The organism is Paraburkholderia metrosideri, assembly GCF_904848625.1.
Taxonomy (GTDB): domain Bacteria; phylum Pseudomonadota; class Gammaproteobacteria; order Burkholderiales; family Burkholderiaceae; genus Paraburkholderia; species Paraburkholderia metrosideri.
Genome location: NZ_CAJHCP010000007.1, coordinates 170,842 through 227,778 on the forward strand (window position 1 = coordinate 170,842; position 56,937 = coordinate 227,778).

Below are 56,937 nucleotides of genomic sequence, written 5' to 3' on the forward strand. Positions count from 1 at the left end.
TGCCGATCCCGACCAACCTGAACCTGGTCCACGTGAAGCCGTTGCGCGGCACCTCGCTGTTCGTGTTCGATCCGAACCTCGTGTTCTTCGTGGTCGACAACCTGTTCGGCGGCGATGGACGCTTCCATACGCGGGTCGAAGGGCGCGATTTCACGGCGACCGAGCAGCGCATCATCATGAAGCTGCTGAATCTGACGTTCGAGCACTACACAGCGTCGTGGAAAAGCGTGAAGCCGTTGCAGTTCGAATTCGTGCGCTCGGAAATGCACACGCAGTTCGCCAACGTCGCCACGCCGAACGAAATCGTCATCGTCACGCAGTTCTCGATCGAATTCGGCACGACCGGCGGCACGCTGCACGTCTGCATGCCGTATTCGATGATCGAGCCGATCCGCGCCGAGTTGTCGTCGCCGATCCAGGGCGAGGCGATGGACATCGACCGCCGCTGGGTGCGCGTGCTGTCGCAGCAGGTGCAGGCTGCGGAAGTGGAACTGACCGCCGACCTCGCGCAGGTGCCGGTCACGTTCGAACAGATCCTGAACATGCGCAAAGGCGATGTTCTGCCGATCAACATCCCCGAGCACATCACCGCGAAAGTCGACGGCGTGCCGGTGATGGAGTGCGGCTACGGAATTTTCAATGGTCAATACGCGTTGCGGGTCCAGAAAATGATCAGCGCAGCCGACACGATGAAGGATGGTGGATATGAGTGACCTGAACGCAAAGCCCGAAGCCGAAGCGCTCGCGGGTGAGCCGCAACTGGCCGCCGGCGCGGTCAGCACCGAAGACGATGACGCGATGGCCGACTGGGCCAGCGCGCTCGCCGAACAGAACGACAACCCGGAAGTCACCGCGACGACCGCGGGTGTGTTCCAGCCGCTGTCGAAAGTCGAGCCGACCTCGACCCGCAACGACATCGACATGATCCTGGACATCCCCGTCCAGATGACCGTCGAACTCGGCCGCACGAAGATCGCGATCCGCAATCTGTTGCAACTCGCGCAGGGCTCGGTGGTGGAACTGGATGGCCTCGCTGGCGAGCCGATGGACGTGCTGGTCAACGGCTGCCTGATCGCTCAGGGTGAAGTGGTGGTCGTGAACGACAAGTTCGGGATCCGTCTGACCGACATCATTACGCCGTCTGAACGTATCCGGAAGTTGAATCGATGAAACGCTTTGCCGGTCGCGCCATGCTGAAGGTTTCGCGCGATGTCCCTGCTGTACTGCTGCGTAACGCATTCGCCATGGTCTTGCCGGTAGCGCTTGTCGTGCCGTTCGCGGCGCACGCCGCTGACCTGAATGCGGTCAATAACGCGGCGAAAATTGCATCGGGTGTCGGCGCCGGCACGGCTGTTCCAGCGCTCGGCGTGGGCGCGGTCCTGCAGACGATTGTCGGTCTGCTCGTCGTAATCGCGCTGGTATTCGGTTGCGCATGGCTCGCCCGGCGTTTCGGCTTGCAGCCGGGCAATCGCGGTGGACTGGTGAAGACCATTGGCGGTGCGTCGCTCGGCGGCAAGGAGCGTGTCGCGGTCGTCGAGATCGGCGATACGTGGCTGGTACTCGGCGCGGCGCCCGGCAATGTGCGTCTGCTGCACACCATGCCGGCAGGTTCCGCTTCAGCCGACGCCGTCTCCATGGCCGCTCGGGCACCGCAGGGTCAAAGCGCTCACGCACCGTTGCCGGGCACTTTCGGCCAACGCTTTCGCGATGCGTTGAAAGGCGAAATAGGCAAACGTTTCAATGCGCAAGGCGGCGAGGATCGGTGATGCTGCAGTTCAGTTTTCAGTCAGCGCGCGACATGCGCACCCATCGTGCCGTCGGCGGATCGCGGGTCGTATCGAAAATGATCGCCGTGCTGCGCCGTGTGGCGCCCCTTCTGCTACTCGTGATGCCTGCGCTGCTGCTCGCGCTGCCATCGTTGTCGTTCGCACAAACTGCCGGGTTGCCGGCATTCAACACCAGCCCCGGGCCGAATGGCGGCACGACCTATTCGCTGAGCGTGCAGACGATGCTGCTGCTCACGATGCTGTCGTTCCTGCCCGCCATGGTGTTGATGATGACGAGCTTCACGCGCATCATCATCGTGTTGTCGCTGCTGCGCCAGGCGCTCGGCACCACCACCACGCCGCCTAACCAGGTGCTGGTCGGTCTCGCTCTGTTCCTTACGCTGTTCGTGATGTCGCCGGTGCTCGACAAGGCGTATAACGACGGCTACAAACCGTTTTCCGACGGCACGATCTCGATGGATCAGGCGGTCTCGCGCGGCGTCGCGCCGTTCAAGACCTTCATGCTGCGTCAGACCCGCGAAAGCGATCTCGCGCTGTTCGCCCGCATCTCGCACGCCGCGCCGATGCAGGGTCCGGAAGACGTACCGCTGTCGCTGCTGGTGCCGTCGTTCGTGACCAGCGAACTGAAAACCGGCTTTACGATCGGCTTCACGATCTTCATCCCGTTCCTGATCATCGACATGGTGGTGGCGAGCGTGCTGATGTCGATGGGGATGATGATGGTGTCGCCCGCCACCATCTCGCTGCCGTTCAAGCTGATGCTGTTCGTGCTGGTCGACGGCTGGCAGTTGCTGCTCGGCTCGCTCGCGCAGAGTTTCGTTTAAGCGTCGCCTGAGCGTCCTTTAACCTCTCACCGTTTCCGGCACATTCACCATGACACCCGAATCAGTCATGACGCTGGCCCACCAGGCGATGTACGTCGGCCTGGTGCTGGCGGCTCCGCTCCTGCTAGTCGCGCTGGTGGTCGGCCTCGTGGTGAGCCTGTTTCAGGCCGCCACGCAGATCAACGAATCCACGCTGTCGTTCATTCCGAAGCTGCTGGCCATCGCCGTCACGCTGGTAATCGTCGGTCCGTGGATGTTGACGACCATGCTCGACTACCTGCGTCACACGCTCACCAGCATTCCGACGCTCGTCAACTGAGCGGCCTGAAGCCGCTTCAGCACCCGCCCGCCCTCTCATGTTCACGGTCACCTACGCTCAACTGAATGCCTGGCTGACCGCGTTCCTGTGGCCGTTCGCGCGCATCGCCGCGCTAATCGCCACCGCGCCGATACTCAGCAACGTCTCGATGCCGACGCGCGTGAAAGTCGGCCTCGCTGCCTTCACCACGATCATCGTTGCACCGACCATCGGCGCATTGCCCCAGGTGACGGTGTTTTCGGCGGCCGGCGTGTGGATTCTCGTCAACCAGTTCCTGATCGGCATCGCGTTGGGCGTGACCATGCAGATCGTCTTTCAGGCGATCGATGCGACCGGCTACTTCGTCGGCCTCGGCATGGGTCTCGGCTTCGCGACCTTCTTCGATCCGCAATCGACCGGCTCGGGCGTGGTGATCTCGCGCTATATGTCGACGATCGCGATGCTGGTTTTCCTCGCCGTCGACGGCCATTTGCAGATGCTGGCCGCGCTCGTGACCACGTTCCAGTCGGTGCCGGTGTCGGCCAGTCTGCTCGCGCCGCACGGCTGGCAAACGCTCGCCTACTGGGGCGGCTCGATCTTCTCGGCGGGGTTGCTGCTGTCGCTGCCGGTGGTGGTGGCACTGCTGATCGCCAACCTCGCGCTCGGCATTCTGAACCGGGCCGCACCGCAGATCGGCGTGTTCCAGATCGGCTTTCCGCTGACCATGCTGGTCGGGCTGCTGCTCGTGCAACTGATGCTGCCGAACATGATTCCGTTCTTCGTGCGGTTGTTCGATAGCGGTATCGACGAGATGGGGCGGGTCGCGGCGGGGTTGAAATAACGCCGGTTCGCTGCGCGGTTTTCCTTCGTTGCCTGGTGCGGTTTGCAATAAAAAAGCCGGCTTCACACTGATTTCACTCACCCGACACGTTGTTGCATTCGCCGCTTCCGGACATAACACGCCACTGCAAACCATGCGACGCCCAAGGCGAGTGCGACAGTCAGCCACGACGCAATGGTTAGCGCAACGAGGCACAAGGTCTCAACGTCGTCTTCGTTGTATAGACCCACAACGCTAGTGGCGCGAACAGTGTCGCGCATCGCGTTCCATAACCATTCTGGAATCCATAGGGCCGTGTGAGAGATAAACGCCCCAAGAAACCAACCGCCGACAAGCGATGCTGCGACATACGCAAGCATGCTTGCGATGCGCGGAAGCCATCTTTTCATCGAACGTCCACCGTTCCGTAGGCGCGCAGACTGCTGCGGGGAACCGGCAAGTCAGGCTTACGGGAGAGAATGAACTGGCGAAGCTGGTCAAACTCAATGTGACTGCCCACGGTAATACAGCCTTCGCTTAGATGCTGCGGCCCCTCCGGGTGCAGACGAAAACTGCCGCGACGAATGCCGTCGATCATTGTCGTATCACCAGTACTCGGGTTCCACAGAGCAAACCATTTCGTCCTGTCGGTTGTTCCGTAGCCGTCTTCAGACCACAAATCGCGCGCCCAACCAAGCATTCCGCCGGATTGCCGGTCAACGATATAGTACGTGCCTGCCGGGAGCGGCCCTACGTCTTCTGCGGCTGTCGCTTTCGGGTTGTCACGTCCCCACTTCTGACCAGAATAGGCGGTGACTGAACCGAAGCCAGAGCAGTACAACGCGGACGTGGTTTTTGTTGTTCAGTGCAAAGGTGCAGCGTACTGGCATGACGGCCCGTGGATGTCATTCCAACTATCTTTGAAAATCCCTTGTAGCACGATGGGGAAATGCAAAGAGTGAAGAATCGTCAAAGGTTTTGCCGCGTCCTTCGTGGCAGGATTTACACCTGAATCAAGGCGCATAAAATAAAACGCGCTTTCCAGGACTCGTCTGGTGCGTCACTCGCACCCCAATGCGCACTGTTTCGAGCGGACATTGAACGCCTAGCTGATGTCCTGTCGATGATCGTCTCGCTGGCCGAGAACCGTCCCGTGCCGATGGCTCATGCAAAGCAGCTATTCGCGCAGATCGCGCGCCTCGCACGCGGCGCGCTGGCCGGTGCCACGCCTGCCGAATCTGTCGATACGCGATAACCGTCGACGTGTAGGACAGACAGACGGTTTTTTTCGCGCAAATTGATTAACCGGATAACTGCGCCCAAACATAAAAAAACCGGCTTGCGCCGGTTTTCTTACGTCTGCGCGGCGGAATGCCCGCGCGATCCATCGATCAATTGTTGATGTACTGGAACAGCGACATGTTCTGGATCTGCGCGAACGCCTGCTGCGAAGCCTGCAACGCAGCCTGCTCCAGCGTGTACTTGCTGATCGTCGAGACCATGTCGACCGAGGTCAGATCAGCGAGGTTGCTTTGCGTCTGCAGCGAGTTGGATTGCGTGACGGTTTGCAGCGCCGTCACTTCCTGTGCGCGGCCGCCGACCGACGCCTGCACCGCCGTCACGTTGCCCATCGTGTTCGCCAGTTGCTCCATGCCCGCGTTCATCGCGTTCTGCAAGTTTGCCTGCGCGGCGGGGTCACCGGTCACAGGCGTCTGCAGCGCGGCGATCATCGCGTTCAGGTTCGCGAACACATCGGTACCCGCCTGATTGGCCGGTTTAACGGAGAACTGGTCGCCAGCGGCCGGCGTGCCGCTGATCGCCACCGTCTGACCACCCATCGTGATGTCGGCGCCCGCGGTGTACGGCTGCGCCGCAGCGGCGACACCCGTGGTCGTATCCGTGACCGTGTAACTCAGCGACGAGCCGCTGCCGCTGAACGCGATCTGGTACGAATCGGCATTCGCCGTGTTGGTCGGATCGTTCACCGTCACCGAACCGATCACGCCGGTGCCGGTATTGCCCGAATTGCCCGCCGCGATCGGCTCGGCATTGGTCGAACTAACGCTCGTGAACACCGCCGCACCGTTGTCGCTCGTCGCCACCGCGTTGCTGCCGGTGACCTGCACCGTGCGCGTGCCGGTGTCGCCGGTATAGACGACAGCGCCGCTCGAATCGGTCGTGAACGCGGTCGAGGTGTTCTGGAAACCGGCGAACAGCGCATTGCCCGAGCCGTCCGTCGCATTCGCGTAGGTCAGCAACTGGTCGCGCAGGCTTTCCAGTTGCGACGCGATGGCGTTGCGGTTGGTGTCGTTCAGCACACCGCTGCCCACGCTCAACGCGGCCGTATTGGCGCTTTGCAGCGTGGTCATCACGTTGCCGAGCGTCGAACTTTCAGCCTGCAGCGACGACAGTGCTGCGTTCTGGTTCGTCGTGTATTGCGACAGCGCCGTCGCCGTCGAACTCAACTGCACCGCCTGAGCCGCGCCAAGCGGATTGTCGGCGGGAGTGGTCAGCGCCTGTCCGCTCGAGATTTCCTGATAGATCTGCGACAACTGGGCCTGCTGGTCATTCATTGTCGAGACGTTCATGCTGAAGTACTGCTGGCTGGAAATACGCATGGTTTAACGCCTTACGAGAAGATGCCGAGCAACGTCTGGAACAGGGTCGAAGCCGTCTGGATGACCTTGCTGTTCGCCTGATAGAGCTGCTGATATTGAAGCAGATTCGCTGCTTCCTCATTGATGTTGACGCCCGACACCGACTGTTGCGCAGTGGTGATCTGCGTGACGAGCGCGGTCTGCGCGGTGTTCGAACTCTGAATCTGGGTAGTCTGATTGCCGATCGCGTTGACGTAGTTCGCGTACGCCTGGGTCAGCGTGGACGTACCGCCGCCGAGCGCCTGCGCCGAAGTCAGGTTCGACAGCAGTTGCGCGTTGCGGCCGTCGCTGGCGGCGCCAGTGTTCGGTCCGATCGTGAACGAGTCGCCGCTGGCCGGCGCGCCGCTGATCGTGACCGTCACGTTGTTCATGCTGGCGGCGCTGGTCGAATTGCTCGGATTCGTGATGGTCAGCGTCGCGCCCGAGCCGGCCGTGTAAGGCACCGCGGTCGTCGACGACGTAATCGTGTACGACTGGGACGGTGAACCGGCCACCGTCACGACCGAATCCAATGGGAAGCCGGTCAGGCCCGTGCCGGCGGTGTAGGTGATCGTCGATGCGGTGGTCGGCGCGCTGTAGCCCGCTGTCACCGAGCCCTGGGTGATCTGCGCGCTGCCGGTGTTCGATGCCGAAGCCGACGCCAGTACCGGCGCCGCGGCGGCGATTGCCGACGCCGACGTGGTCGCGAGCGCGAAGCCGTTTAGCGCGCCGCGGGTCGGTTGGACTTCGAACGAGTCGCCCGCTTTCATCGTGCCCTTGCTCGAGAATTGCAGGCCGTCGATCGGCTTATCGAGAGTCAGCGCGGAGCCCACCACGCTGCCGGTCGAATTGTCGGTCAGCGTGTAGGTGGTGCCGTTATAGGCCAGCGTGTAATCGCCGGTGGTCGGCTGGGTGGCATCCGCGAAGCTCGCGCTCACCGTCGCATCGCCGGTGTTCTGCGTGCTTGCGTTGACCAGCGGTGTGCCGACCGTGAAGAGCGCGCCACCCGCCGCGCCGTTCAGCGTGATGCCCAGTTCGTTCTGCGCATTCACCTGCGCGGCGAAGCTGGTGGCGATTGCGCCGAGTTGCGCTTCGGCCGGGTCGAGGGTTTGCGAACGGAATGCCGCGAGACCACCCAACGTGCCGCCGGACAACTGGCTGTCGGACAGCGTCTGCGGCGTCGGCGTGGGCTTCGCGCCAACCTGGCCGAGATAGGTAACCGACAGTTCGGTCGGATCGGTCGACGAGGTCGCCGTGCCGAGCGCAAAGCTGTTGTCGGCTGACACCAGCGGCTGGCCGTTCGACATGTACACACTGTAGCTGCCGTTGCTGGCCTGCACGGTCGACACGCCGACCAGTTGCGACAGGTTCGACACGGCCTCGTCGCGCTGGTCGAGCAACTGGTTCGGCGTCTGGCCCTGGTTGCTGGCCGCGAGAATCTGGTTGTTCAGCGACGCGATCTGCGCGGTGTACGTGTTGATCTGCGTGACCGCGTTGCTCATCTGCGTGTTGACGCTCGAGCGCAGGCTGTCGTATTGCGCGCCGGCCGCATTGATCTGGTCGGCGAGGGTCTGCGCATCGCTGACGGCGGTCTGCCGCGTGGCAGTGTCCGACGCGTCGTTGGCGACGTTCTGCAAACCGGTGAAATAACTGTTGATGGCGCTCGCAATCCCCGAGGTCGGGCTGCCGACCAGGTTATTGAGCTGCGTGATCATCGTGTTGTATGCGGTCAGCGAACCGCTGGTCGACTGCGCGGTGTTGAGCTGGGTCGCCAGATACTGGCTGTACGAGCGCTGCACGGTGGTCGTGGAGACACCCATCGGCAGATAGCCAGACCCGGTGTAGGTGCCGGCGGTTTCCGAATAGACCGGCGTTTCCATCGAATAGCCGGCGGTCGACGCATTGCTGATGTTCTCACCAGTCGTCGTCAAACCCCACTGGGCTGCATTGAGTCCGCTAAGGCCGATAGATATGAGATTGCCCGACATGCGTCATCCTGAAGGGCGACACCGCACACATGCCGCCGGGTTACTTGAATACATTGATTAACGGCCTCCGGCGCAAAAAATTGAGGGCCGTCCCGATGGTTTCTATGCCTCAGCGCACCAGCGAACGGCGCTTCATTTCGAGTTGCGTGATCAGGCGCTGCAGCGTGTTTTCGGCGCTGCCCGGCAGCGTCAGAAAACGGAAGCCGAGCTGATAGCGCTGCGTGCCGTTCGGCAGGGCGGTGGAGCGGTGCGACACGAGTTGCAGATCGAGCGAAAGGCGGCCGAGCGCGCCGAGCACCAGCTCGCAATCTTCGAAACGCATGCCCATCGGCAATTCGGCGACGCGTTCGTCGGAGGTACGCATGCCAACACCGCCAAGCGACAGATCGTGTACCTCGAAGCGGAACGTATCGCCGCCAGGGAACCGGCCCGTGCATACGTACGGATCGAGGACCGGCGCATCGACACGGAAATATTCGCGACGCTGCACGTAAAACAGCACGTCGGGGAAATCGGCCTCGAATGCCGGCATGCCTTCGAATTTCGTCTCGCGCGGCGTGCTGACGCCGAATTCGACGCGCACGCCGTCCGGCGCCGCGTGGAACCGGCAGCGTGCCGCGGCCAGCAGACCGGTGTTCTGATTGGACACGCCGCCCCAATCGAAAATGAACGTGCGGGCGCGCACATCGACGTCGAGCAGGCGCGTGACGAGCTGGCCGCCTGCATATTCGACGGTGAGGAAATCGCCCCGATTGACGAGATTGCGCAGCTGGACGCCGATCTCGAGGGGATTACGGCGGCCGAAGTCATTTGCACCTTCGTCCTGCGATATGTGCGCGTGGCTGTGCATGTCGCTCTGGCCGTTCGACTGGTTTATATCCATGGGCTTGCCGGTATGCATGTTCTTGCGGGCGCGTGCCGAGGGCTCCTGCCGGGGCCTTCGAACGGTCTGTTAAGGCCGCGGCACGCGCGTTCAACCGGACATTACAGCGCTTTTCCGGTATCGGGTCTAACTGATTAGCGGCAGCGCCCAGCCAAAATTTAGGGGCGTGTAATGAAATATTTGCCGCAAACGTTAAAACGTGCTCCGCCTCACGCGGGTTGGCCGGCCGCCCGTTGGGCGACCGGCCTCGTCCGTCTTGTTATGCACCTGGCCCCGTCGCGTGCATGGATTTATTCGGGTGTTTCAGTTACCTCCGGTGCGTGCCGTGATTCGCCTCGTAGCGAATCGACGTGCGCGGCACGCGCCGTTTGACGCGCCGATCAAGCCATCTTCTGCATGATCGACAGCAGTTTTTTTGCATAATGCGGGTCGGTCGCGTAGCCCGCGCGCTGCATGCCGTTCGCGAAGCCGGTCACGTCGTGCGACGAGTTGAGTACCTGCGCATAGCGCGGGTTGCTCTTGAGCACGTTCGCGTAGTCGGTCATCGCTTCCTGATACGAGTCGTACGCGCGGAATTTCTCGACCGTGCGCTGCGGCTTGCCGTTCACGTATTCGGTGGTGACGGTGGACACGGTCTTGCCGGTCCAATCCTTGGTGGCCTTGATGCCGAACACGTTGTGGCTGGTCGAGCCATCCGCCTTCTTGATCTCGCTCTTGCCCCAGCCCGATTCGAGCGCGGCCTGACCGATGATGAAGCGCGCCGGAATTCCGGTCGCGGCGCTGGCGGCCTGGGCCGGCGCGGCGAGCTTGTCGACGAACGCGTCGATCTTCGGCGAGCTGCCGTCGCCGCGCAACGGCGGCGTCAACGAACTATTGCCCGTGTATGCCTTGCCCATTGCCAGTTGGCCATTGGCCTGCGCGTTGCCGTAGGCTTTCGCGAGTGCATTGAGCGCAGCGGTCTGACCTTCGTCACCGCCGCCACTGCTGCTGCCGCCGCCGAGCGCATTGGCCATGCTGGCCAGGCTGTTCGCGCCGCCCGCGCCACTGGCGCCGCCGACCTGCATGCCCTGGTTGCGCATCAACTGCTTGAGCATCGCATCGGCCACGCCGATGCCCTTCTTCGACAGTTCCTGCGACATCTGCTGATCCATCATCGACGTGAAGGTCGCGCTGTCGTGCGAGTCGAACGGACCGTCCTGCGGCGTCGCATCGCGCATGCTTTTCAGCATCATCTGCGTGAAAACAGCGTCGAACTGCTGAGCAGCCATCTTCATGCCGGCTTGCGGCGAAGCCTTGGCCTGCGCGCTCAGCGCACCGAAACCCTGCACGTCGAGCGCAAACCGGTTAGTCAGGTCGTTCGCGGTATTGGTCGTATCCGAATTCATCTGGCGTCTTCCTTAGATGATTTCCAGGTCGGCGCGCAACGCGCCCGCCGCCTTCATGGCCTGCAGGATCGACATCAGATCCGCGGGCGTCGCACCCAGTGCGTTGAGTGCCTTCACTACGTCGGCGAGGTTCGCACCGGCGGTCACCAGCTTCAGCGCGCCGTTGTCCTGCTTCATCTGAATCTGCGACTGCCGGGCAGCCACGGTCTGGCCGTTCGAGAACGCACCCGGCTGGCTCACTACCGGTTGCGTGTTGATCACCACCGACAGATTGCCGTGCGCCACCGCGCACGTCTGCAGCGTGACCATCTGGTTCATCACGATCGAGCCGGTGCGCGCGTTCAGAATGACCTTCGCGGCGGCTTGTGCCGGCCTGACGTCGAGATTCTGCAATTGCGCCATGAACGCGACCTGCTGTTCGGGGCTGCTCGGCGCGCGCAATTGAACGGTGCGGCCGTCGAGCGCGGTGGCGGTGCCGCTACCGAACGCATTGTTCACCGCTGCGACGACGCGCTGCGTGGTGTCGTAATCCATTTCATTGAGGTCGAGCTGCATGGTGCCCGCCTGCGATACCGACGTCGGCACCGCGCGTTCGACGATCGCGCCGCCGGTAATGCGGCCCGCCGCCAGCGTATTGACCTGCACCTTGCTGCCGTTGGCGCTTGCGCCCGCACCGCCCACCGCCAGATTGCCCTGGCCGAGCGCGTACACCTGGCCGTCCGCGCCCTTGAGCGGCGTCAGCAGCAGCGTGCCGCCGCGCAGGCTCTTGGCGTTACCGAGCGACGATACGGTAATGTCGATCTGTTCGCCGGGACGTGCGAACGGCGGCAGCACCGCCGTCACCATCACTGCGGCGACGTTCTTCAACTGGATGTTCGACAGCGACGACGACGAACTGCTCGAACCCGCCGCCTGGTTATTGATCGAGATGCCGAGGTTCGCCAGCATGTTGGCGAGCGTCTGCGTGGTGAACGGTGTCTGGGTGGTCTGGTCACCCGTGCCGTCGAGGCCGACCACCAGGCCGTAGCCGATCAACGGGTTGTCGCGCACGCCCTGGATCTGCACGAGGTCTTTCAGCCGTTCGGCATGCGCTGGCGTGACGGTTACGGCCGGCAGCGCAGCGCAGGCGAGCACGACGAACGCAAGCGCACGGGCAGCCCGCGACGCGGTGCTGCGACCTGCGTCAAGAACAGCGTGAGCGGCGCGGCGAAAAGAGACGGTACGCATGATCACCACGGCGACACGTTAAGGAAGAAGCGTTGTAGCCAGCCCATGTTCTCGGCCTCGTCGAGATAGCCCTTGGCCGAGTACTCGATTTTCGCGTCGGCCACCTGGGTGGAGTACACCGCGTTCAGGCTGGAAATCGTGTTCGGATTCACCACGCCGGAAAAGCGCACGAACTCGTTACCCTGGTTGATCAGCATCTGCTTTTCGCCGCTGACGAGCAGGTTGCCGTTCGGCTGCACCCCCGTCACCGTGACGGTGATCGTGCCGTTGAACGTGTTCGACGCGTTCGCGCCGCCCGTGCCCGCGAACACATTGCTGCCGTTCGCGCTCAGATTGGCCTTGCTGAACAGGCCGCTGAGAAAGCCCGCGGTCGGCACGGCCAGGTTCGTGCTGCCGGAGCGGTTGGCATTCGCGCCCGACGACTTGGTCGCGTTGATGTTTTCGGCAATCACGATAGTCAGGATGTCGCCGACATTGCGCGGACGCTGGTCTTCGAACAGCGGCCGGCCTGCGTAGCCCGGGTTGAAGATCGAGCCCGGCGATTGCATTTGCGGCGGCATCGGCGGCACGGCCGTCATCGGCTGCTGCGTGATCGGCTGCTTCGGCACGAGGCCGCAGCCGCCCAGCGCGGCGAGCAGTGTGATCTGCACGAGCGCCTGAGCGGTGCGCGAATGGACCGGGATACGGGAGAGGTGCGACATCATGATTACCGCCTTTAATTCCCAGTCCCTCAAACCTGCATCTGGCTGAGGGTCTGCAGCATCTGGTCGGACGTGGTCACGGCCTTGCTGTTGATTTCGTAGGCGCGCTGGGTCTGGATCATGTTCACCAGTTCCTGCACCACGTTGACGTTCGAGGCTTCCACGTAGCCCTGATTCAGCGTGCCCGCGCCGTTCAGGCCCGGTTGCGCGATGTTCGGCGCGCCCGACGAAGCCGTTTCCGAAAACAGGTTCTCGCCCTTCGCATCCAGACCGGCCGGGTTGATGAAGGTGGCGAGCTGCATCGTGCCGAGCTGCTGCGAGTTAGTCGAACCGGCGACGGTGATCGACACCGAGCCGTCGCTGCCGACCGTCAGCGAAGTCGCGTTGGTCGGGACCGTGATAGCCGGGATCACCTGATAGCCGCTCGACGTGACGAGCTGGCCTTGCGCGTTGGTCTGGAACGAGCCGTCGCGCGTGTAGGCGGTGGTGCCGTCGGGCATCTGCACCTGGAAGAAGCCCTGGCCGTTGATCGCCAGGTCCTTCGAGTTGCCGGTTTGCTGCAGGTTGCCCTGGGTGTACAGACGCTCGGTGGCGACCTGTTGCACACCGGTGCCGAGCTGGATACCTGACGGCAGTTCGGTTTCCTGCGTCGAGTTCGCGCCTGGCTGACGGATGGTCTGATACAGCAGGTCCTCGAACACCGCGCGCGAGCCCTTGAAGCCATTGGTGCTGACGTTCGCGAGGTTGTTCGAGATCACGTCCATCTGCGCCTGTTGCGCGTTCATGCCGGTAGCGGCGATGTAGAGCGAGCGATTCACTATGTTTCTCCTTTGTCGACCGGAGTTAGCGCTTCAGCGCTTACTCCGGTCCCATGCAAAGCTGTCGGCGACAGTTAGCGCTTTAGCGCTTACTGCTACCCCCTGCAAAGCTGTCGACCGACGTCAGCGCTTCAGCGCTCACCCCAGCCCCATACATCCCATTAACTGAAGCTCAGCAATTCGTTAGCGGACTGATCGTTCTTGTCCGCGTTCTCGAGCAGCTTGGTCTGCATCTGGAATTGCCGCGCGTTGGTGATCATCGAGACCATCGCGCTGACCGGGTTCACGTTGCTGCCTTCCAGCGAAGCCGGCGCGACCGTCACAGTCGGATCGGCGTCCGCGGGGTTGCCGTCGGCGGTGCGAAACAGACCGTCGTCGCCGCGCGTCAGCGTTTGCGGATCCGGATTCACCAGCTTCAGCTGATCGACCGTGACGACGGCGGTCGGTGGATCCCCCGGCGTCAGCGCCGAGACCGTGCCGTCCTTGCCAATGGTGATTTCCGCCCCCGGCGGCACCGACACCGGGCCGCCGTTGCCGAGCACCACCTGATTGGTGGCATTCACCAGCTGACCGTTTTCGTCGATGTGCAGATTGCCGGCGCGCGTATAAGCCTCGCCACCGTCATTGGTTTGCACCGACAGCCATCCGGGCCCCTGGATAGCCACGTCGAGCGGATTGCCCGTCTGCTGGATCGGCCCTGGCGTGTAGTCCGCGCCCGGCGTCGACGACAGCACGAAGGTGCGGGTGGTGTCGTCGTTGATCGAGCTGCCGTCGCCGAACGACATCGGCACGGCGCGGAACGTTTCGAGCTGCGCGCGAAAGCCCGTGGTCGAGGCGTTCGCGAGGTTGTTCGCAACGATGGCTTGCTGTTCGAGTGCCTGGGCACTGCCCGACATCGCGGTGTATATCAGCCGATCCATGATGGGTCCCGTTCGATTACAGGTTGATCAGGGTCTGGTCGACGGTCTGCTGGGTCTTGATCGTCTGTGCGTTCGCCTGATAGTTGCGTTGCGCGGTGATCAGGTCGACCAGCGCGCCCGTCAGATCCACGTTCGAGTCTTCGACTTCACCCGGAACCAGACTGCCGAGCTGGTTGCTACCCGGCACGCCGACCTGCGCCTGACCCGACGCCAGCGTCTGGCCGTATTCGTTGTTGCCGAGATCGACGAGACCGTTCGGGTTCGTGAAGTTCGCCAGCGCGATCTGCCCGAGCACCGCCGTCGCACCGTTCGAATAGGTGCCCGTCAGCGTGCCCGACGAGTCGATCGAGAAGTTGCTCAGGCTGCCCGCCTTGTTGCCGTTGGCCTGCATCGCGGCGACGTTGTCGCTGCCGCCGTACTGGGTCATGCCGGAAACGTTCAGCGTCAGCGCTTGCGGCGTGCTCGAGCCGTCGGTGTTCGGAATCGTGAAGTTAAACGCGAGCGGCGTCGAGGTCGGATTGCCCGACTTGTCCGTCGTGCCGGTCAGCACACCCGACGAGTTGAAGGTTGCACCGCCGACCAGCGAAGCCGTGCCGGTCGAGGTGCCGGCGTAGACGTCCCACGTGCCGGAGCCGGTCTTTGCGAAGTACAGGTTGACCTGCTGCGAGCCGCCCAGCGAGTCGTACGCGGTAACGCTGGTCGCGGCGTTGTAGGTCGCGCTGGAGTTCTGGTTGAACGTGATCGGCTGCGCGGTGATCGCGTAGCTGTCGCCGGCGGCCGGATCGCCGCTGAACGTGATGGTCTGGCCGTTACCGAGGCTGATCGCCGTGCCGGCGGTGTAGCTGCCGCCAGATACCGTGACCGAGCCCGTCGTCGTGTCGGTGACGTTGTAGCTCGTGGGGCTCGTGAAATCGACCGAGTAGTTGTCGGTGTTCGTGCCGGCCGCCGCGTTGGTGACCACCGCGCCGGTGGTGTCCAGCGTGCCGCTGTTCGTCGCGCCCGCCGCCACGGTCGGCGTGCCATACATCAGGTCGTCCTGCGCGCCGAGATTCAGGCCCGAGCCGGTGATGGTCGTCGTCACCACGGGGGCAATATCGCCGGTCGGGATTTGCAGCGGCACGGTTTGCGCGGTGTTGATCACGCCCGCCGAGTTCGCCGCGTAGCCCATCAGCTCCAGGCCCTGGGTGTTGGTGATGTAGCCGTCCTTGTTCATCTGGAACACGCCGTTGCGCGAGTACGTCAAGGTGCCGTTATCGTTCATCTGATAGAAGCCGTTGCCGTTGATCGCGGCGTTCAGCGCAGCGCCGGTGCTGGTGAACGAGCCTTGCGCGAACTGCTGCTGCACGGCGGTCATTTGCGTGCCGATACCGACCTGATTGGCCACCGCAGTGGCGACCGAGCTCGCGTACATGTCGGCGAATTCGGCAGTGCCGCTCTTGAAACCGACCGTGTTGGCGTTGGCAATGTTGTTGCCGATCACGTCGAGATCGTTCGACGCCGCGGACAAACCGCTCAAACCTGTGTTGTAACCCATGGTGACTCCGTATCTGGAAAGTCGTAACTAGCTGTTTGACTCGGAATTAGAGAATCGCGTCGATGCCCGTCAGCGGAACCGTCGAGCCGTTCGACAGCACGAGGCCGCTGGTGCCGTCGGACTGCTGCACGACGCTTTCCACGGTCGTCGCGCTGAGCGCCGTCGCGGTAGCAGGCTGGCCGCCCGCCGTCGCGCTGACAGTGAACGTGTAGCTGCCGTCGGGCAGCGTGTTGCCGGACGAATCGACCGCCGTCACGCCGACCGGCACGACGCCTGCCGACTGCTTGCCGAGGTCGACCGTGTTGACCACCGTGCCGGACGAGTTCTTGATCGTCAGCGTCACGTCGTCCGCGGCTGCCGGAAGCTGGACGCCGATGGTGCTGGCCTTGCCGCTCGAGACCGTCATGCTGTTGCCCGACGCGAGCACGCTGCTGCCGATCAGCAACGCCGCCTGCGACGACTGGCCGGCCGAGAGTTGCGTCGACAGCGAAGTCAGCGACGTGTTCAGCTGGCTGATGCCTTGCACCGTACTGATCTGGGCCAGCTGCGAGGTCATTTGCGAGCTGTCCATCGGACTAGTCGGGTCCTGGTTCTTCAACTGCGCAACCAGCAGTTGCAGGAAGGTGTTCTGCAAGTCGGTGGCCGACGTGCCGGACGTGCTGCTGGTGGCACTGGTCGAGCTGCTCGACGCGCCGTTCATCGTGTCGAGCAGGGTTTGCGAAACGGTCGCGCCGTTGTTGCCAATAGTGGTGGTCAAGGTAAGTCTCCTCAGGTTCCGATCGTGAGCGTTTTCAGCATCAATGTTTTGGCCGTGTTTAGCGTCTCGACGTTGGCCTGATAGGAACGTGAAGCCGAAATCATGTTGACCATTTCCTGCACCGGATCGACGTTGGGCAGCGTGACGTAACCGTCCGCGTTGGCCGCCGGATTGCCGGGCTCATACGCCGTCTTCATCGGCGACGGGTCGTCGACCACGCCAGTGACCTGCACCCCGCCCACCTGCTGACCGGAGGCCGAGCGCGCGCCGCCGAGCGGGCTGACCGCGAACACGACCTGTTTGGCCTTGTACGGCTGGCCGTCCGGGCCGGTGGTACTGTCCGCGTTGGCGAGATTCGACGCCGTCACGTTGAGCCGCTGCGACTGCGCTGACATCGCGGAGCCGGCAACACCAAAAATATTCATCAGGGATGGCATGGTTTCCTGACCTCTCCTGCCGGTTTGAGCCGGCTTCAAGTTAAGTCCCGTAGCGATTTGTTCGTGCTTGCTGCTGTGTCTGTTACTGCGTGTGCGTTGCTGCTGCTTTTTTTACGAGCCCGACGTGATCGCCGACAGCATCGTTTTGATCTGGTTCGACACCACCGTCATGCCCGACTCGAAGTGCAGCGTGTTGTCGGCGAACTGCACGCGCTCGGTGTCGATATCCACCGTGTTGCCGTCGAGCGATGGCTGGACCGGATTCCGGTATTGCAGGTTGCCGTAGTCGTCGGGCGAACCGCCGGTTGCCGTCAGCGTGGACTTGCCGGACATATGGCCCGGTTCCGTCGACACCATCGACATGCCGCTCGTCACGCCAGCCGGTTGCGTCATCGCCAGCGTCGAGCTGTTCGACGCGCCCTGCCCGGTGGTGCTGCCACCGGTCTTTTTCAGCGCGCCAGCCAGCGACGAAGCGAAGTCGACGTCGCGTGCCTTGTAGCCGGGGGTATCGGCATTGGCGATATTCGACGACAGCAGTTCCTGCCGGTAAGCGCGCACATCCATCGCCTGGCGGCCAAAGGCGAATTCGGCATCGAGTTTGTCCAGCATAGAAATCTCCCGAGAAGGTTCCCGAGGCTTCCCCTTCGGCGTCTCATGCGAGGTTCGCGTCGACCGGGAAGGCCTTTTTGCATGAGGTGCATCTTATGGGCCGAACGCAAGCGGCAATCGGACGAATAACCGGGAAAGGGGGCTTCTATTCAACGTTTGCGCCGGGGGCGCGCTCTCTAGAATGCAAGGCGTACCGATGCATTCGATGGAGAACCGTATGGACCAGCCCACTTCCGATCTGCCGCAGCGTGCGAGCCACGCGGCGGCGCATCGCACTGGAGCGGGTTCACGAGCTTCGCGTGGCTCACTGCCGGCCCGCACCATGCGGATTGCGCCGCGTCTGGCGCGGCGCATCACAGCGCGCCTCTTTACGCGGATGGTGGTCAACGTCGCGCTGTGGGTCGCGGGCGGCATCGTGCTGTTGCCAGGCAGCACCCAGGCTCAGGAAGCGAGCGGCCCGATCGTGATTGCCGGTCCGGCTGAGAACAATCCGGCTGCCCTGAACGAACTCGCACAAAAGATGGCCGCGGCGACACCCGCGCAGCGCGCCGCGGTAGCCACGGCGTTGGCCGCTGCCGCCGCCCAGACGGCCGGACGCGAGCCGCAGAACCGCGATGCCGATTCGTTCACGCGCGCGGCCGGTTCGAACGGCGCGATCGTCATTCCGGGCGCGGGCGAACCTGCCGCTGCGCCGACCATGATTCACACCAATTTAAAGCCGGATGCCAATGGCGTCGTGACGATTCCGCCGCCGGGGAATGCCGCCACAGCTGGGGCGTCGGGTTCTTCAATGGCCGTGGCGCGCGGCTATGCCGCGCAAAATTCGCGCGCGATGACGGCGTCGGCGTCAGCGCCGATCGTGCCGGTCGTGGTGACGCCCGCGCCGGCGGCCTACGTCAACCCGCAGCCAGTCGTCGCCAGCGCTCCCCAGGGCGGCTTCGACAGCCTCGCATCGCGCGGCTTGCCGCCGGAGCTCGGTGCAAACGGCAGGCCCATCGTGACGGCAACCGCGATGCCGGGCCGTCCCACGATCGCCAGACCGCAGCCGTTGGCGGTGCGCGAGGTACAGGTTGCGGCGCAGAAGAATGCCCAGCCAAGCGCCACGACGCTGCCTGCTAAACAGCCCACCGCGCAGCCCACCGCGCAACCCGTCGCACAGGCCGCCCCGCTGCCCGGCCAACAGGACCCCGAAGCCATTCACGCGGCCGCGCTCGCCTTCCTGCAACAACAGGCCGTCGGTTTGCCCGGCAAGGTCGACATCACCGTCGCCGCCGCTTTTCCGCGCGGCATCGCCGCCTGCTCGTCGCTCGAACCGTTCATGCCGACGGGCGCGCGCATGTGGGGCCGTACGACGGTGGGCGTGCGCTGCGCGGGCGGTCGTCCGTGGACCATTTATCTGCAGGCACGCGTGTCGCTGCACGCCACCTACTACCTGGCGGCACGTGCAATGGGCGTCGGCGAAGTCCTCACCGCCGCCGACCTCGTCGCGCGCGACGGCGATCTGACCGGCTTGCCGCAGGCCATCGTCACCGATCCTTCACAGGCCATCGGCTCGGTGTCGCTGACGCGGATTGCGGGCGGCATGCCGTTGCGCATCGACATGCTCAAGAGCGCGTCGGCCGTGTCGATCGGCCAGACGGTGCGGGTGGTGGCAGCCGGGGACGGCTTCTCGATCTCGGCGGAAGGCAGTGCGATGAACAATGCGTCGCCGGGTCAGCAGATTCGGGTGAAGACCGCGACTGGCCAGATCATCTCGGGCATCGTCCGCGATGGAGCGACAGTGGAGATCCAGCTGTGACCTGGCTGGCCGCGCTGAATCGCACGCCGGCCGCAGCCATGGCAGCGAACCGGGCTATCAGCCGGGCGGCAACGCGGACGGTCATGCGGACGATCGAGGCACCGAAAGGGCCGGATTGCATTGAAAGGCAAGGAAAAGCGTGGAGCGATTGCGCTAAAGTTTTGATCAGCGGTTGCCGTTATCAGGATCAAATCGTTCAGGAAGCCAATCGTGAAAGTCGATTCCACAACCAATTCGAATCTGCCGACGTTAGACGTCGTGCCCCGCTCCCAGCCGAGCGACGCCAGCGCAACGAGCGCCGACACCACGCCAAGCGCGGCGACGACCTCGTCAAGCGCCAGCAGCGGCTCGGGCGATGCCAGCGTCAGCCTGTCGGGCCTGTCGCAGCACCTGCTCAGCCAGGCGGCGTCCGGCTCGGCCGACATCGACACGGCGCATGTCGCGTCGATCAAGCAGGCCATCGCGAATGGCACGCTGCAGATCGATTCGAGCAAGATCGCCGACGGCGTGTTGCAGACGGCGCGCGACCTGTTGCAGAACAAGACCTCGTCGACCGGCAACTAATCGACACAGTGACGTGTGGTGAAGTGGCCGGCGACGTTCGACAAACTCGGCTCGCGAATCGTGCGCGAGCCGGCGTGTTTAGCGAGTTGTTGAGATGAAAGACGCCCTGCTTGCCACCCTCGTCGAAGAATATTCGACCGTCGAGGCATTCGCCTCGATTCTGACGCTCGAAACCCGGGCGTTGACCGCCGTCTCGCCGGTGGAGCAATTACCGCCGATCATCGAGAAGAAAACCGAACTGATCGGCGTGCTGGCCAGACTCGAAGCCGCGCGCGACGCGCAATTAGCCGAGCTGGGTTTTCCGGCTGGCTGGTCCGGCATGGAGTTGGCAGCCAGTACCGACGCGCGGGTCGCCGCGCAATGGACGCTGCTGCAAAAAGCGGCAGACCGCGCGCGACGCGTGAACACCAGCAATGGCGAACTGATCCGGGTGCGGATGGATTACAACCAGAGGGCACTCGCCGCGCTCCAGGTGAACGTGCCGCGCAAGGCTGGCTTCTACGGCCCGGATGGGCGGGTTCCGTCGCAAGTCGAGTTGTGAAGAGTATTTGACGCTGGGTTGGGCGGCGCTCAGGCGTCGCTTCCAGCGCAGTTGATCCGTTTCGTTTGAACGACAAAAGGCTCGTCTTTGACGAGCCTTTTTTGTTTTCCCCCGCCTCCTCTCTGTCCCGATCCTCAACGCTGGCCGTTTGGCTAGCTGGCGCGCATCGCTGCGGCACGGTGAAATAACCCGCCCTGTCGAGCTTCCTGCCATGCGCCAGTTTTCACGTTCCCTCGTCATGGCGGCGAAGCACAACCTACTAGCGGGAGTGTGTAATCGTGTGTATATTTAGAGGAGTAGCAAATGAACAGCGCCGAGGTCGTCAAACTGATTCAAACCGATGGCTGGCGTCTGATCCGCATATCGGGCAGTCACCATCACTTCCGGCACGCGGTAAAGCCCGGTCTCGTGACCATCCCGCATCCGAAAAAGGATCTGCCGCCCGGCACCCTGAACAGCATTCTGAAATAGGCAGGCCTGAAATGAAAAACCTGATTTACCCGATCGCCATCGAGCCCGGCGACTCAGGCCACGCGTTCGGCGTGGTGGTGCCCGACATCCCGGGTTGCCACTCGGCGGGCGACACACTGGAAGAAGCCTACGCCAACGCCAAAGAGGCGATCGAAGCCCATCTCGACACCTTGCTCGACGAAGGAATGCCGGTGCCCGAACGGCGTACGCTCGACGAGCATCGGCATAATCCCGACTTCGCGGGATTCACCTGGGGCTTTGTGACAACGCGCAATATTCCGGCGTTGAAGAAAGCAGTCCGCATCAATATCTCGTTGCCCGAGGCGCTGGTCCACGAGATCGACGCTTATGCGCAGGCGCGCGGCATGTCGCGCTCTGCGTTTCTCGCGCTCGCCGCCGAGCACGAGATGGCTGACGCCTGAACCAGGCAGTGGGTTGAGCGCGTCGCGCCAGAACACCAACTGCTCAGACGTCAGTTCGCCTCGGCGTTCGCCCAGGCCATTTCCCGCAGCCGCGTGCGCAAACGCGCCACGGCCTGGCTGTGCAACTGGCACACCCGCGATTCGCTCACTTCCATCACCGCACCAATCTCACGCAGATTCATCCCGCGCTCGTAATACAGCGACATCAGCAGTTTCTCGCGATCCGGCAAGCGGTCGATCGCCTCCACCAGCGCCGAGCGCAGGCTGTCGTCGAGCAACGCGGAGAGCGGATCGGAATGATCCACGCAGTAGCGGTCGAGAAACGGCTCGTCGTCGGCGGAACGGTCGAAGTCTTCGTAGTAGATCAACTGGCTGCCGTGCAGGTCCTGCAGCATCGACTGATATTCGTCGAGCGGCATTTGCAGTTGCCCGGCAATCTCGGCTTCGCTCGCCGAGCGGCCCAGGTTCTGCTCCACCTTATGCACCGCCGTTTCGACTTCACGCGACGTGCGCCGCAAGCTGCGCGGCAACCAGTCGTTGCTGCGCAGCTCGTCGAGCATCGCGCCGCGAATCCGCTGGCTTGCATAGGTCTCGAACTGCGCGCCCTGATCTTCCTTGTAGCGCCCTGCCGCATCCAGCAGTCCGATCATGCCGGCCTGGATAAGATCGTCGAGATCGACGCTCGCCGGCATCTTGGCAACGATCTGCAAGCCGAGACGTCGCACCAGCGGTGCGTACTTCGTCAGAACTTCGGCTTGGGAAATCTTTCCCTGAGCGTTATACATCGTGCACCCCTTGTCCGCGTGCCGCCTCTCAGGCGTGCTGCGCCGACGGTTGTTCGGCGTGTTGCGCCGCTGTAACTGTCGCAGGCGCCGTCCAGGGCGTTTGCGACGACATCGCTGGCCGCATCGGCCAGTACTGCAATTCGGCGGCAAGGTGCCGGAAGTCGCGCGCGGCAGGTGTCGACGGGAACGCATCGACGACACAACGCGACAACTCCTGGGCTCGCGCCATCCGCACATCGGCGGCAATGCAACCGGCGTCTTCCAGCGCCACCGTCAGGTAGCGCCCGGCCACGCCGGCCAGGTTCATGAATATGGTGTGCGCGTCGTTCACGCTCTGCACGTAATTGGCCAGCACCCGGAACTGCGCGATGGCGTGCGCGTAGTGCAGACGTTTCATGCACGCGTACGCGTCGGTGATCGCCTGAGCCGATACGCGCGCGACGACCATCACGTCGTGCGCCTGCTGCGCGAACGGCGACAGATGGCCTTGCTCGTCGAGCTGCGCATCGATCAGCACGATGTCGGCGGTCCCGCGCAACAGCAGGTCGAACTGCTGCGCCGAGTGGCCTTCGCGGTTGTTGCGCGACGCCGCCAGCACCGAAAAACCAAGTGGATGACGGGCAGCGGCATCGTCGAGCGTCATCTCGCCGCGCATCACGGCCGAGAAATTGCCGGCGCCGCGCAGGCCGCCGAGCATCGCGCTCACCGAGCGCCCGCCAACGCATTCGTCGATCACGAGCACGTCCTTGCCCTGCTGCGCGAGCGCTGCGGCAAGATTCACCACCACCGTCGTACAACCGACACCGACCGGTCCGCCCGTCACCGCGATCACGCGTGCGCCGGTTCGGGTCAACAGCCGCCGCAGTCCCTCTGCCTGATCCGAGATGAGCTTATCCAAAGCGAACCTCGTGCAGTTCGGCCGTCGAACGTGCGGACAGTGCGGAAAGCAGCGCGGGGATATCGTCGGCGTGCGGCACGAATGGCGAGTTGTCGCGCGGTATGCAGAACGCGCTCTTGATCAAAAATTTCTTCGTGCCGACGTACAGGTTTTCCGGCACTTTCTGACCGGTCGACACGTAGTGCACCGGCAGCTTGTAGCGGATCACCGTATCGAGTACGCCGCCCAGGTTGGTGGCTTCGTCGATCTTGGTCAGGATGCAGCCGGCGAGCGGCTGTTGATCCGGCGCGCGCTGGTACGCCTGCACGACTTCGTTGAGCGTATCGCCGTGGCTCGTCGCGTTGAGCAGCAGGAGGCGCTGCACCGGCTGACCGGCGCGGCACAACATCGCGATCTGGTCGGAGACGAGACGGTCGCGCTGGCTCATGCCGATCGTGTCGATCAGCACGATGTGCTTGTTGCGCAACTCGGAGAGCGCGAGTTGCAGATCGGCGCCGTCCTTCACTGCGTGAACCGACACGCCAAGAATCTTGCCGAAGATGCGCAGTTGTTCGTGGCCGCCGATCCGGTAGCTGTCGGTGGTCAGCAGCGCGACCTTGCTCGCGCCGAAGCGCATCACGCAGCGCGCAGCGAGCTTCGCGGTCGTCGTGGTCTTGCCGACACCCGTGGGGCCCATCAGCGCGAACACACCGCCGCGCTCCATCAGTGCATCTTCGTCTTCCATCACCGGCAGGTTCGATTCGAGCACGGTGCGCACCCAATCCATGCCGGCGTCCATGTTGTCGACGTCGTCGGGCAGGTTGTCGACCATCATCTGCACGAGCTGCGCGGAAAAACCCGCCGCAAACAGATGCTTGGTGAGCGCAGCGCGTGCCGGGCTGCGGCGCTGGCGATCGCCCCACATCAGACCGGCGAAGTGTTCTTCCATCATTCCGCGCATCGACGACAGTTCGCTCATCACGGTGTCGTTGACGACCTGTTCCATGCGCGCCTTGATCGCTTCCGCGACCGCTGCGGGGGTGCGAGCTTCGTCGCCGGTCGGCATCGGGGCGATCTTCTGGGCATTGCGCCGCGCGGCGACTTGCGCGGCTTCGCGAGCCCATTCGGGTGTGTCGGTGACTTGCGGGCCGATCACGGGGGGCGTGGCGACTGCGCTGACGTCGACCGCTGCGCCGAGTCCCTTCGCGGTGGCGACGGACGGCGTCATCGGCAACGGACGCGCGCTATAGGCGCCTTCTTCCGGTTGCTGTTCGGCGGCGATGCGACGTGCATGATCGATCAGCCAGGGGTTCGATTCCGCCATGGTGCGCGGCGCGTTGGAATCGGCGGTCGCCGTGACCGGCGACGGCGGCACACCGGCGGCTTTCAGCAGATCGGCACGCATGTCTTCCGACAGGCGCGCGGCCGCTGCACGGGCGCTCGGTCCGGTCGAGGGCGTCTGAGCCAACGCCGACGCCGATGCTGTACTTGTGATCGCGCCAGGCAACGCGGTGCCCGGTGCGGCGGCGGCAATCGCCGCAGGGAGCGCAGCGGGGATCGCCTTCGGGGCGCTCATCGGTGCGTCATGCGCGGACAAACTGGCGGCCAGGCTCGGGAGCGTCGATTCAGCGCCCGCTTCCGGGCTCGCGCCGAACACCGACGAGAACACGTCGGGCATTCCGCTCGCATACGGATTCGCCTGCATCGGCGGCAGCGCGCGCGGCGCGCCAAACGACGGCAGTCCTGCACCCGGATTCATCGATGCGGCCTGCGCATTCGCGCCTTCGCGAGCCTTGGGCGCAATGGCGGCGAGCTCCCTGTCGGCCACTGCGACGATTTCGACGCTGCCGTCTTCCATCGTGCGGCTGGATAACACGACCGCGTCCGCGCCAAGGGCTTCGCGAACGAGACGCAGAGCATCGCGACTCGTGGCACCGATAAATTTACGAATGTTCAAGCTGGACCCCCGATGAGGTAAACGGACTAACGGACCGGCAACATACCGCTTCCCATTGAGATCAATTATTGCGAAAGCCGTCGAGCGACGATCGATGGATAAAGACCGTTAAAGGTAGGCAATTCGCGCGATGGGGAGATCGCTGCTGTCACGCGGAATGGCGTATGAACAGCGTTCGCGCGGGCACCTCGCGCGCTTTCGAAAGCGCTGCGGCAAGAGTCGGTAAGACAGTCTTCGGCAGGCATCCGTCGCGCGCGATGATCGGCTACTCGCGCCGGATCAAATGAGCCGCCCAAATGAAAACCGGCGCCCTGATGGGCGCCGGTCGATGCTCCTGCCAGCTCTGCGTGCAACGTGTTCAGCCGTGCGCGCCGATCTGGTTGACTACCCGCACATTGCGGGTGTCGGGCACCTCGGCATACGAGAGCACCTTCAGTTGCGGCAGGCTGCGACGCAGGAAGCGCGCGATCATCGGCCGCAATGCGTGCTGCACCAGCAACACCGGCGCCAACCCCGCATTCTGCTGACGTGTCATCGCCTTCTGCGTTTCGTTCAGCAGCGTGTTGGCGAGACCTGGTTCGAGGCCGGGATTCGTACCCGTCGACAGCGCCTGGGACAACACCCGTTCCAGATTCGAATCGAGGCCCATCACCTGCATGTCGCCGGTACCGGGGAACCACTGCTGCGTAATCGCGCGACCCAGCGCAAGGCGCACGGCGGCGGTCAGATCGTGCGGGTCGGTGAGCTTCGGCGTGTGTTCGGACAGCGCTTCGAGAATCGTGCGCAAATCGCGGATCGGCACGCCTTCTTCGAGCAGGTTCTGCAACACTTTTTGCAGCGTGGTGAGCGGCAGTGTCTTCGGCACCAGATCGTCGACCAGCGACGGCGTGTCCTTCTGCATCCGCTCCAGCAGCGACTGCACTTCGCGGCGCCCCAGCAGTTCCGATGCATGCGTGACGACCAGGTGATTCAGATGCGTCGCCACCACGGTGCTCGAATCGACCACCGTGTAGCCATACACCTGTGCCTGTTCGCGCAGATTCGTGTCGATCCAGGTGGCCGGCAAACCGAACGCCGGATCTTGCGTCGGCGTGCCCGGCAGCGCGGCGGAAACCTGGCCTGGATTGATTGCCAGCCATTGCCCCGGGTATGCCTCACCCACGCCGACTTCGACACCCTTGAGCGCAATGCGATAACCGTTCGGCCGCAATTCGAGGTTATCGCGGATATGAATGACCGGCGGCAGGAAGCCGATTTCCTGCGCGAACTTCTTGCGGATGCTCTTGATCCGCTTCAGCAGTTCGCCGTCCGAGTTCTTGTCGACCAGCGGAATCAGCCGGTAGCCGACTTCGAGGCCGAGCGTGTCGATCATCGTCACGTCGTCCCAACTGGCTTCGGTGTTCTCGACCGGCGCGGTGACGGCCGGTGCGATATCGACCAGCGACGGGCCGTTCTTGCGTTCGTCGGCACGCTTTTTCATCGTCCGGCCAAGCTGGATCAGACCGCCGCCCAGCACCAGAAACGCGAAGTGCGGCATGCCCGGGATCAGGCCCATCAGCACCAGGATGCAGCCCGTGATCATCAGCACGCGCGGGTTCGTGAAGAGCTGGCCGGTCAACTGCGTGCCGATGTCTTCATTGGTCGCGACGCGCGACACGATCACACCGGCCGCCGTCGAAATCACCAGCGACGGGATCTGCGCAACGAGGCCGTCACCGATGGTCAGCAGCGTGTAGTTCTTGCCCGCTGCGGCAAAGCTCATGTCGTGCTGGACCATCCCGACGATCAACCCGCCGATGATGTTGATCACCATGATCAGCAACCCGGCAATCGCATCGCCGCGCACGAACTTGCTCGCGCCGTCCATCGAGCCGTAGAACTCGGCTTCCTGCGAGACTTCCGCGCGGCGCTTACGGGCTGCGTCTTCGTTGATGAGGCCTGCGTTCAGGTCGGCGTCGATCGCCATCTGCTTGCCGGGCATCGCGTCGAGCGTGAAGCGCGCGGACACTTCCGCGATCCGCCCCGCACCCTTGGTGATCACCATGAAGTTGATCACCATCAAAATGATAAAGACGACAATACCGACCGCGAAGTTGCCGCCCACGAGGAAGTGACCGAACGACTCGATCACCTGACCGGCCGCATCGGGACCGGTGTGGCCTTCGAGCAGCACGACCCGGGTCGATGCCACGTTCAGCGACAGCCGCAGCAGCGTCGAGAACAGCAGCACGCTCGGGAACGCGGCAAAGTCGAGCGGCTTCATCGTGTACATGCTGACGAGCAGCACCATCACCGAAAGCGCGATGTTGAAGGTGAACAGCAGGTCCAGCAGAAACGGCGGCAACGGCAGAATCATCATGCCGAGGATCATGCAGATCAGTACCGGCCCGGCGAGGGCTCGCAAATTGGCGGTACTGAAGGCATCCGGCCGTCGGGACAGGAATCCGGCGCGAGCGTTCATGCGGAGGCTCCTGAAGCGTCGTCGTTAGCAGAGTTGTCGGGGTTAAGCGCGTCGGCGGCTTCTTCATCGGCCTGATCCGCCGGTACACCGCCCTTGTCGAGATCCGCGGGCACGTCGAACTCGGTCGGTGCGACCGGCTTGACGCCACCCTCGGTATTGAAGCGCCGCAACTGGAACACCCACGCCAGCACTTCGGCGACCGCGCCATACAGCGGACCCGGAATTTCGCGGTCCAGCTCGACGTTGTGATACAGCGCACGCGCGAGCGGCGGCGCTTCGAGCAGCGGCACGTTGTTTTCGGCGGCGATCTCGCGAATCCGTGCGGCCACCAGGTTCACGCCCTTGGCGACCACCTTCGGCGCGCGCATCTCGCCGTCGGTGTATTGCAGCGCGACCGCGAAGTGCGTCGGGTTGGTCACCACGACGTCGGCGGTCTGCACCTTTCCCATCATCCGGCGACGCGCGGCAGCGCGCTGCTGCTGGCGAATCTTGCCCTTGATGTGCGGATCGCCTTCGCTTTCCTTGTGCTCGCGCTTCACTTCTTCCTTGGTCATCCGCAGTTTCTTGTTGAACTGCCAGATTTGATACGGCACATCCAGACCCGCCACCACCAGCATGCCCGCCACCGTCATGCCGCAGCACACGCCGATCAGATGCACGGAATTGGCGAGCGCGAGGTTCAGCGGCTGGGTGGCGAGCGCGAGGATTTCGTCGCGGCGATTCCAGATCGCAGTCCCGCCGATAATGCCCACCACCAGCGTCTTGGCGAGCGACATGCCCAGCTGGATCGGGCCGTTGATCGAAAACATCTTTCCCAGCCCGGCAATGGGATCGAGCCGGCTGAACTTGGGCTCAAGTCCCGCCGACGACAACTGCCAGCCGCCCAGCGCCAACGGCGAAAGCAACGCGGCGAGTCCGGTGAAGGCGAGAATCGGCAGTAGCGCATACAGGCCTTCGCGGGCGGCTGCACCCGCGCCGATCAGCATGCGGCTGGTTTCGAACGCGTCAGCGTGGTTGAAGGTGAGCGACGCGTGCAGCATGTTCTGAAAATGCTCGCCGATGCTGCCGGACATGCCCCACACACCGAAGAATCCCGCTGCGAGCAGCGCGAACGTCGACAGCTCCCGCGAACGGACGATCTGCCCTTCCTCGCGCGCCTTCTGCAGGCGCCGGGGAGTGGCTGCTTCGGTCTTTTCGAGGTCGCTATCCTCTGCCACAAAAACTCTCCAGTCGGCCGAGGCACGACGCCTCTTTCCAGTGAGAGCGATTATTCACGCTCGACGCAAGCACCGATCGACGGATAAGGGCGGAGAAAGGGGGGTATTTCGAGGGATGGAGCAGCGCGGCGGCGGGGTTCGTCAGGTGTGAGCGAATGCCCCGTGGGAGGCCGCTGACCCTGGAAGCGTGCGGTTCAAATGCAGCTCAATGCTGCGAAGAAAATACGCGGGGACGTGCGAACGCAGAGGTCGGATTGCAGGCGGCTCGCCTATCGCAGAAGCCAGGCGTCCACGCAGTCTCGCGCGGACGCCCGGTTGGTCTTTAAACGTGATGCCCTGCGTCAGAACGCGACATAGGGCGTGGCGCCGCCGCTCGCGGTCTTGTCGATGCCATAAAACACGTGACGGCCATAGAAGAACGGCAGTCCCAGATCAAACACCTGATTGATGCTGATCTGCCCGGCGAGGTTATTGAACGCAAAGTTGCTGCCATTGCTGAACAGCGTGGCCGCGCTCAGGATACCGATGCTGGCGCTCGCGGCGACGCCGTTCAGACCGACCAGGGTGACCGAGCGGGTTTGCGCCGACGACGGACAGTAAAAGCCCGAGTACGTGCTGTTGCACAGCGCGAGCGTGCTATCGCCGAAGAAATAGCCATTCGAGCCCGAATCGAGGAATGCCGTCACCGTCGAGCCGTTAAAGACACTATTCACCAGATTGCCGGACACGTCGGTCGTGAAACTCTGCGTCGCCGTGAGCGCATTGTTCGACTGTGTGCCGACGCCGAACACCAGCGTGCCGGTCGCAGACGCCGCGCCGGTATTCGACACCGGCTGCATCTGTACGATCACGCCGTTGTTGTCGCTGCCCACGAAGTTCGCCACCGGATTGGCCACCTGACCGGTTTGCGCCAGGACGGACGGCGTGCAGGTCGACGCGCCGCTCGGGCACGCAAAGTAGGCGCCGTTTTTGACCGCACTCGCGCAACCCGCGCCGCAGTCGTTCGGCGCGTTGCCGATGCCGAGAATGCCGTTTGCGCCGAGATCGGCGACGGTGTTTTCCGGCGCGCCCGTTTCGCAGTAGCCCGCCGGGATCGTATCCGTGCTTTTGTCGCCGATGATCTGCACCGGAATGCCCGACGACGTCGTTTCGCCGCCGATGTTCACGATCGCCGTGCGCACCGAGCCCCACGCGTTGCCGTCGGCGAAAGTCGCGCATTCGGCAAGCGGCGCGCCGTCGCTGCTGCGCGTGCTGGCCGGCAACGCGGCGAGCAGCGACGTGTTCAGCGCCGTGTTCACCAGCCGCAGCCCGGACGAACCCGTGTCGACCTGAATATTGTTGATGGTCTGGCAACTGGTGGGAGCGGTGGGCGAGCAGATCGTCACGCTAACCGTCGGAATATTGATGACGCCGTTCACGCCCCGGCCGACCGTGATCGGCACCGTGTTCGTCGCCGTCGCGGCAATCGGCTGCTGCGACGGGCTGGGCGGCAGCGTACCGCCGTTCAGCGCGTTCGACGAATTGCTGCTGGAACTGGAACTGTCGCCGCCGCCTCCGCACGCGACGAGTGTCGCGACCAGCGTCACGGCCGTCACAGCCTGTATCCAGCCTTTGAGCTTTGTTGCAATCTGCATGGTTCGCATCGTCTTCCTCGGCTATTACTGGATGTCGGAACCGCTGACGCCAGCGGGCAGCGCGGCAGGCAGCCATGCCTGGCCGCCGAACCCGCCCATGTGGCCGCCGGAGTGCACGACCAGACCGCTCTGCTCGACCGCGACCGGTCCGCGCGCATGGCTGCGCGCGGCGCGCACGGCTTTCACGCCGTCGACATACTGCGAGAAATAGCTGCCGAGCAGATCGCTCAGATTAGGCATTTGCGGCCCGTACCAGGCGATACCGAAGACGGTGCCGTCCGTCGCCAGGTATTCGCGAACCACCGTGTTGTTGCTGAGCGTGGTTGCTCGCACGGTATACGACGATGAGGACGATGAGGACGAAGCAGCAGAAGAAGAGGCAGACGCCGCGCTCGATGCAGAATGCATCACGCTTTGCGTGGTGCCCGGCTGCACGATGCGGGAAGAAACCGATGCGTCGGTGGGCGGTGTCATCGGCGCGCCGCCAAGAGCGGCGTTTGCGGACTGCAGAGACAACAGGGAACAGGGCAATACAAGCGCCGTGACGATCCTGGCGCGGCGTATACAACTCAGCATGACGAGGCTCCTCCCAAGCTGCCGCCGGGTTCGCACCTCGCACGAACCGGCCGCTATAGGCAAATGATACTGCAGCGCTGCGTCACGATCGGGAGGAAGCCCTCGCCGTGCCATCCGCCGAAGCCGGATGTGACCGGAACGCAATGCCGCCGATTAAGCCCCTAGTATGCCTGTGCTTTCTATCCGTAGTCACCACGCACGCGTCTGCGTGGCTTGCTGCATGTACCGATTGCATCCCGCGCGAGTTTGACAGCCGCGTGTGTGTCGTCAAACTCGCGGCGCGTCAGAAGCCCAGGCTTGCCAGCAGATCGTCGACCTGCGACTGATCCTGCACCACGTCCGCCTTGCCTTCCGGATTGATCTGCGGGCCATTCAGCAGATGTTCCGGGCTGCCGGTCGGCGACACCTCGGAAGCCGCCAGCGCCGCCGCATTCGCCGCGAACTGCTCGCGGCGTTCCAGCGCGATGTTCTCGACCAGCACGCCGAGCAGCTGTTGCTCGATCAGATACACGACGTCGGTGATCTTCTTGATCACCTGGCCGGTCAGATCCTGGAAGTCCTGCGCGAGCATGATTTCCATCAGTTGCGAATTGGTCGCGCTGGTCGCGGCCGGCACGCCACGCAAATACGTGCGCGTGTCGTTCATCAGCGCGCGCACTTCCTCGCGATCGATCGGCGCCGCATACCACTGCTCCCAGCGCGCGTCGAGTTCGGCCGCGCCAGTTTGCAACTGTTCCTGGATCGGCTTGGCGACGTCGATGGCCGACAACACGCGCTCGGCAGCCTGCTCGCTCAAATCCGCGATGTACTTCAGACGGTCGCGTGCGTCGGGTACGGCTTCCGCCGCCCGCTCGACATGCTTGTCGAGCCCGAGCTCACGCATCGAGTCGCGCAGCGTGCGCGTCAGTTGTCCAATGCGGGCAAGAATGCGGTCGGACGCGAAGTCGCCGATCTCGTTGGCCGCGTCGGCGCCAGGCGCTGGGGTCGGCAGAGTCACATCAGCTCCCGGCTTTCGCCATCTTCTCGAGAATCTTGTTGAGCTTCTCGTCGAGCGTCGCGGCCGTGAACGGCTTGACGACATAACCGCTCGCGCCAGCCTGGGCCGCTGCGATGATGTTTTCCTTCTTCGATTCCGCGGTCACCATCAGCACCGGCAGATGCGTCAGGGCAGCATCGGCGCGGATCTGCTTGAGCATTGCCAGACCGTCGAGGTTCGGCATGTTCCAGTCGGAGATCACGAAGTCGTAGGTACCCCCGCGCAGCCGCGCGAGACCTGCCTGGCCGTCTTCCGCTTCGTCGACGTTCGAATAGCCGAGCTCTTTGAGGAGGTTGCGGACAATCCGGCGCATCGTCGGAAAGTCGTCAACCACCAGAATCTTCATTCCCTTATCCATTTCATTCCCTTTGCTTGATCCATGGTGCGGTGTCTGATTGCCTCGTTAGCGCTTCAAACAACCGCCTCAATCTATCCGGCTCGCATCATACCCGCTGAACACGTTCGCCCATCGACGACAAACGCGCCATGACGCGTCGGCTCATCTCCGGCAGCGACGCGATCTCGTCTGCCGCACCGAGCGCAATCGCTTCTCGCGGCATGCCGAATACGATGCAACTCGCTTCGTCCTGTGCAAGGGTATACGCCCCTGCTTTTTTCATGTCCAGCAACCCGGCAGCACCGTCGCGTCCCATCCCGGTCAGAATCACGCCGACCGCGTTCTTCCCCGCATGCTGCGCGGCCGAACGGAACAGCACGTCCACCGAAGGACGATGCCGGTTCACCGGCGGTTCGTCAGACAGGTGGGCAATATAATTCGCACCGCTACGGGCAAGCAACAGGTGCGCGTGACCGGGCGCGATATACGCATGTCCGGGCAGCACGCGTTCGCCATGCTCTGCCTCTTTAACGGTAATCCGGCACAAACCATTAAGGCGTTGTGCGAAAGATTTGGTAAACCCAGGCGGCATGTGTTGCGCGATCAACACAGCGGGGGCGTCGGGCGGCAGCGGCACCAGCACTTCGCGGATCGCTTCGGTGCCGCCTGTCGATGCCCCGACGATGATCAGCTTCTCGGTACTGAGCAGCGGATTGTTGAACAGCGGCGCGGCGCCGACCGGTGCGTGCGCGGCATGAGCCGTCGCGTGATGCACCGGCGCAGCTTGACGCACGCGCGCCCGGGCCGCCGCACGAATCTTGTCGGCGAGCTTTTCCGAGTAATCGAGCATGCCGTCGCGAATGCCGACCTTCGGCTTGGTGACGAAATCCACTGCGCCGAGTTCGAGCGCGCGCAGCGTGATTTCATTGCCGCGCTCGGTCAGCGACGACACCATCACGACCGGCATCGGTCGCAGGCGCATCAGCTTCTCGAGAAAATCGAGGCCGTCCATGCGCGGCATTTCGACGTCGAGCGTCAACACGTCCGGATTGTGCTGCTTGATGAGTTCGCGCGCGACCAGCGGATCGGGTGCGGTCGCCACCACCGTCATATCCGGCTGACCGTTGATGATCTCAGTCATCAGGCTGCGGATCAGCGCCGAATCGTCGACGCACAGTACTTTGATCTTTTGCACGGCGCTCACGCCTCCTCTGTCGTTCTGGCGTTGTTTGAATTAATTGGGCGCGGGCTCGAACCGAACAGTTCGATGCGCGGCTTCGCGGCGCCGCTGCTCGAGCCGAACAGTTCGATCTTCGGCCGGGCAGCACCGGCGGCGCCAGTGCCGGGCGACGAGAACAACTCGACCCGTTTGCGCGCGGCTGCGAGCCGCTCGGCGCGCGCTTCGGCGCTTTGCCGCACCAGCGCCTGTTCGCGCTCGGCCACACCCGCTTCCTGCTGAAGGCGCAACTTCTTCACCATCACCTGGCCGGTGCGTGGCATGAAGGCGACCTTGCGCGGGTGCGAGCCCTGCAAATCTTCGGCGACGATGCGGATTTTTTCGGTCGCCAGATAGCGGCGCACGAACTCCGAATTGCGATCGCCGATGTTCATCGTCGTCATACCCGCGAGCACCGCGCCGCCACCGAACACTTTGGCTTCGAAGCGCTCGCGCCGGCCGCCGGCCTTGATCAGTTCGTTGATCAGCACTTCCATCGCATACGCGCCGTAGCGCATCGAATCCGATGCGGCATGCGCGACGTCCGCGCCGTCGTCGGGCAGCATGAAGTGGTTCATGCCGCCAATTCCGGCCGTGCGGTCCTGAATGCAGGCCGCGACGCACGAACCCAGCACGGTGACCAGCACCATGTCGTCGTGGGTCGTGTAAAACTCGTTGGGCAACAACTTCACGCCTGGGCGCTGGAAGTGGTTGTCGTAGTACAGATTGGTGGCGATCGGCAAAGCGCTGCTCATGCGGCCACCCCGCTAGTCGAATGATGATGCGTTGCGCCCGACGCGCGCTGTGGCGTGCGCGTGCCAGTGGCATCGCGAGTCAGCTCGTAGACGGTCTGGCCGCGCAGCTTGAATGCCTGCGTCACATAGGTGAAGTTTTCCGAATGACCGGCGAACAGCAGACCGCCCGTTTTCATCAGCGGTTCGAAGCGCGCGAGCACTTGCGCCTGGGTCGGCTTGTCGAAATAGATCATCACGTTGCGGCAGAAGATCGCGTCGAATGACGAGCGCAACTGGTAATCGCGGTCGGTCAGGTTCAATTGCTCGAAGCGCACCAGCGCGCGCACTTCGGGACGCACTTTCACCATCCCCGCATGCGCGCCCGTGCCTCTCAGGAAGAAGCGCTTGAGCCGTTCGGGCGACAGGTGCTTCACCTGATCGAACTGATACACCCCGGCTTCGGCTTTCGCGAGCACCTGCGTATCGATGTCGGTGGCCAGCACGGACGCCTGGCGCGCGCCGCTGTCGCCGAGCGCCTCGATCAGCGTCATCGCGATCGAATACGGCTCCTCGCCCGTCGATGCCGCCGAACACCACACCGACACCGGCTGCGCGCGGCGCGGTACGAAATCGGCGAGGATCGGGAAGTGATGGGCTTCGCGAAAAAATGCGGTCAGGTTGGTGGTCAGCGCATTGGTGAACGCCTCCCACTCGGCGGGATTGTTCTCCGCTTCCAGCAGATCGAGATACTGCCGGAACGTGTCGAGACCGCGAGCGCGCAAGCGGCGTGCAAGACGGCTGTACGCCATGTCACGCTTGTGATCCGACAGCGAAATGCCCGCGCTGCGATGAATCAGGTCACGAATGCGGGTGAAGTCCGCCGTCGTGAATTCGAAGTCCCGGTTCGACTCGCCGGATCTAACCGGCTCCTGCCGGTCCGGCCGTGGTTGTGCGCGCGTTGCCATCATGAATGTTCCTGCCTGCGATACGAGCCATCCCGCTTTCCGCCCAGAGGGTGCCCTTGGGAAGAAGGGATTGGGTTCGCGGGGTTGCACGCGCCCGCCGGTGCTGCCTGCATGCAGTCGGCCCGCAGCACGCGTTGCCGGCGTGCTTCGAAGAATCGCTCATTAGCGAGCGAGATGCGGGATGACTGCATGACTGTGTGCCACTTCCTAAAACGTTTCCCAGTCCGAATCCGCGCCTGCCGTGGCCGCGCTTGCTGCGGCCGGACGTGCTGCGGGTTCGGATGCTGCACGGACTGCCTTCGACCTGAGGGCGGCCTCGACGCGCGGACCTGCATCGTTTGTGGACGACGCCGTGGTTGCGCTCGTTACGCCATTGACTTTCGTTGCTCCATTTGCCGTGATCGCCGCAGCCGCCGCACCATGACCTGCCGGTGCTTTCGGCGTGGCTTTTGCCGACAGCGGTTTGAACGCCCCGCTATTCGCATGCGCCGCCGTCTGCGCACGCACGGCCGCCACGCCACTGCGCGCCTGTCCACCGGTCACTTTCCAGCCGCCTATCACGGCCTGCAACTGCCGCGTCTGCTCTTCGAGCGAGGACGCTGCGGCCGCGGCCTGTTCGACCAGCGCGGCGTTCTGCTGCGTGACTTCATCCATCTGCACGACCGCGCGATTCACCTGTTCGATACCGCCCGACTGTTCTTCGGAGGCCGCACTGATCTCGCCCATGATGTCGGTCACGCGGCGCACGGCCTGCACGATCTCGTCCATCGTCGTGCCTGCACGGCCGACCAGCGCCGAACCACTTTGGACCTTCTCGACCGAATCGCCGATCAGTTCCTTGATTTCCTTCGCCGCGCTCGCACTGCGTTGCGCGAGACTGCGCACTTCGCCTGCGACCACCGCGAAACCGCGGCCCTGCTCGCCCGCACGCGCGGCCTCGACCGCCGCGTTCAGCGCCAGAATATTGGTCTGAAATGCAATGCCTTCGATCACACCGATGATGTCCACGACCTTGTTCGAACTGGTCGCGATGCCTTGCATCGTCGTGACGACCTCGCTCACCACTTCGCCGCCGCGCGTAGCGATGTCGGAGGCGTTGACCGCCAGCTGGCTCGCCTGACGCGCGTTCTCGGCGTTCTGCCGCACGGTGCCGGTGAGTTGATCCATGCTCGATGCGGTTTGCTGCAATGAGGCCGCCTGCTGCTCGGTGCGCTGCGACAGATCGGTGTTGCCCATCGCGATTTCGCGCGCGCCGGTGTCGATCGATTCGGTGCTGCCGTGAACGGCCTTCACCATCGTCGACAGGCTGTCCTGCATCCGCTTGATACCGGCAAACAGGCGGCCGATTTCATTGCGGCTGAATACCTCGATCGGTTCGGACAGATCGCCCGCCGCCATCCGCTCAAAGCAGGCCGTCGCGTCCTTCAACGGTTGCACGATCAGGCCGCGCAGCGCGAAACGGATCCCCACCACTAGCAGCAACGCAAGCACGGTGACACTGATGATCAGCGTCATCATCAGCGACGCATTGTTCTGCGCGCTCTCCTGCTGCTCGCTCACACTCTGCTGCAACGCCTTGACCACCGCCGCCGCCGCCGCGTCGTATGCGATGAACATCGGGCTGATCTTCGTATCGGCGATCGCGTGGTAAGCGGTCATGTCGTTGGCGCTCAGCGCCGCGAATTCCGGCGTCACGCCGTCCTGCATCACCGCGGTGTGTTTGGCGAGCACGTCGTCGAGCAACGCCTGATCGACGCCCGGCTTGGGCGCGTCAAGATAGGTTTGCCAGTTCTGGTTGCTCTTCGCGAGCAATTCCTGCGCACGTGAGAGCGCCTGCTTCGCTTCGTCGGCGTTACCCGCGCCTTGCAGCGCGTTGAAGCGGTCTATCGCCACACGCGAACGCAACATGTATGAAGCCGCGTCGTCGAGAGCGTGAATCGCCACGAGGTCGCCGCGCGCAATCCGGTCGAGCGAGGTGCTCGCCCGATTCAGCGCGGTTAGACCGAGCGCGCCGACCACCACGGTCAGCGCAACCAGAAGGACCCCCACCAATGTCAACGACGTGCGGATCGACCACCTGTTCAGCATCTTGACGCTCCCTCTCCAGTCTCTCGTTCGCGGTGTTCCGTTAAGCGCCCAGCGTTTCGATCAGCGCCATTTCGCGGCTGGTCATCAGCTTTTCGATGTCCATCAGGATCAGCATGCGGCCGTCGACGGTGCCGAGGCCCGTCAGATACTCGGTCGTCAGCGTCGCGCCGAATTCCGGTGCGGGCATGATCTGGTCGGTGGCGAGCGTCAGCACGTCGGACACGCCGTCCACCACCATCCCGACCACGCGATGCGCGACGTTCAGGATGATCACCACCGTCTGATGGTCGTATTCGACGCGGCCCAGATGGAACTTGATGCGCATATCGACGATCGGCACGATGATGCCGCGCAGATTGATCACGCCCTTGATGAACTCGGGCGCGTTCGCGATGCGCGTCACGTTGTCGTAGCCGCGGATTTCCTGCACCTTGAGAATGTCGATGCCGTACTCTTCGGCGCCGAGCGTGAAGACAAGGAACTCCTGACCGCCGGCGTCGGCCTGCTGCGCGTCGCGGCGGCCATTCGTACCGCTCGCGTTCGCCACGCTCGAATTGATGGATTGGACTTCTGCCACGTTAGCCCCCAAACGGTTGGGATGAAATGAATTGAGTGAGTGTTGCGCGTCGTGCTCGTGCGAGAGTCATCATGCGAGACTCATCGCGCCGTGCGCATGGCGGGTTTCGCGATTCAGCGCCGCCACGTCCACGATCAGCGCGACGCTGCCGTCGCCGAGAATCGTCGCGGCGGAAATGCCGTGCACCTTGCGGTAATTCGTTTCGAGGTTCTTCACGACCACCTGTTGTTGTCCCACCAGTTCGTCGATCAGCATCGCAAAGCGGCGCCCTTCGGTCTGCATGATGGTGACGATGCCTTGCGTGGGTTCCTGCTTCGCGTCTTCCACGTTGAACACTTCGTGCAACGCGACGAGCGGCAGATATTCACCGCGCACGCGCACCACGCGCTCGCCATTGGCGACCGTGTAGATGTCTTCGGCTTGCGGTTGCAGCGACTCCATTACGAAGTTCAGCGGCAGAATGAAAATCTCGTTGCCGACCTTCACCGACATGCCATCGAGAATCGCCAGCGTGAGCGGCAACACGATGCGCGTGGTGCTGCCCTTGCCGGCGTGCGACGTAATTTCCACGTGACCGCCCATCGACTGGATGTTGCGCTTCACCACGTCCATGCCGACGCCACGACCCGACACGTCCGTCACCTGTTCCGCCGTCGAGAAGCCCGGCAGGAAGATCAGGTTCCAGACTTCGTCGTCGCTCATCGTGTCGCTGACCTGCATGCCCTGCTTGGCCGCTTTCGCGAGAATCTTGTCGCGGCGCAAACCCGCGCCGTCGTCGCTCACTTCGATGACGATGTTGCCGCCATGGTGTGCCGCCGACAGCACCAGTTGCCCGGTCGAATCCTTGCCCGCCGCGCGCCGCGCTTCCACGGTTTCGATGCCGTGGTCGAGACTGTTGCGCACGAGGTGGGTCAACGGGTCGATGATCCGCTCGATCAGGCTCTTGTCGAGTTCGGTCGCCTGACCGAAGGTGACCAGTTCCACTTCCTTGCCGAGCTTCGCCGCCAGATCGCGCACCAGACGCGGGAAGCGGCTGAACACGTAATCCATCGGCATCATGCGGATCGACATCACCGCTTCCTGCAGATCGCGCGCATTGCGTTCGAGCTGCGCCATGCCGTTGAACAGCCGGTCGTGCAACGCCGGATCGAACGTGCTGGTGGTTTCCGCGAGCATGGCCTGCGTAATCACCAGTTCACCGACCAGGTTGATCAGCTGATCGACCTTTTCGACGCCGACGCGGATCGAGCTGCCTTCCGCGGCCGCCGCCGCCGCCGCCGGACGCGCCGACTTGCGATCGTGTTCGGCCGGTGCAGCAGCGTTGGCTGCCGGTGCCGGATGGTTTGCCGCAGCGGGTTGCGCAGCGGCGGGCGTCGACGCAGCCGTTGCGGCCGATGCGTCGAACAGCCCGTGAGTCGCCTTGCCGGCGGGCGCAGCGGTGTGGGCCGCAGGGGCCGACGATGCTGCGTGTTCCGCCTGACTGCTGGGTAGTGCGTTTGTTGCTTGCGCCGGGGTCGAGTCGGCTTCGGGCGTTCCAGGTTCGCCTTGCTCCGTCTCGTCCACCGGTGCGGTGCCGCGGCCGATCGAGATCTGACTTTCGTCGATCACGAAACAGCACACGGCGATAATGTCATCGGAGGTCACATCGGTCGCGAGCCACAGCGTCAGATCGCCGCCGCCCTTGACCTGCCCAACGATGTTCCCCAGGTTACCCAGCTCTTCGGCCAGCAGTTCCTGGTCCTTCTCACCCGCGCCCCGTAGCGTAATTTTCAGATGGGGGCCGCCATTGCCGCCGTCGCCGTCGGCACTGCCCGCCCCCGCGGCTTGCCCGGTCTGAGCCGGTTCGCCGTCATCCCACCCACCCGCCACCTGCACCGCCTGTTCGACGACGTGCTCAGGCGGGGTACCTGCCTTGACTGCCATTGTTTCAACCGACGCCACCGCGGCGGCTTGCGTGGCTTGTGCCGCAGCCGGCGCCACGGAAGCAGCGCCGCCGAGGCTCTCCGCATGCAACTGTTCGAGCTTCGCGCAAATCGCCTTCGCCACCGCGGCGTCCGGTTCGGCGCTCGCGCGATAGTCGGCGAGCTGGCCGGACAACACGTCCTTGGTTTCGAGGAAGGTGTCGATCATGTCCTTGCGCAGCACGATTTCGTTATTGCGCGCGCGGTCGAGCAGCGATTCGAGAATGTGGGTCGTTTCCGTCAGCGCGGTAAAGCCGAACGTCGCCGCACCGCCCTTGATCGAATGCGCCGCGCGGAAAATCGCCGCGAGGTCTTCGGGGTCCGGGTTGGCGATATCCAGATTGAGCAGCAGCTGCTCCATCTGCGCGAGCAGTTCGTCCGCTTCGTCGAAGAACGTCTGATAGAACTGAGTGATGTCGAGTGTCATGCCTGGGTCACCGCGAGAGTTCCTGTCCGGGCTTGGGCTGTCGTGCCGCTGCGCCGGGTGCTTCGATAGTTTCTTTAACGTGTCCGGGGGTGCTGCTTAGGCCAGATCCGGCTCGGCCAGCGCCGCCACCAGCTCGGTCAGCATGTCGGGGTCGAGCGGCTTTTCGATCCAGCCGGTCGCCCCCGCCGCACGCGCGGCTTCCTTGAACGGTTCGCCCGATTCCGTCGTGAGGACGAGGATGGGCGTCGCCTGATAAGCCGGATTGCCGCGCAATGCGGTGATCAGATCCAGGCCGGTTTTGCCCGGCATATGCTGGTCCGTCAACACGAGGTCGAACGACATGGCGAGCGCGTTTTCGAGCCCTTCGTTGCCGTCCGCCGCGAGCGTCACTTCGTAGCCGGCTGTCGTCAGCGTCGCGGCAAGGATCTGCCGCATCGATGCCGAATCGTCGATTGCCAGAATGTGCCTGATCATGAAAACCTCGCTGCGCTTACGCTATGAATCGCCGGGCTGTCTGCGCCAGTGGGCGCGCGACTCGCGTGGCGATCGCTGTCTGTTACTGGGCCGCCGGCGCGGGCGTCGCTGCTGCTGGCGCGAGCGCCGGCGCCTTTGGTGCAACCGTTACCGGCTGCGCAATTTTTTGCAGCAACGGCTTGGAGCCGGCTGCGTCGTCGGACAAGGTGGTCGTGGTGGAGTCGTCGTGATTCAACGAGTCCTCCGACTTCTTGTTCAACACGATGATGCTGATGCGACGGTTCTCCGGATCCATCGGGTCCGCCTTGTTCAGGTTCTGCGTCGACGCGAGGCCGAGCACGCGCATCACCTTCGCTTCGTCCATGCCGCCGGCGACCAGCTCGCGACGCGACGCATTCGCGCGGTCTGCGGACAGTTCCCAGTTGCTGTAGCCCTTCTCGCCGCCCGCGTATTGCGCGGCGTCGGTGTGTCCCTGCACGATGATGCGGTTCGGCACGTCGTTCAGCGTGTGGCCGATTTCGCGCAGGATGTCGCGCATATACGGCTCTACGTCGTCTTTGGCGGTCGCGAACATCGGCCGCTTCTGCGAGTCGACGATCTCGATGCGCAGGCCGGTCAGCGTCGAGTCGATGCGGATCTGCTGCTTGAACTGGCGCAGCACCGGGTTCGCCTCGATCGCGGCCATCAGCTTGACCTGCAGATCGTGCAGGCGAACCTGTTCGCGACGCTCCAGCTCGCCCTGCAACTGCTTCTGCGCCTCTTCGTTGTTATGCGAAATGGTTTGCTCGGCGCGGCTGCTGCTGCCGTCGGTGGAGCGCGTCACGCCCTGCGCGTCGGTCGAGATATCGCGGCCGCCGCCTTTCAGAATGCTCGAATCCTCGGCGCTGCGGTCGCCGCCCCAGAGCGTGATCTTCAGCGGCTGGTTGAAGTAATCGGCGATGCCCTTCAACTGCACGGTAGACGCCGAACTCAGCAGCCACATCAGCAGGAAGAACGCCATCATCGCGGTCATGAAGTCCGCATACGCGAGCTTCCACGCGCCGCCGTGATGCCCGGCTTTCTTGGGCGCGGCGCGCTTGACGACAATGGCGCGGTCTTTGTCCTTGCTCATCGATTCGGTTCCCGGCGCCCTTTACTTGGCCTTCACGCGGCGCACGTGCTCTTCCAGCTCGGCGAACGACGGACGCTCGGTCGAGAACAGCACCTTGCGGCCGAATTCGACCGCGATGGCCGGTGCGTAGCCGTTCAGACTCGCGAGAATCGTCACCTTGATGCACTGGAACATCTTGGTCGACTCGGTCACGCGCTGTTCGGCGACGCTCGCGAGCGGCCCGATCAGCCCGTACGAAAGCAGAATGCCAAGGAAGGTGCCGACCAGCGCCTGAGCGATCATCTCGCCGAGCACGGCAGGCGGTTTGTCGGCGGAGGCCATGGTGTGCACCACGCCCATCACGGCGGCCACGATCCCGAACGCCGGCATCGCGTCGCCGACCTTGTTCAGCGCGTGCGCCGGCGCTTCGCCTTCCTGGTGATGCGTTTCGATTTCCTCGTCCATCAGGCTTTCGATTTCGAACGCATTCATGTTGCCGCCCACCATCAGACGCAGGTAGTCGGTCAGGAATTCGATGATGTGATGGTCGGCGAGAATCTTCGGGTACTGGGTGAAGATCGGACTCTTCGACGGATCGTCGATGTCCGCTTCCAGCGTCAGCGTGCCTTCCTTACGTGCTTTGGCCAGCAGGACGTAGAGGAGCGCCATCAGCTCCATATAGACGTCCTTGTTGTACTTCGCGCCCTTGAAGAGGGTTGGAATGACGCGCAGCGTCGCCTTGATCGTCTTCATCCCGTTACCGAGAATGAATGCGCCAACACCTGCGCCGGCGATCATCAGCACTTCAACGGGCTGCAGCAGCGCGCCAAGATGGCCGCCTTCGAGCGCGTAACCGCCGAAAACGGACAAAAGCGTCACGAGTGTTCCCACGAAAACTAGCACTGCCGAGCCCTCACAAAGAAGCGACGGTCACCGTCGTTAATTGGTTTACGGCAACGGAACAGAAAACTTTGACGGAAAAGCGGCTGAGCGCTGCGGTGTAAACCAGAGGGCGCTTCGCGCGCCGCCTGGCATGGACGGCGAGGAGGACGGCGCGGCGGGAGACGGCACGGTGCGAGCGGCCCGCAGTCCCCAGCGGGCGGCCTGGCCGGACCGAACCGGCGGAATTTGCCCGGTCGCCCGCAGAGGCCCGCGGCTCAGGCCTCGAGCGCGGCGAGGCTTTCGCGGGCGCGGGCGTCGGCGAATTTCTTTGTCTTACCTGCGCGCGACGGCGGCTGGCACAGCCCGCAGACGAACCCATTCTGCGGATCGTGCGCGTGCGCGACAAAATGGCCGCCGCAACGGCAGCAGGAAGTCATCTGCAGCATTCCGGAGTCGAAGAAGCGCACCAGCGTCCACGCGCGCGTGAGGCTGAGCACCGGCTCGTCGTCGTGCAGACTGACGTGCTCCAGATAGAGGCGGTAGCTCTTCACGATCGACTGGATCGTCTTGCAGCCGCCGTGGCCGGCCATGAAACGGTAGATGTTATAAAACAGCGAGGAATGAAAGTTCGGCTGCCAGGTCATGAACCAGTCGGTTGAAAACGGCAGCATGCCCTTGGGCGGCGACACCCCTTTCAATTCCTTATACAGCTTGATCAACCGGTCGCGGGACAGACTCGTTTCCGCTTCCAGCAATTGCAACCGCGCGCCAAGCTCGATCAGCTCGATGGCTAGCGTGATTTCCTTGACTTCCAGTACGACACTTTTATAGGCCATCAGCCGAGTTGCTCGACGGGCTGGCCGGCCATCAGGATGGCCGAGTGCGCCTGGGCCACAGCAGCCGATTTACCCTTGTCAGCCAGTGTGGAAAGCACCGCGTGATCGTCGAAACGGAAACGGCACAACACCTGGTTGGACGCCGCCAGTTTCACGGTCTGCGCCAACGACAGATTGGCGAGCACATCGGCTAGCTGATCTGAAATCCCCATGCGGAACATGCCCATTGGCTTGTCTTCGCGCAGCAGACGCTGCGCAAGCAGGAGATAAGACAGGTTGACTTCTCTGATCTCATTGAGCATATCGCTCGCGCTCATGATTCCCCCGGGGTGTGTCTGGCTGGTTATGCCGTGTAAGGAAACGTTTGCCTGAGCGCGCGCACTTAATCCGCACGATTCGGCTCGTTTCCAGTGTTGCCAACATTGTGTCTAAATGTAACTGAGACGAAAATCGGACAGACACCCAGCCTCGTTGACGGATAAATCCGTCATTCATGTAGGAATTTTTCCTACAAAGCTGGCTATGCGGGGGATGCAAATTCGGGGGAGAAGGCGCGCAGTCTGAATGTCGCAATGCGCGCCGGGTATTTGCCGTTGGGTGAATGACCCAAACGGTGAGTTCTGATACTCGCTAACGGCGCCTCTGCAGAGGTGAAAAAGAATTATAAGACGTTTTCATTTGGCTGTAATGAAGGCCGTCCAGGGGCGCCGTTCGGATAGCAGGCCCGCCAATTGCTGACATCGAGCACCGGTTTGTCAGCGTTTGTTTATGTGGACAAGGATCGCTCCCGATTATCGGGACGCCCTCCCAGATGAGCTGTAACCGTGCATGTTTCGCGCTGTAACAACATTAAGCGTTTGAAAAATAACTCGAATTGGCGCGGCCGATCCCGATAATGAAGGCTAAGGGATTACCCGATGCAGGATTCGGAGCACCCCCGGGCGGCGGCTTACCGCGCCCAACCGTCCGTCAGGCATTCGCTCCTCGCTCTATTCGAGCGCCGCTATGCGATGCCGTTTGAATTGGAGAAAACGCATGCGAATCGCACAAATTGCGCCGTTGTATGAAGCCGTCCCGCCGAAACTTTATGGCGGCACCGAACGCGTCGTGTCGTATCTGACCGAAGCGCTGGTCGATCTGGGCCATGATGTCACGCTGTTTGCCAGCGGCGACTCGGTCACGTCCGCGAATCTCGACGCCTGCTGGCCGCGCGCGCTGCGTCTCGATCCGACGATTCGCGACGCGTTGGCGCCGCACGTGCTGATGATGGAAAAGGTGCGCAAGGTCGCGCATGAATTCGACGTGCTGCACTTTCACCTCGACTACATGCCGTTCCCGCTCTTCACGACCATGGACACGCCATTCGTGACGACGCTGCACGGCCGCCTCGATCTGCCCGAATTGCAGCCGGTGTTCGATGCGTTTTCAAACGTCCCGGTCGTGTCGATTTCAGACTCGCAGCGTTTGCCGCTGCCGCAGGCGAATTGGCTCAACACGATCTATCACGGTCTGCCGGAGCAGCTGCTGACGCCGCAAACGCACAAGAAGCCGGAATACCTGGCTTTCCTCGGCCGCATCTGCCCGGAAAAGCGCGTCGATACAGCTATCAAGATCGCTGCACAAAGCGGCTTGCCGCTGAAGATCGCCGCCAAGGTGGACAAGGTCGACCAGGAATACTTTAAGCGCGAAATCGAACCGCTGCTGTCGATGGCCCATGTGGAGTTCGTCGGCGAGATCAATGAAGCGCAGAAGCCCGAGTTCCTGTCCGGTGCGAAGGCTTTGCTGTTCCCGATCGACTGGTCGGAGCCGTTTGGTCTGGTGATGATCGAGTCGATGGCGTGCGGCACGCCAGTGATCGCATTCAACCGCGGCTCGGTGCCGGAAGTGATCGACCACGGCGTGACGGGCTATATCGTTGAAGACGTGCAAGGCGCGGTGGCTGCGCTCCAGCGTCTGGACGAGCTGTCGCGCACCGAAATCCGCGCTCAGTTCGAACGCCGCTTCAGCTCGAAAACGATGGCGCAGAACTACGTCGACGGTTATTCAACGCTGATCGAAGCAACGCGCCGCCCGGTATTGCGCCAGGTTGCAGTGGGCTAACAAACGGACTAAGCGGTCGACGCGCTTTTTGGGCAATCAACCGCTTAAAGCAGTTAGCCTCAGCGCAGCGCGCATTTCCGATTTTGCGATGAATGGGGTGTAAGTCGAACAAGTGAATCGTTTGCGCGAGCAAAAAATCAGACTTGTCTCACACCGTTTGCAGAAAAGCCGCCCCAACGGGCGGCTTTTTTATTGGCCGCAGGATGCTGCTTCGATCAAAGATTAGCGCATCGCGAATAAGACCACCGGTGAAAAACCTTCAATTCGCTTTCGCGATAGCTGACAGTCGAATCAAGCTGCTCCAATCAGAAAACGTTCGCGATTCTTACCGGCAATCCACTTAGGCGGTTTACCGCGTCCGCTCCACGTATTTCCCGATTTCGGATCTTGGTATTTCGCCGGCAGGGGAGCCTTCTTGGGCGGGCGTCCGCGCTTGGCAGCGACGGCAAAGCCAAGGTCTTGAGCAGTTAGACCGTATTCAGCGATCTTTTGGCGGATGTCGGCGACCACATTGTCAATTTCGGTACGCCGGGCTTCTTCTGCTTGTGCCTGCAATTTGGCGATCTGCGCCTTGAGGTCTGCATATTGAGACATTTGGTTCTCCCCTTTTTAGAACTGATTCGATCGCAGACTAACTGCAATTATAAAAATTCGCAATGGACAATAATACCGATTTAGCGCGATATCCTCTGATAATTATTAACCGCCGCTGAATGGTAAAGCAACGTTTTATCTCGAAATAATCCGTAAAGGCGCACTCCAGATTGACAATTCTTGACACTGGATTTCCCGGTCTTTCCCTAGAATGCGCGCTCAGGACATGCACCATCATTGAGCCGTGTGTGTTTCCCGAAGCGCTACTTTTTAGGAATACCAATCATGCAGTTGTCAAAACGTCTCGCCGCCGAGCTATTCGGCACTTTCTGGCTCGTGCTCGGCGGTTGCGGCAGTGCCGTACTTGCCGCCAACTTCGCCGGCCCGGTTCACGGTCTGGGCATCGGCTTCGTGGGCGTGTCGCTCGCGTTCGGATTGACCGTGCTGACCATGGCTTACGCGATCGGTCACATTTCCGGCTGTCACCTGAATCCGGCGGTGAGCGTCGGGTTGACCGTTGCAGGCCGCTTTCCGGCGCGCGATCTGGTGCCGTACATCGCCGCGCAGTTAATCGGCGCGGTATTGGGCGCATTCGTGCTGTCGGTCATCGCGTCGGGCCAGCCAGGCTTTGACCTCGTTGCGAACGGCTTTGCCAGCAATGGCTATGGCGATCGTTCGCCGGGCCACTACTCGCTCGCCGCCGCATTCGTTTGTGAAGTGGTGATGACGGGCTTTTTCCTGTTCGTTATTCTTGGCGCAACCGACAAACGCGCGCCGGCCGGCTTCGCGCCGATCGCCATCGGCCTGTGCCTGACCTTGATCCACCTGATTTCGATTCCGGTCACCAACACGTCGGTCAATCCGGCGCGCTCGACCGGCCCCGCGCTCTTCGTCGGCGGCGCAGCGGTGGATCAGTTGTGGCTGTTCTGGGTCGCGCCGATCATCGGTGCGGTCATCGCGGGTGTGCTGTATCCGCTGATTGCGGAGAGCCACAGTAGTAATTCGCAGAAACTGGCCCTCGACTGATTCGTAGTCACTCACCCAGCGGCAACCCGGTATGAGCCTGCGTTGACTCGAAGCGGGCGCTTTAGCGTCCGCTTTGTTTTGGTGCAGCTCTGGCGCTGCCCGAACGACCTGGTCATGCTGGGGTGCCCGGGCGCGCCCCGCTGCTAGAATCGGGCGACTTACCAAGCTCGCACAGGTGCTACCGATGAACCGTTTTCGCGGATTGCTGCATGCCGTCCTATTTTCCATCGGCGGCTTATGCGCTGGCGCGCTCGCGCTGTCAGCCGCGCCCGCGAGCGCGGCTGATGGCAACACCGAAACGATCGTCTTCGTGCGACACGGCGAAAAGCCAGCGCAAGGCTACGGACAGCTCAACTGTCAGGGGCTCAACCGCGCGCTGGCTTTGCCCGCAGTCATTGCCGCCAAGTTCGGCAAACCCGATCTGATTTACGCACCTGATCCCGGCCAGCAAAAAGACGACAGCGGCCATCCTTATTACTACATCCGTCCGCTAGCGACGATCGAGCCGACCGCCATTCAATTTCAGATGCCGGTGCAAACGCCCTATGGTTTTGCCCAGATCGACCAGTTGGGCACAGCGCTGGTTAGTCCGGCGAACCACAACAAGCTGATCGTGGTGGCCTGGGAACACAAGCTGATCGTGAAGTTATTGCGCCAGATGCTAGCCGCTCATGGCGGCAATGCCGCCGACGTGCCGAAATGGCAAAGCGACGATTTCGACAGTATTTATATCGTTAAGCTCGACTGGCAAAACGGCATCGCACGCGCCAGCTTCAAACATGAACAGCAGGGGTTGAACGGACGGTCTGCAGATTGCCCTTGCGCGGCGTTGCCGGGCGCATCGTCGGCCGCGGCGGGATCGGCGGGATCGGCGGCTTCAGCGAGTGCGGCACATTAATCGGGTAATACAGATGTAAGCCGCAATTACGTAGGCGACGACGAAAATCACGCGAAATGCGATCGCGGCCATTATGCAAATTGAATTGATAAGGCTGTAACGCTTACACCGTGCGGCTTACGGCGACTCGAATGCGATTTGCGGCACGCCTCAATTGCAATTCAACGTGCTTTCAAAAGTTGCGGCGATGCTTGCAGTCCGTAACATCTCGTCGCAGTCCTTCTGCGACTGAATGCGTACATTGATCCTGTGCGACAAACATACGTCGCTTCACAGGAGAACAACATGAAACGCATCGTCACTCACTTGCTGGTTGCTGCTGGACTCGCTGCGGGCGCATGCGGTGTCGCGCAAGCTCATACGGATCTGAATATCGGCCTGTCGCTCGGCGCACCGGTTTATGCACAGCCCGCACCACAACCGGTGTACTACGGGGGTTGGGATCATCGTTATGAGCATCGCGATTATTATCGCGGCGACCATCGAGATGACCGTGGCTGGCACCATGATGACCATCGTGGGGGGCGCGACGATCATGGCCGTGGCGGATGGCACGGTTAATCGACGCAGGTTGATCGTGGCATGTACGCCTGGGAGCAACTCGCCTGCGCTATGCGCCGGCTTGGGTGCTTCGGTCACAGGCTAAGCCACGCTCAGCCGTCGCGTCTGACATCCAATATCGCCAACTCCGGCCCGCGTTCACGCTTCGTGACGCGGGCCGGCTCTTTTCCGGGTCAGGACGTCAATTCGTCGTCGAGCGAGAACAGCTTGCGTAGATGATGCGCGACGCCCGCTTCAAAGTTATTGCCGATACGCGGCACATTCGGCAATCGCTTGATGAGATCGGGATTGGCGTTGTTCATCATGAACGGATGGCCAGCAGTTTCCAGCAGGTCGATGTCGTTCATGTTGTCGCCAAAGGCCACGCATTGCGACGCGTCGAAACCCAGGCGCTCAAGTACGATCTGCAAGGCCCGACCTTTCGACACGTTCGCCGTCATCACTTCGAGGCAATCCGGCAGCGAGTAGGTCACGTACAGAGCATCGCCAAATTCGCGCTCGAGATTCCTCGCGACGTGCGCGAGATCGGCAGGATCGCCGATATATAGCGCCTTCGCGATGTCGACGCCGTCGTGTTTCGGCAAGTCGGCGACTTCGTACGTAAAGCCGGAGTCCTGGTGGAATTTCAGCAGTTCGGGCGCATCGCGATCGATCAGCCACGCCTGATCGGCGAACAGATTGACGATCACACGACCATGCGCGCCGACGATTTCCGGTTGCACCAACCTCTGGACTGTGGGCGGCGGCAGATCGTCCGCGTGGATCACCGTGTTGTCCGGCGCGTGAATGCGCGCGCCGTTCGATGTGATCAGATAGGGGCTGATGCCCAGCACGTCACGGATGCCCGCGACGTCGCAATAGTGACGCCCCGTTGCGATCACGAATCGCAGGCCGTCGCTTTCCAGTTTGCGCACGGTGGCAATCGTGAACGGATCCACCTGGTGATCCGCGTTGAGCAGGGTGCCGTCGAGATCCGTGGCGATGACTTTGTACATGGTATGAGCAACCGGGCAGCGTCAAAGAGCGTATTTTACCGTTGCCAGTCGTATCTGCCGATTGTGGCTGCCGCACGCGCCCGTGCTCAAACGTTCTCAGCTCGCGAGCCGCGCTGCCTCGCGCTGTGCCAACTGCAAGCCACCATGCGCCGAATCAGCCAGCGGCTCGCGCAGACGCGCCTGATAGATTTGCGGCACGTACTCGCGCAACGGCACGCCAAGCCCACCGCAAAGGGCAACCGGCAGCGTTCCCGATGGGTCCAGCGCAGCGATCATCTTGCCCACTTCAGCGCCCGCCTCGCCCAGCAAACGCGCGGCAAACGGATGCGTACGGTGCTCGACGGCGATCCGCGCGAGCCTCGCATAAGCGGTCTGGTTGGCTGCGCAAAGCCAGACGACGAGGCTGTCCGGATCATGAGCGCCGACGTGGGCCAGCAGAGCCTGAGCAAGCTCGTCGTGGGGGCCGCGTCCGTCGAGCGCGTGCTGCGCATGCACGATTATCCGCAAACCTAGCCACGCCCCGCTCGCCTCATCACCCGATGGAAATCCGTAGCCACTGACGACGCGGCATTCGCCATCCCTGTCGAGCACGGCCGCCACGCTGCCCGTGCCCAGCGCGACGATCACGCCAGGTTCGCCGCCGTGCGCGCCCAACAGGGTAGTAAAAGAGTCCTGCTCCACGGCGAGTCCTGCCAGCGCTGGCGACCGCGCGCGAAATTCCGCGAGCCAGTCGCGATTGTTCGCGCCCGCGAGACCGCAACCGAGCACGCAACGCGACCAGTCCAGCGCAATGCCTGCGCGCGCAAATGCTTCGACGCAACCTGCCTCGATGGATTGCCACGCCCGTTCGATGCCGAGTCCCAGACCCGACGGCCCACTTGCCGCCTGTGAGAGGTCGCGGCCCTGCGAGTCGCCGAGCACTACGCGTGTACCGGTGCCGCCACCGTCAATGCCGATCAGAAAGAAGTCGTTGTTCATCGAATCGAGAGAGTTCCGTGAGTGAATAGTGCATAGCGTGGCAGGTCAGTTTTAATCCTGCAATCGGCCGAATGGCCAGCTTGCGGAGCGCGCAGCTTCAGCTATGCTGGCGGGCGACATGACTACGCGGGAGCGCGACAGTGACACAGCGATGCAACTGGGTATCGAGCGAAGCGCTCGCACAGTATCACGACGCCGAATGGGGTGTGCCATCCCGCGACGACCAGCATCTGTTTGAGATGCTCGTACTGGAAGGCGCGCAGGCGGGTCTGTCATGGTCGACGATTCTGAACAAACGGGCCGGTTATCGGCGTTCTTTTGCCGACTTCGACATCGAAAAAGTGGCGCGTTTTACGCCGAAACACGTGGATGCGCTCGTGCTGGACGAAAGTATCGTGCGTCACCGCGGCAAGATCGAAGCCGCTATTAACAATGCGCGCGCCGTGCAGCAGATTCAGACCGAACATGGCTCGCTTGCCAACTTTGTCTGGTCGTTCGTCGACCAGACGCCCATCCAGAACGAATGGGCGTCGTATAAGCACGCGCCTGCATCGACGGAAATTTCGGACGCGCTGAGCAAGGGGCTCAAGCGCTACGGCTGCAAGTTCGTCGGGTCGACGATCTGTTATGCGTTCATGCAGGCGGTCGGCATGGTGAACGATCACGAGACAAATTGCATGTGCCGCGCGAAATGTGCGGCGCTGGGCAAGAAGGGACGTAATCGTAAAGCGGTTTGATTCGGCGAAAGGTCGAGCCGCTTAGTGCCGCGGTTCTAACAAAAGAACTCCGCCCAGGGAAAATCCTGAACGCTGACGCGCTCACGCGGCGGTCGGCCGATTCCATAAGCCGAAAAGGTTGAAGCGATGCTGCGCAACGTAGCTCGATAAGCCCGTCCGGAACAGTCCTGCTGCGTTTCTCGCGCACTCTGGCCGTTATACGTTTATGAGCACATCAGGTGTGGCACCCGTTCCGCTTACACATCGCAAAAGCCATAAGCGCGCCAAATCCGGGAATTGAAGGGTTTTCGTGGCGTTAGTCCGGACTTCGCGAAATGGGCCTGCGCCCGATACTCATGCTCATGCGCTCAAACAACGAATAACCGCTGCGGTATGCAGGGGAGACCAACCATGAAAACACATAACTTCCTGACGCATCAGGATATTTTCGATCAGGCCGTAGACCACCTGTTCGATCAGAAGCGCGCCGCGCTGCTGCCGCGAGGCGGCGGCGCCTATCGCGGCTATTGCGGCGGCTGCCCGGTCGGCAATTTCATCAAACCACGCGATTACATGACGGCGATGGAGGGCGTTCCGGTGCGCTACATCGGCAAAACGCCCGTCGAGATTCCCGCTTATATGGACGTCGGTGTATCTGCACTGAAAAAAGCGCTTTTGCGGGCGCGTATCAATGTGTACGACCCGGCTACTATCGACCTGCTCAGTTGCCTGCAGAACGTGCATGACGTGTTCGGCACGTGGGAATGGCGCGAGCGGTTGGGCTCGATCGCGCGTCAATTCAGGCTCTCGGCGGAGCGGTTGAAGAGCGCCGCATAACATCTCGCGATACGTGGCGACGCGGAAGCGTCGCCGCACGTTGCAATCATCATCCGGCGATTTACGCCGAAATAACTCGCAACTTCGCCAAGCCGCCTCGCAACTGGCGATTCTGTTCCGTCAATCAAATTACGACCGCCCAAAAGCAAAACGGCGATGCGGCTTCTTTCGAAGCTCGCACCGCCGTTCGGCGTGCGTAAAAGCGTGCTTAGTGCAGCTTTTTCGGCAGCATCTGGCTGCGCAGGCGCTTATGCAGACGCTTCACAGCAGCAGCCTTTTTACGCTTACGTGCCGTAGTCGGCTTTTCGTACGATTGACGCTCACGCAGTTCAGCGATCAGGCCATTCTTTTCGATTGCGCGACGAAAGCGGCGAATCGCCACTTCGAACGGCTCGTTTTCCTTCAGAAGAATCGTCGTCATGTAATTCCTAACTCAATCACTTGATACGGGTTAATTTGCGTGGCGGGAACCCGCTCACGCGCCGGCCCTCCGGTCGTTTCAGTTCATGGCCAGTAACAGGCAAACGCGGGGGAAACCCCCGGCCAAACCACGAATGAAACGAGAGGCAAAGCGGCCACGGAGGCCGGAAAAGAGAGGTGGGGAGCTCACCGCGGAACGCGGACAGACGTACTTCAAAGCCGCGCCTGTTGCCGTTTCGCCAACCGTTCATCAATGCATTTTTCAACATGAAAACACTGACGAAACAGGCAAAGATCTCAATTCACTCCCGATGATATCAGGAAACTCACCATCGTACCAGGGGTTTACGGATTGCGCCAGGCCTCTCGCGAGCTCAAAGGCTGGCCTCGTCAAGCTCGCGGATATCGTCGCCCGTCAGCACAAGATGAACGGCCGCTGCGAGGCTTTTAAGCTGATCAACCGATGTCGCGCTGGCAATCGGCGCCGTCACGCTAGGCCGCGCGATCAGCCACGCCAGTGCAATCGTGGCCGGCGTGCTGCTGTGCCGCTCCGCGACGCTGTCGAGCGCACCGAGAATCCGTAAGCCACGCTCGTTCAGATACTTCTCGACCCGGCTGCCACGCGCCTTATTGGCCAGATCGGCCTGTGAACGGTATTTACCGGACAGGAAACCGCTCGCAAGACTGTAATACACCACCGCGCCGAGTTGGTTGGCGAGCACCACCGGCTCGGTATCGCGCTCATATTCCGCGCGGTCGTACAGGTTGTATTCCGGCTGCACCAGCTGATATTCGGGCAGCCCATGCTTGCGGGCCACTGCCAGCGCCTCTTCGATGCGTGCGCCGCTGTAGTTCGACGCGCCGATCACCCGCACTTTGCCCGCCTCGATCAACTTCTGGTAAGCGCCCAGCGTCTCTTCCAGCGGAGTTGCAGTGTCATCGTCGTGGGAAAAATAGACGTCGATATGGTCGGTTTGCAGGCGCCGCAGCGAGTCCTCCACAGCCGCCTGAATGTTCGCCGCCGACAGACCCTTGCGCTGCGGAAGCTTGGACACTTTGGTTGCGAGCACGATCTTGTCGCGCTTGCCGCTCTGCCGGAACCACTTGCCGATAATGGTCTCCGACTCCCCGCCCTGATTGCCCGGCACCCAGGCCGAATAGACGTCTGCGGTGTCGATGAAATCGAGTCCGGCGTCGACGAACGCATCTAGAATCGAAAACGACGTGGCTTCGTCGGCGGTCCAGCCGAATACATTGCCGCCGAACATCAGCGGCGCGACTTGCAATTCAGAACGTCCAATGCGGCGTTTTTGCATGACTTCTCCGGGGTTCAATTACGAGAAAGACGAGAGCGAATGAGAATACGCCGTCTTTGAATTAGTTGCAGTGCGTCTGGCAATCAATCGTAATCGCAGGCTGCAACCCAGGCTACAAGCGGCTTTCAGCGCCAGGCTCGCCACCCCTTCCGCAAAACAATTGGGTCGCAATTGCATAAAGTCTCTCAAGTTTTTTTTAGGGGAGCCGTCATCCTTCACTGAGGCGGCCAGCAATGAACATGTGCTTCCGCCGATGCCAACACTGGCAGGTTTAGGGCTAATGCCTCTACAGGAGAATTTTCATGCTTAGCATTAACAGTAATATCAGCTCGCTGACCGCTCAGGAAAACCTGAACAGCTCGGGCAGCGCACTCTCGCAAGCAATTACCCGCCTGTCGTCGGGCAAGCGCATCAACAGCGCGGCGGACGACGCAGCAGGCCTGGCCATCTCCACGACTCTGCAAACCGCGATCAACGGCCTGAACCAGGGCGTTTCGAACGCGAACGACGGCACGTCGATGGTGCAGACGGCCAGCACGGGTCTGAGCCAGATCACGTCGAGCCTGCAAACGATCCGTTCGCTGGCCAACCAGGCAGCAGGCGGCTCGCTGTCGGCAAGCAACCAGGCAGCACTGCAACAGGAAGTTGCGCAGCAAGTTGCTGAAGTGAACCGCCTTGCATCGCAAACCACGTACAACGGTGTCAACCTGCTGAACGGTTCGGCAGGCGTGGTCAACGTCCAGGTCGGCGCGAACGTCGGTCAAACCATCAGCCTCGACTTGAGCCAAGGCGTGTCGGCAGCTTCGCTGGGCGCAGGCGTCCCGCAAGCAGGCAACACGCTGGGCACGATCACCGGCCTCGACCTGAACTCGAACGGCACGGCGAACTCGTCGGGCGGCGCGGGCGCGATCACTCAGATCAACGTGCTGTCGAACGGTACGGGCGGCTTCACGTACACCGACCAGAACAACCAGTCTCTGTCGACGACCGCTGTCAACAACCTGTTCTCGACCACGTCGTCGGGCGGTATTCAGAAACTCGCCCTCGGCAGTGGTACTGGCCTCACCATCGGAGGCCAAGTCACTGCTATCGACCAGCAGTTCACGACCGGCGGCGGCTCGGCGGCTGGCGCAGGCACAGTGCTGGGTAAGATCTCGGACCTGAACATCGATCCGACGACTGGCTCGGCAGCTGCTACGGGCACGCCGAATTCGATCACCTCGATCACGGTCGAATCGGACGGCAAGGGCGGCATGACCTATCTCGACCAGAACGGCAATGCACTGTCGAGCGCAGCGCAAACGGCTTTGTTCTCGTTCAGCAGCGCGACGGGCATCAGCGCCGCGGCCGGCGCATCTGCCACGGGCGGTGGCCTGACGTCTACCGTCAGCACGACGTTGACAAGCATCAACACGAACAACGCACCGACCTCGGTCGCCAACGTGAACGTGAGCTCGACCGCAGGCGCGAACCTAGCGATGGAAACCATCGACAACGCGCTGGCAACCATCAGCAACATCCAGGCAACGCTGGGCGCAGCGCAAAACCGTCTGACGGGTATCGCGACGTCGCAGCAAGCTGAGTCGACCGACTTGTCGAGCGCGCAATCGCAGATCACCGACGCTGACTTCGCGCAGGAAACGGCGAATCTGTCGAAGGCTCAAGTGCTGCAACAAGCTGGTATCTCGGTGCTGTCGCAAGCTAACTCGATGCCGCAACAAGTGCTGAAGCTCCTCCAATAAGGTAGTCTTCGCCAGTCGGCGCGGATGACCCGTCACGCTTTATCGACGGTTCATCCGCGTACGCGTTTCACCGGGAGGCTCGGCCTCCCGCCACGCATACGGGCACGACGCGCTTTGAAGCCAGCAGCCGCGCGGCCCAGACTTTGTACGGAGCCATTCCATGTCGACCATTTCGACGTCCGCTAGTAGCAGCACTGCCGCAGCCGCCGCTGCGCAAGCCGCCGCCGCAGCAGCACTGCAGCAGGCAAGCCAGTCCATCATCAGCGGTTCGACGGGCTCGTCTCTGGATGTGTCGTCACTGGTCACGGCTCTGGTCAACTCGAAAATCGCCGGTCAGACAGCCACGCTGACGGCCAAGGCGACCACCGACAACACGCAGCTTTCCGCGATCGGCCAACTATCGGCGTCGCTGTCCGCGCTGCAGGTCGGTCTCGCGCCGCTTTTCAACGGCTCGCTGCAGACCGCGTTCACCGCGACGGCGAGCGGCACCGGCCTTACCGCAACCGCGGCCTCAGGCGCGGTTGCGGGCACCTACTCGGTCAAGACGACGCAGATTGCGCAGGGGCAAAGCATCACCTCGGGCGCGTTCACATCGACGCAAACCGCTGCGATGGGCACGGGCACGCTGAACATCACGGTCGGCAGCAGTTCGATGACCCTCGCGGTCAACTCGACGAATAACACGCTGAGCGGAATTGCCGCAGCGATCAACAACTCCAGTTCCAATCCGGGCGTCGCTGCCACGGTCGTGAACGGCGCGGACGGCGCTCACCTTGTGTTGAGTTCGACGTCGACCGGCTCGGCCAACACGATCAACGTCAATGTGACCGGTGCGTCTACGGGCGCGGCGCTGTCCAGCCTGGCTGTCAAGTCCGTTGCGGGCTCCGACTCGGACACATCCACGTTCGCGACTGTCGCCGACGGGAAGACTACTTCGATCGGCGCATCCTCTCTCGCCACCGGCAGCACGTGGACGCAAAGCTCAGCCGCCCAGGACGCGGTGTTCTCGCTGAACGGCACCATCGCCACCAGTTCGACGAACGCTGTTACGAGCGCGCTGGACGGCGTCACGATGAACTTCGCGTCGGCCTCGGCGGGCACGACTCAAACGCTGACCGTCGCTGCCGATACGGCGACGCAGGTCACCGACATCGAAAATTTCGTCAGCCAATACAACGCGGTGGTGAGCACAATGACCTCGCTG

The 56,937-nt window shown here is 62.5% G+C and carries 58 protein-coding genes (2 of these 58 cut by a window edge); 20 read left to right on the top strand and 38 right to left on the bottom strand.

Features of this window, described 5'->3' with window-relative positions:
- The 6 genes in view from fliM to fliR are tightly spaced (at most 49 nt apart) and all read left to right on the top strand, a layout consistent with a single transcriptional unit that may run on beyond the window.
- Positions 1-713, top strand: the 3' portion of a protein-coding gene (gene fliM / locus LMG28727_RS16800; protein WP_201643444.1) for a flagellar motor switch protein FliM. It extends 286 nt beyond the left edge of the window; the window shows 713 of its 999 coding nt (coding positions 287-999); the start codon falls outside the window, past its left edge; the stop codon is at positions 711-713.
- The gene (gene fliN, locus LMG28727_RS16805) at positions 706-1,170 is read left to right on the top strand and encodes a flagellar motor switch protein FliN (protein WP_201643445.1); all 465 of its coding nucleotides are present in this window, start codon (positions 706-708) and stop codon (positions 1,168-1,170) included. Before fliM ends, fliN begins: the two co-directional genes overlap by 8 nt.
- Positions 1,167-1,766: a flagellar biosynthetic protein FliO gene (gene fliO / locus LMG28727_RS16810; protein WP_201643446.1), complete on the top strand. Its 600-nt coding sequence runs from the start codon at positions 1,167-1,169 to the stop codon at positions 1,764-1,766. The genes fliN and fliO overlap by 4 nt, the downstream gene beginning before the upstream one ends.
- Before the next feature lie 2 nt (positions 1,767-1,768).
- A complete protein-coding gene (gene fliP / locus LMG28727_RS16815; protein ID WP_407945854.1) occupies positions 1,769-2,611 on the top strand; it encodes a flagellar type III secretion system pore protein FliP in 843 nt (280 codons plus the stop codon).
- A 49-nt stretch (positions 2,612-2,660) separates the two neighbouring features.
- A complete protein-coding gene (fliQ, locus tag LMG28727_RS16820; RefSeq protein ID WP_201643447.1) occupies positions 2,661-2,930 on the top strand; it encodes a flagellar biosynthesis protein FliQ in 270 nt (89 codons plus the stop codon).
- Positions 2,931-2,967: 37 nt separating this feature from the next.
- Complete coding sequence (fliR, locus tag LMG28727_RS16825) at positions 2,968-3,750, top strand: flagellar biosynthetic protein FliR (protein ID WP_201643448.1); 783 nt, start codon at positions 2,968-2,970, stop codon at positions 3,748-3,750.
- 385 nt (positions 3,751-4,135) lie between these two features.
- Here the strand turns inward: fliR and LMG28727_RS16830 are convergent, their stop codons facing one another.
- Positions 4,136-4,570 (bottom strand): DUF2778 domain-containing protein, encoded by a 435-nt coding sequence (locus LMG28727_RS16830; protein WP_328810886.1) that lies wholly within the window; start codon positions 4,568-4,570, stop codon positions 4,136-4,138.
- Between the two features lie 282 nt (positions 4,571-4,852).
- Here LMG28727_RS16830 and LMG28727_RS34555 point away from each other — a divergent pair, with 282 nt between their 5' ends.
- Positions 4,853-4,984: a hypothetical protein gene (locus LMG28727_RS34555; protein ID WP_268960498.1), complete on the top strand. Its 132-nt coding sequence runs from the start codon at positions 4,853-4,855 to the stop codon at positions 4,982-4,984.
- Positions 4,985-5,120: 136 nt separating this feature from the next.
- Here LMG28727_RS34555 and flgL read toward each other — a convergent pair whose 3' ends face one another.
- From flgL to flgB, 12 genes are all read right to left on the bottom strand, one after another.
- On the bottom strand, positions 5,121-6,347 hold the full coding sequence (gene flgL / locus LMG28727_RS16835; RefSeq protein WP_201643449.1) for a flagellar hook-associated protein FlgL: 1,227 nt from the start codon (positions 6,345-6,347) through the stop codon (positions 5,121-5,123).
- Between the two features lie 11 nt (positions 6,348-6,358).
- Positions 6,359-8,353, bottom strand: a complete 1,995-nt coding sequence (gene flgK / locus LMG28727_RS16840) for a flagellar hook-associated protein FlgK (RefSeq protein WP_201643450.1) — start codon at positions 8,351-8,353, stop codon at positions 6,359-6,361.
- 109 nt (positions 8,354-8,462) lie between these two features.
- Entirely contained in the window at positions 8,463-9,236 is a 774-nt protein-coding gene (locus tag LMG28727_RS16845; RefSeq protein ID WP_201643451.1) for a flagellar brake protein, read from the bottom strand.
- 380 nt (positions 9,237-9,616) lie between these two features.
- Positions 9,617-10,621 carry a flagellar assembly peptidoglycan hydrolase FlgJ gene (gene flgJ, locus LMG28727_RS16850; protein WP_201643452.1) on the bottom strand — a complete coding sequence of 335 codons (1,005 nt, stop codon included), beginning with the start codon at positions 10,619-10,621 and terminating at the stop codon, positions 9,617-9,619.
- 12 nt (positions 10,622-10,633) lie between these two features.
- Positions 10,634-11,848 (bottom strand): flagellar basal body P-ring protein FlgI, encoded by a 1,215-nt coding sequence (locus LMG28727_RS16855; protein WP_236592011.1) that lies wholly within the window; start codon positions 11,846-11,848, stop codon positions 10,634-10,636.
- A 2-nt stretch (positions 11,849-11,850) separates the two neighbouring features.
- Positions 11,851-12,549 (bottom strand): flagellar basal body L-ring protein FlgH, encoded by a 699-nt coding sequence (gene flgH / locus LMG28727_RS16860; protein WP_201643731.1) that lies wholly within the window; start codon positions 12,547-12,549, stop codon positions 11,851-11,853.
- Positions 12,550-12,578: 29 nt separating this feature from the next.
- Positions 12,579-13,367: a flagellar basal-body rod protein FlgG gene (gene flgG, locus LMG28727_RS16865; protein ID WP_201643453.1), complete on the bottom strand. Its 789-nt coding sequence runs from the start codon at positions 13,365-13,367 to the stop codon at positions 12,579-12,581.
- Between the two features lie 161 nt (positions 13,368-13,528).
- Positions 13,529-14,287, bottom strand: coding sequence for a flagellar basal-body rod protein FlgF (flgF, locus tag LMG28727_RS16870; protein WP_201643454.1), 759 nt, complete (start codon positions 14,285-14,287; stop codon positions 13,529-13,531).
- 16 nt (positions 14,288-14,303) lie between these two features.
- Positions 14,304-15,821, bottom strand: coding sequence for a flagellar hook protein FlgE (locus LMG28727_RS16875; RefSeq protein WP_201643455.1), 1,518 nt, complete (start codon positions 15,819-15,821; stop codon positions 14,304-14,306).
- 46 nt (positions 15,822-15,867) lie between these two features.
- The gene (locus LMG28727_RS16880; RefSeq protein ID WP_236592013.1) at positions 15,868-16,578 is read right to left on the bottom strand and encodes a flagellar hook assembly protein FlgD; all 711 of its coding nucleotides are present in this window, start codon (positions 16,576-16,578) and stop codon (positions 15,868-15,870) included.
- 11 nt (positions 16,579-16,589) lie between these two features.
- Positions 16,590-17,015, bottom strand: a complete 426-nt coding sequence (flgC, locus tag LMG28727_RS16885; protein ID WP_074762466.1) for a flagellar basal body rod protein FlgC — start codon at positions 17,013-17,015, stop codon at positions 16,590-16,592.
- A 111-nt stretch (positions 17,016-17,126) separates the two neighbouring features.
- Positions 17,127-17,624 (bottom strand): flagellar basal body rod protein FlgB, encoded by a 498-nt coding sequence (gene flgB, locus LMG28727_RS16890; RefSeq protein WP_201643456.1) that lies wholly within the window; start codon positions 17,622-17,624, stop codon positions 17,127-17,129.
- Between the two features lie 217 nt (positions 17,625-17,841).
- On the opposite strand from flgB, the gene flgA reads away from it, so the two are divergent.
- From flgA to LMG28727_RS16915, 5 genes are all read left to right on the top strand, one after another.
- Complete coding sequence (gene flgA, locus LMG28727_RS16895; protein ID WP_201643457.1) at positions 17,842-19,422, top strand: flagellar basal body P-ring formation chaperone FlgA; 1,581 nt, start codon at positions 17,842-17,844, stop codon at positions 19,420-19,422.
- A 210-nt stretch (positions 19,423-19,632) separates the two neighbouring features.
- Positions 19,633-19,986: a flagellar biosynthesis anti-sigma factor FlgM gene (gene flgM, locus LMG28727_RS16900; protein ID WP_201643458.1), complete on the top strand. Its 354-nt coding sequence runs from the start codon at positions 19,633-19,635 to the stop codon at positions 19,984-19,986.
- 94 nt (positions 19,987-20,080) lie between these two features.
- Positions 20,081-20,527, top strand: a complete 447-nt coding sequence (locus LMG28727_RS16905; RefSeq protein ID WP_201643459.1) for a flagella synthesis protein FlgN — start codon at positions 20,081-20,083, stop codon at positions 20,525-20,527.
- 303 nt (positions 20,528-20,830) lie between these two features.
- Positions 20,831-20,998, top strand: coding sequence for a type II toxin-antitoxin system HicA family toxin (locus tag LMG28727_RS16910; RefSeq protein ID WP_201643460.1), 168 nt, complete (start codon positions 20,831-20,833; stop codon positions 20,996-20,998).
- Positions 20,999-21,009: 11 nt separating this feature from the next.
- Positions 21,010-21,420, top strand: a complete 411-nt coding sequence (locus tag LMG28727_RS16915) for a type II toxin-antitoxin system HicB family antitoxin (protein ID WP_201643461.1) — start codon at positions 21,010-21,012, stop codon at positions 21,418-21,420.
- Positions 21,421-21,470: 50 nt separating this feature from the next.
- Here LMG28727_RS16915 and LMG28727_RS16920 read toward each other — a convergent pair whose 3' ends face one another.
- The 20 genes from LMG28727_RS16920 to flhD all read right to left on the bottom strand — a co-directional run bounded on the left by LMG28727_RS16920 (position 21,471) and on the right by flhD (position 43,867).
- Positions 21,471-22,205, bottom strand: a complete 735-nt coding sequence (locus tag LMG28727_RS16920) for an RNA polymerase sigma factor FliA (protein WP_074762473.1) — start codon at positions 22,203-22,205, stop codon at positions 21,471-21,473.
- Positions 22,206-22,233: 28 nt separating this feature from the next.
- Positions 22,234-23,103 carry a MinD/ParA family ATP-binding protein gene (locus LMG28727_RS16925; protein ID WP_201643462.1) on the bottom strand — a complete coding sequence of 290 codons (870 nt, stop codon included), beginning with the start codon at positions 23,101-23,103 and terminating at the stop codon, positions 22,234-22,236.
- Positions 23,096-25,039: a flagellar biosynthesis protein FlhF gene (gene flhF, locus LMG28727_RS16930; RefSeq protein ID WP_201643463.1), complete on the bottom strand. Its 1,944-nt coding sequence runs from the start codon at positions 25,037-25,039 to the stop codon at positions 23,096-23,098. The genes LMG28727_RS16925 and flhF overlap by 8 nt, the downstream gene beginning before the upstream one ends.
- A 358-nt stretch (positions 25,040-25,397) precedes the next feature.
- A complete protein-coding gene (flhA, locus tag LMG28727_RS16935) occupies positions 25,398-27,500 on the bottom strand; it encodes a flagellar biosynthesis protein FlhA (RefSeq protein WP_201643464.1) in 2,103 nt (700 codons plus the stop codon).
- Complete coding sequence (gene flhB, locus LMG28727_RS16940) at positions 27,497-28,717, bottom strand: flagellar biosynthesis protein FlhB (protein WP_201643465.1); 1,221 nt, start codon at positions 28,715-28,717, stop codon at positions 27,497-27,499. The genes flhA and flhB overlap by 4 nt, the downstream gene beginning before the upstream one ends.
- A 341-nt stretch (positions 28,718-29,058) precedes the next feature.
- Positions 29,059-30,360 carry a DUF3443 domain-containing protein gene (locus LMG28727_RS16945; protein WP_201643466.1) on the bottom strand — a complete coding sequence of 434 codons (1,302 nt, stop codon included), beginning with the start codon at positions 30,358-30,360 and terminating at the stop codon, positions 29,059-29,061.
- 15 nt (positions 30,361-30,375) lie between these two features.
- Positions 30,376-30,927 carry a DUF2844 domain-containing protein gene (locus LMG28727_RS16950; RefSeq protein WP_201643467.1) on the bottom strand — a complete coding sequence of 184 codons (552 nt, stop codon included), beginning with the start codon at positions 30,925-30,927 and terminating at the stop codon, positions 30,376-30,378.
- A 283-nt stretch (positions 30,928-31,210) separates the two neighbouring features.
- Positions 31,211-31,924, bottom strand: coding sequence for a protein phosphatase CheZ (cheZ, locus tag LMG28727_RS16955; RefSeq protein WP_236592015.1), 714 nt, complete (start codon positions 31,922-31,924; stop codon positions 31,211-31,213).
- A 1-nt stretch (position 31,925) separates the two neighbouring features.
- Positions 31,926-32,321 carry a chemotaxis response regulator CheY gene (gene cheY / locus LMG28727_RS16960; RefSeq protein ID WP_201643469.1) on the bottom strand — a complete coding sequence of 132 codons (396 nt, stop codon included), beginning with the start codon at positions 32,319-32,321 and terminating at the stop codon, positions 31,926-31,928.
- A gap of 85 nt (positions 32,322-32,406) precedes the next feature.
- Complete coding sequence (locus LMG28727_RS16965; protein ID WP_201643470.1) at positions 32,407-33,495, bottom strand: protein-glutamate methylesterase/protein-glutamine glutaminase; 1,089 nt, start codon at positions 33,493-33,495, stop codon at positions 32,407-32,409.
- 5 nt (positions 33,496-33,500) lie between these two features.
- Positions 33,501-34,271 (bottom strand): chemoreceptor glutamine deamidase CheD, encoded by a 771-nt coding sequence (gene cheD, locus LMG28727_RS16970; protein WP_201643471.1) that lies wholly within the window; start codon positions 34,269-34,271, stop codon positions 33,501-33,503.
- Positions 34,268-35,218, bottom strand: a complete 951-nt coding sequence (locus LMG28727_RS16975) for a CheR family methyltransferase (RefSeq protein WP_201643472.1) — start codon at positions 35,216-35,218, stop codon at positions 34,268-34,270. Before LMG28727_RS16975 ends, cheD begins: the two co-directional genes overlap by 4 nt.
- Before the next feature lie 204 nt (positions 35,219-35,422).
- Positions 35,423-37,303 (bottom strand): methyl-accepting chemotaxis protein, encoded by a 1,881-nt coding sequence (locus LMG28727_RS16980; protein WP_201643473.1) that lies wholly within the window; start codon positions 37,301-37,303, stop codon positions 35,423-35,425.
- A 40-nt stretch (positions 37,304-37,343) separates the two neighbouring features.
- Positions 37,344-37,880, bottom strand: coding sequence for a chemotaxis protein CheW (locus tag LMG28727_RS16985; protein ID WP_168795556.1), 537 nt, complete (start codon positions 37,878-37,880; stop codon positions 37,344-37,346).
- A gap of 69 nt (positions 37,881-37,949) precedes the next feature.
- A complete protein-coding gene (gene cheA, locus LMG28727_RS16990; RefSeq protein WP_201643474.1) occupies positions 37,950-40,268 on the bottom strand; it encodes a chemotaxis protein CheA in 2,319 nt (772 codons plus the stop codon).
- A gap of 96 nt (positions 40,269-40,364) precedes the next feature.
- Positions 40,365-40,742, bottom strand: a complete 378-nt coding sequence (locus LMG28727_RS16995; RefSeq protein ID WP_201643475.1) for a response regulator — start codon at positions 40,740-40,742, stop codon at positions 40,365-40,367.
- A gap of 82 nt (positions 40,743-40,824) precedes the next feature.
- Positions 40,825-41,853, bottom strand: coding sequence for a flagellar motor protein MotB (gene motB / locus LMG28727_RS17000; RefSeq protein WP_201643476.1), 1,029 nt, complete (start codon positions 41,851-41,853; stop codon positions 40,825-40,827).
- A 21-nt stretch (positions 41,854-41,874) separates the two neighbouring features.
- Positions 41,875-42,735 carry a flagellar motor stator protein MotA gene (gene motA / locus LMG28727_RS17005; protein WP_201643477.1) on the bottom strand — a complete coding sequence of 287 codons (861 nt, stop codon included), beginning with the start codon at positions 42,733-42,735 and terminating at the stop codon, positions 41,875-41,877.
- A gap of 254 nt (positions 42,736-42,989) precedes the next feature.
- Entirely contained in the window at positions 42,990-43,550 is a 561-nt protein-coding gene (gene flhC, locus LMG28727_RS17010) for a flagellar transcriptional regulator FlhC (protein WP_201643478.1), read from the bottom strand.
- On the bottom strand, positions 43,550-43,867 hold the full coding sequence (flhD, locus tag LMG28727_RS17015; RefSeq protein ID WP_201643479.1) for a flagellar transcriptional regulator FlhD: 318 nt from the start codon (positions 43,865-43,867) through the stop codon (positions 43,550-43,552). The genes flhC and flhD overlap by 1 nt, the downstream gene beginning before the upstream one ends.
- Positions 43,868-44,585: 718 nt before the next feature.
- Here flhD and LMG28727_RS17020 point away from each other — a divergent pair.
- A complete protein-coding gene (locus LMG28727_RS17020; RefSeq protein WP_201643480.1) occupies positions 44,586-45,650 on the top strand; it encodes a glycosyltransferase family 4 protein in 1,065 nt (354 codons plus the stop codon).
- 291 nt (positions 45,651-45,941) lie between these two features.
- On the opposite strand, the gene LMG28727_RS17025 is transcribed toward LMG28727_RS17020, so the two are convergent.
- Positions 45,942-46,244 carry an H-NS histone family protein gene (locus tag LMG28727_RS17025; protein ID WP_201643481.1) on the bottom strand — a complete coding sequence of 101 codons (303 nt, stop codon included), beginning with the start codon at positions 46,242-46,244 and terminating at the stop codon, positions 45,942-45,944.
- Positions 46,245-46,529: 285 nt separating this feature from the next.
- Between LMG28727_RS17025 and aqpZ the strand changes: the two genes are divergently transcribed.
- The 3 genes from aqpZ (at position 46,530) to LMG28727_RS17040 (ending at position 48,729) form a co-directional block, all read left to right on the top strand.
- Positions 46,530-47,270, top strand: a complete 741-nt coding sequence (gene aqpZ, locus LMG28727_RS17030; protein ID WP_201643482.1) for an aquaporin Z — start codon at positions 46,530-46,532, stop codon at positions 47,268-47,270.
- A 184-nt stretch (positions 47,271-47,454) separates the two neighbouring features.
- Positions 47,455-48,168: a histidine phosphatase family protein gene (locus LMG28727_RS17035; protein WP_201643483.1), complete on the top strand. Its 714-nt coding sequence runs from the start codon at positions 47,455-47,457 to the stop codon at positions 48,166-48,168.
- A 285-nt stretch (positions 48,169-48,453) separates the two neighbouring features.
- On the top strand, positions 48,454-48,729 hold the full coding sequence (locus LMG28727_RS17040) for a hypothetical protein (protein ID WP_201643484.1): 276 nt from the start codon (positions 48,454-48,456) through the stop codon (positions 48,727-48,729).
- Positions 48,730-48,902: 173 nt separating this feature from the next.
- Here LMG28727_RS17040 and LMG28727_RS17045 read toward each other — a convergent pair whose 3' ends face one another.
- The gene (locus LMG28727_RS17045) at positions 48,903-49,724 is read right to left on the bottom strand and encodes a Cof-type HAD-IIB family hydrolase (RefSeq protein ID WP_201643485.1); all 822 of its coding nucleotides are present in this window, start codon (positions 49,722-49,724) and stop codon (positions 48,903-48,905) included.
- A 96-nt stretch (positions 49,725-49,820) separates the two neighbouring features.
- Entirely contained in the window at positions 49,821-50,702 is an 882-nt protein-coding gene (locus LMG28727_RS17050; RefSeq protein ID WP_201643486.1) for a BadF/BadG/BcrA/BcrD ATPase family protein, read from the bottom strand.
- 140 nt (positions 50,703-50,842) lie between these two features.
- Here LMG28727_RS17050 and LMG28727_RS17055 point away from each other — a divergent pair, with 140 nt between their 5' ends.
- Positions 50,843-51,439, top strand: coding sequence for a DNA-3-methyladenine glycosylase I (locus LMG28727_RS17055; protein ID WP_201643487.1), 597 nt, complete (start codon positions 50,843-50,845; stop codon positions 51,437-51,439).
- Positions 51,440-51,829: 390 nt separating this feature from the next.
- Complete coding sequence (locus LMG28727_RS17060; protein ID WP_201643488.1) at positions 51,830-52,255, top strand: hypothetical protein; 426 nt, start codon at positions 51,830-51,832, stop codon at positions 52,253-52,255.
- 208 nt (positions 52,256-52,463) lie between these two features.
- Here LMG28727_RS17060 and rpsU read toward each other — a convergent pair whose 3' ends face one another.
- Positions 52,464-52,676 (bottom strand): 30S ribosomal protein S21, encoded by a 213-nt coding sequence (gene rpsU / locus LMG28727_RS17065; RefSeq protein ID WP_006050883.1) that lies wholly within the window; start codon positions 52,674-52,676, stop codon positions 52,464-52,466.
- A 373-nt stretch (positions 52,677-53,049) separates the two neighbouring features.
- The gene (locus LMG28727_RS17070; protein ID WP_201643489.1) at positions 53,050-53,991 is read right to left on the bottom strand and encodes an aldo/keto reductase; all 942 of its coding nucleotides are present in this window, start codon (positions 53,989-53,991) and stop codon (positions 53,050-53,052) included.
- 302 nt (positions 53,992-54,293) lie between these two features.
- Here LMG28727_RS17070 and LMG28727_RS17075 point away from each other — a divergent pair, with 302 nt between their 5' ends.
- Together LMG28727_RS17075 and fliD are read left to right on the top strand one after the other, a co-directional pair.
- Positions 54,294-55,733: a flagellin N-terminal helical domain-containing protein gene (locus LMG28727_RS17075; protein ID WP_201643490.1), complete on the top strand. Its 1,440-nt coding sequence runs from the start codon at positions 54,294-54,296 to the stop codon at positions 55,731-55,733.
- 160 nt (positions 55,734-55,893) lie between these two features.
- Positions 55,894-56,937: the 5' portion of a flagellar filament capping protein FliD gene (gene fliD / locus LMG28727_RS17080; protein ID WP_201643491.1), read on the top strand. 531 nt of this gene lie beyond the right edge of the window; the window shows 1,044 of its 1,575 coding nt (coding positions 1-1,044); the start codon lies at positions 55,894-55,896; the stop codon falls past the right edge of the window.

Coding starts and splice junctions, on each gene's coding strand:
- flgH (WP_201643731.1), bottom strand. CDS start 12,549: ATGTCGCACCTCTCCCGTATCCCGGTCCATTCGCGCACCGCTCAGGCG.
- flgA (WP_201643457.1), top strand. CDS start 17,842: ATGGACCAGCCCACTTCCGATCTGCCGCAGCGTGCGAGCCACGCGGCG.
- LMG28727_RS17045 (WP_201643485.1), bottom strand. CDS start 49,724: ATGTACAAAGTCATCGCCACGGATCTCGACGGCACCCTGCTCAACGCG.
- LMG28727_RS16920 (WP_074762473.1), bottom strand. CDS start 22,205: ATGTATAACGCTCAGGGAAAGATTTCCCAAGCCGAAGTTCTGACGAAG.
- LMG28727_RS16910 (WP_201643460.1), top strand. CDS start 20,831: ATGAACAGCGCCGAGGTCGTCAAACTGATTCAAACCGATGGCTGGCGT.
- fliN (WP_201643445.1), top strand. CDS start 706: ATGAGTGACCTGAACGCAAAGCCCGAAGCCGAAGCGCTCGCGGGTGAG.
- LMG28727_RS17050 (WP_201643486.1), bottom strand. CDS start 50,702: ATGAACAACGACTTCTTTCTGATCGGCATTGACGGTGGCGGCACCGGT.
- LMG28727_RS16975 (WP_201643472.1), bottom strand. CDS start 35,218: ATGATGGCAACGCGCGCACAACCACGGCCGGACCGGCAGGAGCCGGTT.
- aqpZ (WP_201643482.1), top strand. CDS start 46,530: ATGCAGTTGTCAAAACGTCTCGCCGCCGAGCTATTCGGCACTTTCTGG.
- LMG28727_RS16875 (WP_201643455.1), bottom strand. CDS start 15,821: ATGGGTTACAACACAGGTTTGAGCGGTTTGTCCGCGGCGTCGAACGAT.
- LMG28727_RS16855 (WP_236592011.1), bottom strand. CDS start 11,848: ATGCGTACCGTCTCTTTTCGCCGCGCCGCTCACGCTGTTCTTGACGCA.
- flgB (WP_201643456.1), bottom strand. CDS start 17,624: ATGCTGGACAAACTCGATGCCGAATTCGCCTTTGGCCGCCAGGCGATG.
- flgJ (WP_201643452.1), bottom strand. CDS start 10,621: ATGAATTCGGATACGACCAATACCGCGAACGACCTGACTAACCGGTTT.
- LMG28727_RS16995 (WP_201643475.1), bottom strand. CDS start 40,742: ATGATCAGGCACATTCTGGCAATCGACGATTCGGCATCGATGCGGCAG.
- LMG28727_RS16980 (WP_201643473.1), bottom strand. CDS start 37,303: ATGCTGAACAGGTGGTCGATCCGCACGTCGTTGACATTGGTGGGGGTC.
- LMG28727_RS16945 (WP_201643466.1), bottom strand. CDS start 30,360: ATGCGAACCATGCAGATTGCAACAAAGCTCAAAGGCTGGATACAGGCT.
- LMG28727_RS17035 (WP_201643483.1), top strand. CDS start 47,455: ATGAACCGTTTTCGCGGATTGCTGCATGCCGTCCTATTTTCCATCGGC.
- flhD (WP_201643479.1), bottom strand. CDS start 43,867: ATGAGCGCGAGCGATATGCTCAATGAGATCAGAGAAGTCAACCTGTCT.
- flgC (WP_074762466.1), bottom strand. CDS start 17,015: ATGCCATCCCTGATGAATATTTTTGGTGTTGCCGGCTCCGCGATGTCA.
- flhC (WP_201643478.1), bottom strand. CDS start 43,550: ATGGCCTATAAAAGTGTCGTACTGGAAGTCAAGGAAATCACGCTAGCC.
- LMG28727_RS17060 (WP_201643488.1), top strand. CDS start 51,830: ATGAAAACACATAACTTCCTGACGCATCAGGATATTTTCGATCAGGCC.
- flgF (WP_201643454.1), bottom strand. CDS start 14,287: ATGGATCGGCTGATATACACCGCGATGTCGGGCAGTGCCCAGGCACTC.
- fliR (WP_201643448.1), top strand. CDS start 2,968: ATGTTCACGGTCACCTACGCTCAACTGAATGCCTGGCTGACCGCGTTC.
- cheY (WP_201643469.1), bottom strand. CDS start 32,321: ATGGATAAGGGAATGAAGATTCTGGTGGTTGACGACTTTCCGACGATG.
- flgK (WP_201643450.1), bottom strand. CDS start 8,353: ATGTCGGGCAATCTCATATCTATCGGCCTTAGCGGACTCAATGCAGCC.
- motB (WP_201643476.1), bottom strand. CDS start 41,853: ATGAGCAAGGACAAAGACCGCGCCATTGTCGTCAAGCGCGCCGCGCCC.
- LMG28727_RS17070 (WP_201643489.1), bottom strand. CDS start 53,991: ATGCAAAAACGCCGCATTGGACGTTCTGAATTGCAAGTCGCGCCGCTG.
- LMG28727_RS16905 (WP_201643459.1), top strand. CDS start 20,081: ATGAAAGACGCCCTGCTTGCCACCCTCGTCGAAGAATATTCGACCGTC.
- flhA (WP_201643464.1), bottom strand. CDS start 27,500: ATGAACGCTCGCGCCGGATTCCTGTCCCGACGGCCGGATGCCTTCAGT.
- LMG28727_RS16950 (WP_201643467.1), bottom strand. CDS start 30,927: ATGCTGAGTTGTATACGCCGCGCCAGGATCGTCACGGCGCTTGTATTG.
- fliO (WP_201643446.1), top strand. CDS start 1,167: ATGAAACGCTTTGCCGGTCGCGCCATGCTGAAGGTTTCGCGCGATGTC.
- LMG28727_RS16845 (WP_201643451.1), bottom strand. CDS start 9,236: ATGGATATAAACCAGTCGAACGGCCAGAGCGACATGCACAGCCACGCG.
- flgL (WP_201643449.1), bottom strand. CDS start 6,347: ATGCGTATTTCCAGCCAGCAGTACTTCAGCATGAACGTCTCGACAATG.
- LMG28727_RS17020 (WP_201643480.1), top strand. CDS start 44,586: ATGCGAATCGCACAAATTGCGCCGTTGTATGAAGCCGTCCCGCCGAAA.
- LMG28727_RS16915 (WP_201643461.1), top strand. CDS start 21,010: ATGAAAAACCTGATTTACCCGATCGCCATCGAGCCCGGCGACTCAGGC.
- LMG28727_RS34555 (WP_268960498.1), top strand. CDS start 4,853: ATGATCGTCTCGCTGGCCGAGAACCGTCCCGTGCCGATGGCTCATGCA.
- cheD (WP_201643471.1), bottom strand. CDS start 34,271: ATGAGCAGCGCTTTGCCGATCGCCACCAATCTGTACTACGACAACCAC.
- fliQ (WP_201643447.1), top strand. CDS start 2,661: ATGACACCCGAATCAGTCATGACGCTGGCCCACCAGGCGATGTACGTC.
- rpsU (WP_006050883.1), bottom strand. CDS start 52,676: ATGACGACGATTCTTCTGAAGGAAAACGAGCCGTTCGAAGTGGCGATT.
- LMG28727_RS17040 (WP_201643484.1), top strand. CDS start 48,454: ATGAAACGCATCGTCACTCACTTGCTGGTTGCTGCTGGACTCGCTGCG.
- LMG28727_RS17025 (WP_201643481.1), bottom strand. CDS start 46,244: ATGTCTCAATATGCAGACCTCAAGGCGCAGATCGCCAAATTGCAGGCA.
- cheA (WP_201643474.1), bottom strand. CDS start 40,268: ATGACACTCGACATCACTCAGTTCTATCAGACGTTCTTCGACGAAGCG.
- LMG28727_RS17075 (WP_201643490.1), top strand. CDS start 54,294: ATGCTTAGCATTAACAGTAATATCAGCTCGCTGACCGCTCAGGAAAAC.